The organism is Brevibacterium sp., from assembly GCF_031179145.1.
In the GTDB taxonomy this organism is placed as follows: Bacteria; Actinomycetota; Actinomycetes; order Actinomycetales; family Brevibacteriaceae; genus Brevibacterium.
The window spans coordinates 1-57,671 of the sequence record NZ_JAPSIB010000009.1; the positions used below are offsets into that span (position 1 = coordinate 1).

51 protein-coding genes and 4 tRNA genes (1 of these 55 running past the window's edge) are annotated in these 57,671 nt (G+C 66.0%); 11 read left to right on the forward strand and 44 right to left on the reverse strand.

Annotated features, from left to right (window positions below; translation table 11 throughout):
• Positions 1-148: 148 nt before the first annotated feature.
• Positions 149-219 (reverse strand) — tRNA-Gly (locus RIT73_RS08215).
• Between the two features lie 180 nt (positions 220-399).
• On the opposite strand from RIT73_RS08215, the gene RIT73_RS08220 reads away from it, so the two are divergent.
• The 3 genes from RIT73_RS08220 (at position 400) to RIT73_RS08230 (ending at position 2,991) form a co-directional block, all read left to right on the forward strand.
• Positions 400-473: transfer RNA gene (locus tag RIT73_RS08220), tRNA-Pro, on the forward strand.
• 108 nt (positions 474-581) lie between these two features.
• Positions 582-1,406, forward strand: a complete 825-nt coding sequence (locus RIT73_RS08225) for a ribonuclease H (protein WP_309131591.1) — start codon at positions 582-584, stop codon at positions 1,404-1,406.
• 145 nt (positions 1,407-1,551) lie between these two features.
• Positions 1,552-2,991, forward strand: coding sequence for an HNH endonuclease (locus RIT73_RS08230; RefSeq protein WP_309131592.1), 1,440 nt, complete (start codon positions 1,552-1,554; stop codon positions 2,989-2,991).
• 43 nt (positions 2,992-3,034) lie between these two features.
• On the opposite strand, the gene RIT73_RS08235 is transcribed toward RIT73_RS08230, so the two are convergent.
• From RIT73_RS08235 to RIT73_RS08245, 3 genes are all read right to left on the reverse strand, one after another.
• A complete protein-coding gene (locus RIT73_RS08235; protein ID WP_309131593.1) occupies positions 3,035-4,147 on the reverse strand; it encodes an alcohol dehydrogenase catalytic domain-containing protein in 1,113 nt (370 codons plus the stop codon).
• Positions 4,144-4,617 (reverse strand): ribose-5-phosphate isomerase, encoded by a 474-nt coding sequence (locus tag RIT73_RS08240; protein ID WP_309131594.1) that lies wholly within the window; start codon positions 4,615-4,617, stop codon positions 4,144-4,146. Before RIT73_RS08240 ends, RIT73_RS08235 begins: the two co-directional genes overlap by 4 nt.
• A 208-nt stretch (positions 4,618-4,825) precedes the next feature.
• Positions 4,826-5,431: a DsbA family protein gene (locus RIT73_RS08245; RefSeq protein WP_309131595.1), complete on the reverse strand. Its 606-nt coding sequence runs from the start codon at positions 5,429-5,431 to the stop codon at positions 4,826-4,828.
• A gap of 191 nt (positions 5,432-5,622) precedes the next feature.
• Between RIT73_RS08245 and pepN the strand changes: the two genes are divergently transcribed.
• Genes pepN through RIT73_RS08260 form a run of 3 tightly spaced genes read left to right on the forward strand, consistent with a single transcriptional unit; the run spans position 5,623 to position 9,913 of the window.
• Complete coding sequence (gene pepN / locus RIT73_RS08250) at positions 5,623-8,283, forward strand: aminopeptidase N (protein WP_309131596.1); 2,661 nt, start codon at positions 5,623-5,625, stop codon at positions 8,281-8,283.
• Between the two features lie 13 nt (positions 8,284-8,296).
• Positions 8,297-9,505 (forward strand): mechanosensitive ion channel family protein, encoded by a 1,209-nt coding sequence (locus RIT73_RS08255; protein ID WP_309131597.1) that lies wholly within the window; start codon positions 8,297-8,299, stop codon positions 9,503-9,505.
• A 6-nt stretch (positions 9,506-9,511) separates the two neighbouring features.
• Entirely contained in the window at positions 9,512-9,913 is a 402-nt protein-coding gene (locus tag RIT73_RS08260; protein WP_309131598.1) for a globin, read from the forward strand.
• Between the two features lie 98 nt (positions 9,914-10,011).
• Here RIT73_RS08260 and RIT73_RS08265 read toward each other — a convergent pair whose 3' ends face one another.
• Together RIT73_RS08265 and RIT73_RS08270 are read right to left on the reverse strand one after the other, a co-directional pair.
• Entirely contained in the window at positions 10,012-10,728 is a 717-nt protein-coding gene (locus RIT73_RS08265; protein ID WP_309131599.1) for a hypothetical protein, read from the reverse strand.
• Positions 10,725-11,285, reverse strand: coding sequence for an acyl-CoA thioesterase (locus RIT73_RS08270; protein WP_309131600.1), 561 nt, complete (start codon positions 11,283-11,285; stop codon positions 10,725-10,727). The genes RIT73_RS08265 and RIT73_RS08270 overlap by 4 nt, the downstream gene beginning before the upstream one ends.
• A 144-nt stretch (positions 11,286-11,429) precedes the next feature.
• On the opposite strand from RIT73_RS08270, the gene RIT73_RS08275 reads away from it, so the two are divergent.
• A complete protein-coding gene (locus RIT73_RS08275; RefSeq protein ID WP_309131703.1) occupies positions 11,430-12,317 on the forward strand; it encodes an acyl-CoA thioesterase II in 888 nt (295 codons plus the stop codon).
• Between the two features lie 83 nt (positions 12,318-12,400).
• On the opposite strand, the gene ettA is transcribed toward RIT73_RS08275, so the two are convergent.
• From ettA to RIT73_RS08325, 10 genes are all read right to left on the reverse strand, one after another.
• Positions 12,401-14,083, reverse strand: coding sequence for an energy-dependent translational throttle protein EttA (gene ettA, locus RIT73_RS08280; RefSeq protein WP_309131601.1), 1,683 nt, complete (start codon positions 14,081-14,083; stop codon positions 12,401-12,403).
• A gap of 198 nt (positions 14,084-14,281) precedes the next feature.
• Positions 14,282-14,902: a DUF6993 domain-containing protein gene (locus RIT73_RS08285; RefSeq protein ID WP_309131602.1), complete on the reverse strand. Its 621-nt coding sequence runs from the start codon at positions 14,900-14,902 to the stop codon at positions 14,282-14,284.
• 74 nt (positions 14,903-14,976) lie between these two features.
• Positions 14,977-15,696 carry a single-stranded DNA-binding protein gene (locus RIT73_RS08290; RefSeq protein WP_309131603.1) on the reverse strand — a complete coding sequence of 240 codons (720 nt, stop codon included), beginning with the start codon at positions 15,694-15,696 and terminating at the stop codon, positions 14,977-14,979.
• A gap of 239 nt (positions 15,697-15,935) precedes the next feature.
• The gene (locus RIT73_RS08295; RefSeq protein WP_309131604.1) at positions 15,936-17,522 is read right to left on the reverse strand and encodes a GTPase; all 1,587 of its coding nucleotides are present in this window, start codon (positions 17,520-17,522) and stop codon (positions 15,936-15,938) included.
• Positions 17,519-19,129, reverse strand: a complete 1,611-nt coding sequence (locus RIT73_RS08300; RefSeq protein ID WP_309131605.1) for a dynamin family protein — start codon at positions 19,127-19,129, stop codon at positions 17,519-17,521. Before RIT73_RS08300 ends, RIT73_RS08295 begins: the two co-directional genes overlap by 4 nt.
• A 255-nt stretch (positions 19,130-19,384) precedes the next feature.
• Positions 19,385-19,458, reverse strand: a tRNA-Arg gene (locus RIT73_RS08305).
• A 161-nt stretch (positions 19,459-19,619) separates the two neighbouring features.
• Positions 19,620-19,826: a hypothetical protein gene (locus RIT73_RS08310; RefSeq protein ID WP_309131606.1), complete on the reverse strand. Its 207-nt coding sequence runs from the start codon at positions 19,824-19,826 to the stop codon at positions 19,620-19,622.
• Positions 19,827-19,909: 83 nt separating this feature from the next.
• On the reverse strand, positions 19,910-20,230 hold the full coding sequence (locus RIT73_RS08315; RefSeq protein ID WP_309131607.1) for a thiamine-binding protein: 321 nt from the start codon (positions 20,228-20,230) through the stop codon (positions 19,910-19,912).
• A gap of 148 nt (positions 20,231-20,378) precedes the next feature.
• Positions 20,379-20,930, reverse strand: a complete 552-nt coding sequence (locus RIT73_RS08320) for an MOSC domain-containing protein (protein ID WP_309131704.1) — start codon at positions 20,928-20,930, stop codon at positions 20,379-20,381.
• 129 nt (positions 20,931-21,059) lie between these two features.
• Positions 21,060-22,250 carry an acetyl-CoA C-acetyltransferase gene (locus RIT73_RS08325; RefSeq protein ID WP_309131608.1) on the reverse strand — a complete coding sequence of 397 codons (1,191 nt, stop codon included), beginning with the start codon at positions 22,248-22,250 and terminating at the stop codon, positions 21,060-21,062.
• Between the two features lie 324 nt (positions 22,251-22,574).
• Here RIT73_RS08325 and RIT73_RS08330 point away from each other — a divergent pair, with 324 nt between their 5' ends.
• Positions 22,575-24,221, forward strand: a complete 1,647-nt coding sequence (locus tag RIT73_RS08330) for a cell division protein (RefSeq protein ID WP_309131609.1) — start codon at positions 22,575-22,577, stop codon at positions 24,219-24,221.
• A gap of 114 nt (positions 24,222-24,335) precedes the next feature.
• Here the strand turns inward: RIT73_RS08330 and RIT73_RS08335 are convergent, their stop codons facing one another.
• Entirely contained in the window at positions 24,336-24,632 is a 297-nt protein-coding gene (locus RIT73_RS08335; RefSeq protein WP_309131610.1) for a hypothetical protein, read from the reverse strand.
• 30 nt (positions 24,633-24,662) lie between these two features.
• On the opposite strand from RIT73_RS08335, the gene nucS reads away from it, so the two are divergent.
• Positions 24,663-25,358, forward strand: a complete 696-nt coding sequence (nucS, locus tag RIT73_RS08340; RefSeq protein ID WP_309131611.1) for an endonuclease NucS — start codon at positions 24,663-24,665, stop codon at positions 25,356-25,358.
• Between the two features lie 14 nt (positions 25,359-25,372).
• On the opposite strand, the gene murA is transcribed toward nucS, so the two are convergent.
• The 27 genes from murA to RIT73_RS08475 all read right to left on the reverse strand — a co-directional run bounded on the left by murA (position 25,373) and on the right by RIT73_RS08475 (position 53,630).
• Positions 25,373-26,686, reverse strand: coding sequence for a UDP-N-acetylglucosamine 1-carboxyvinyltransferase (gene murA, locus RIT73_RS08345; RefSeq protein WP_309131612.1), 1,314 nt, complete (start codon positions 26,684-26,686; stop codon positions 25,373-25,375).
• Complete coding sequence (locus tag RIT73_RS08350) at positions 26,686-27,153, reverse strand: DUF2550 domain-containing protein (protein WP_309131613.1); 468 nt, start codon at positions 27,151-27,153, stop codon at positions 26,686-26,688. Before RIT73_RS08350 ends, murA begins: the two co-directional genes overlap by 1 nt.
• Before the next feature lie 22 nt (positions 27,154-27,175).
• Positions 27,176-27,436 carry a F0F1 ATP synthase subunit epsilon gene (locus RIT73_RS08355; RefSeq protein ID WP_309131614.1) on the reverse strand — a complete coding sequence of 87 codons (261 nt, stop codon included), beginning with the start codon at positions 27,434-27,436 and terminating at the stop codon, positions 27,176-27,178.
• A gap of 3 nt (positions 27,437-27,439) precedes the next feature.
• On the reverse strand, positions 27,440-28,888 hold the full coding sequence (gene atpD, locus RIT73_RS08360) for a F0F1 ATP synthase subunit beta (protein WP_309131615.1): 1,449 nt from the start codon (positions 28,886-28,888) through the stop codon (positions 27,440-27,442).
• A 27-nt stretch (positions 28,889-28,915) separates the two neighbouring features.
• Positions 28,916-29,854 (reverse strand): F0F1 ATP synthase subunit gamma, encoded by a 939-nt coding sequence (locus tag RIT73_RS08365; protein WP_309131616.1) that lies wholly within the window; start codon positions 29,852-29,854, stop codon positions 28,916-28,918.
• A gap of 31 nt (positions 29,855-29,885) precedes the next feature.
• Complete coding sequence (atpA, locus tag RIT73_RS08370) at positions 29,886-31,520, reverse strand: F0F1 ATP synthase subunit alpha (RefSeq protein ID WP_309131617.1); 1,635 nt, start codon at positions 31,518-31,520, stop codon at positions 29,886-29,888.
• Between the two features lie 75 nt (positions 31,521-31,595).
• Positions 31,596-32,402, reverse strand: coding sequence for a F0F1 ATP synthase subunit delta (locus RIT73_RS08375; protein WP_309131618.1), 807 nt, complete (start codon positions 32,400-32,402; stop codon positions 31,596-31,598).
• The gene (locus tag RIT73_RS08380) at positions 32,402-32,962 is read right to left on the reverse strand and encodes a F0F1 ATP synthase subunit B (RefSeq protein WP_309131619.1); all 561 of its coding nucleotides are present in this window, start codon (positions 32,960-32,962) and stop codon (positions 32,402-32,404) included. The genes RIT73_RS08375 and RIT73_RS08380 overlap by 1 nt, the downstream gene beginning before the upstream one ends.
• Positions 32,963-32,980: 18 nt before the next feature.
• The gene (gene atpE / locus RIT73_RS08385) at positions 32,981-33,205 is read right to left on the reverse strand and encodes a F0F1 ATP synthase subunit C (protein WP_265420183.1); all 225 of its coding nucleotides are present in this window, start codon (positions 33,203-33,205) and stop codon (positions 32,981-32,983) included.
• 91 nt (positions 33,206-33,296) lie between these two features.
• Positions 33,297-34,043, reverse strand: a complete 747-nt coding sequence (gene atpB / locus RIT73_RS08390; protein ID WP_309131620.1) for a F0F1 ATP synthase subunit A — start codon at positions 34,041-34,043, stop codon at positions 33,297-33,299.
• A gap of 283 nt (positions 34,044-34,326) precedes the next feature.
• Complete coding sequence (locus tag RIT73_RS08395) at positions 34,327-34,788, reverse strand: hypothetical protein (protein ID WP_309131621.1); 462 nt, start codon at positions 34,786-34,788, stop codon at positions 34,327-34,329.
• Positions 34,785-35,894: an MraY family glycosyltransferase gene (locus tag RIT73_RS08400; protein WP_309131622.1), complete on the reverse strand. Its 1,110-nt coding sequence runs from the start codon at positions 35,892-35,894 to the stop codon at positions 34,785-34,787. Before RIT73_RS08400 ends, RIT73_RS08395 begins: the two co-directional genes overlap by 4 nt.
• On the reverse strand, positions 35,895-36,545 hold the full coding sequence (locus tag RIT73_RS08405) for an L-threonylcarbamoyladenylate synthase (RefSeq protein ID WP_309131623.1): 651 nt from the start codon (positions 36,543-36,545) through the stop codon (positions 35,895-35,897).
• A gap of 61 nt (positions 36,546-36,606) precedes the next feature.
• A complete protein-coding gene (prmC, locus tag RIT73_RS08410) occupies positions 36,607-37,533 on the reverse strand; it encodes a peptide chain release factor N(5)-glutamine methyltransferase (protein ID WP_309131624.1) in 927 nt (308 codons plus the stop codon).
• Positions 37,534-37,550: 17 nt separating this feature from the next.
• Entirely contained in the window at positions 37,551-38,630 is a 1,080-nt protein-coding gene (gene prfA, locus RIT73_RS08415; RefSeq protein WP_309131625.1) for a peptide chain release factor 1, read from the reverse strand.
• A 1-nt stretch (position 38,631) separates the two neighbouring features.
• On the reverse strand, positions 38,632-40,833 hold the full coding sequence (gene rho, locus RIT73_RS08420; protein ID WP_309131626.1) for a transcription termination factor Rho: 2,202 nt from the start codon (positions 40,831-40,833) through the stop codon (positions 38,632-38,634).
• 221 nt (positions 40,834-41,054) lie between these two features.
• Positions 41,055-41,957, reverse strand: coding sequence for a homoserine kinase (gene thrB / locus RIT73_RS08425; RefSeq protein WP_309131705.1), 903 nt, complete (start codon positions 41,955-41,957; stop codon positions 41,055-41,057).
• A gap of 2 nt (positions 41,958-41,959) precedes the next feature.
• Positions 41,960-43,045 carry a threonine synthase gene (gene thrC / locus RIT73_RS08430; RefSeq protein ID WP_309131627.1) on the reverse strand — a complete coding sequence of 362 codons (1,086 nt, stop codon included), beginning with the start codon at positions 43,043-43,045 and terminating at the stop codon, positions 41,960-41,962.
• Positions 43,046-43,047: 2 nt separating this feature from the next.
• Positions 43,048-44,355 (reverse strand): homoserine dehydrogenase, encoded by a 1,308-nt coding sequence (locus RIT73_RS08435; protein ID WP_309131628.1) that lies wholly within the window; start codon positions 44,353-44,355, stop codon positions 43,048-43,050.
• Positions 44,352-45,803 carry a diaminopimelate decarboxylase gene (lysA, locus tag RIT73_RS08440; protein ID WP_309131629.1) on the reverse strand — a complete coding sequence of 484 codons (1,452 nt, stop codon included), beginning with the start codon at positions 45,801-45,803 and terminating at the stop codon, positions 44,352-44,354. Before lysA ends, RIT73_RS08435 begins: the two co-directional genes overlap by 4 nt.
• Complete coding sequence (locus RIT73_RS08445) at positions 45,803-46,633, reverse strand: DALR anticodon-binding domain-containing protein (protein ID WP_309131630.1); 831 nt, start codon at positions 46,631-46,633, stop codon at positions 45,803-45,805. Before RIT73_RS08445 ends, lysA begins: the two co-directional genes overlap by 1 nt.
• Before the next feature lie 94 nt (positions 46,634-46,727).
• Positions 46,728-47,888 carry an MFS transporter gene (locus RIT73_RS08450; RefSeq protein ID WP_309131631.1) on the reverse strand — a complete coding sequence of 387 codons (1,161 nt, stop codon included), beginning with the start codon at positions 47,886-47,888 and terminating at the stop codon, positions 46,728-46,730.
• A 118-nt stretch (positions 47,889-48,006) separates the two neighbouring features.
• Positions 48,007-48,082 (reverse strand) — tRNA-Arg (locus tag RIT73_RS08455).
• Between the two features lie 184 nt (positions 48,083-48,266).
• Positions 48,267-49,289 (reverse strand): M15 family metallopeptidase, encoded by a 1,023-nt coding sequence (locus RIT73_RS08460; protein WP_309131632.1) that lies wholly within the window; start codon positions 49,287-49,289, stop codon positions 48,267-48,269.
• A gap of 309 nt (positions 49,290-49,598) precedes the next feature.
• Complete coding sequence (locus tag RIT73_RS08465) at positions 49,599-50,654, reverse strand: hemolysin family protein (RefSeq protein WP_309131633.1); 1,056 nt, start codon at positions 50,652-50,654, stop codon at positions 49,599-49,601.
• Positions 50,651-51,982, reverse strand: a complete 1,332-nt coding sequence (locus RIT73_RS08470; protein WP_309131634.1) for a hemolysin family protein — start codon at positions 51,980-51,982, stop codon at positions 50,651-50,653. The genes RIT73_RS08465 and RIT73_RS08470 overlap by 4 nt, the downstream gene beginning before the upstream one ends.
• A gap of 190 nt (positions 51,983-52,172) precedes the next feature.
• Positions 52,173-53,630, reverse strand: a complete 1,458-nt coding sequence (locus tag RIT73_RS08475) for a GuaB1 family IMP dehydrogenase-related protein (protein ID WP_309131635.1) — start codon at positions 53,628-53,630, stop codon at positions 52,173-52,175.
• Between the two features lie 103 nt (positions 53,631-53,733).
• On the opposite strand from RIT73_RS08475, the gene RIT73_RS08480 reads away from it, so the two are divergent.
• Both RIT73_RS08480 and RIT73_RS08485 read left to right on the forward strand, forming a co-directional pair.
• Entirely contained in the window at positions 53,734-57,465 is a 3,732-nt protein-coding gene (locus RIT73_RS08480) for a multifunctional oxoglutarate decarboxylase/oxoglutarate dehydrogenase thiamine pyrophosphate-binding subunit/dihydrolipoyllysine-residue succinyltransferase subunit (protein WP_309131636.1), read from the forward strand.
• Positions 57,462-57,671 carry the 5' portion of a GDSL-type esterase/lipase family protein gene (locus RIT73_RS08485; RefSeq protein ID WP_309131637.1) on the forward strand. 405 nt of this gene lie beyond the right edge of the window, so 210 of the gene's 615 nt are visible here — the first part of the coding sequence; the start codon lies at positions 57,462-57,464; its stop codon lies beyond the right edge, outside the window. Before RIT73_RS08480 ends, RIT73_RS08485 begins: the two co-directional genes overlap by 4 nt.

Below are 57,671 nucleotides of genomic sequence, written 5' to 3' on the forward strand. Positions count from 1 at the left end.
CGGCGCCGGCGATGACACCGGTGAGGACTCGACGGCGACTCGGGCTGGCGGAGGTGCTTCGTGGGGACTCCATCGGCCCTCCCTTCGACGGGCAACCTTCAGCGGGCAACGAAAAACCGGCCGGACCTTACGGTCCGGCCGGGATCGGAGGGGATGACGGGAATCGAACCCGCACCATCAGTTTGGAAGACTGAGGCTCTACCATTGAGCTACATCCCCGTGCTGCGAATATGACTATAGTCGAGTCGCTCCTCGTCTTTCAAATCGCTTCGGCATGACCCGCGTCACACCCCCGCAGCGGCTTTCGAACAACCGATTCTGTGACCTGCGACCTATTCTTGGGCTCGGCTGGTGACAACGTGCATCCACCCCCTGCTTGTGGTTAGATTGACTTCGTCGCGGGATGTGGCGCAGCTTGGTAGCGCATCTGTTTTGGGAACAGAGGGTCGCAGGTTCAAATCCTGTCATCCCGACGATTTGAAGCCGTTCGGACTCCGGTCCGGGCGGCTTCTTCTGTCGGTGGCGGGCGGAGCCCGCGTGCTTCGGATGGGAAAGGGACTTCTAATGGGAAAGGGACCGAGATGACCAGGGTCGCGGAGGCGGAGTCCTCACAGGCGGAGTCCTCACAATCAGAGTACGCACGAGCAGGGCTCGCACAGGACGGTCCGCTGCGCATCGGCACCGACGGCGCAGCCCGGAAGAATCCGGGCCCTGCTGGATGGGCGTGGGTCGACGAACATGGAAACTACGCCGCCGGGTCATGGGTGAGGGAGACGAACAATGTCGCCGAGCTCACCGCGATCAAGATGGCACTGGCCGACCACCGGAACACGCCCCTGATCATCGAGTCGGACAGCCAGTATGCGATCAACTGCATCACCAAATGGGCGCCGGGCTGGCGACGCAACCCGGCCAAGGCGGAGGGCAAGAAGAACCTCGACCTCATCTACTCGATCCTCGACCTGCTCGAGGATCGCGACCGAGCGGTGAAGTTCGTCTGGGTGCGCGGTCACGATGAGTCCAATGCCCATCCGCTCAACACGGCCGCGGATCTCCTGTCCGCACAGTTCGCCGACCGGCGCATCGATACAGCGCGAGTCTCAGGTCATCATGAGATCGACTGGGCCGTCCGCGCGGATGCGTCCACCGGCAGCTCTCGCGCAGGGAAGCAGAAGCGTTCGCGGAAGGGGCCGTGGGCGACCCAGACCCAGATCGGACAGGAACTAGGACTGTCCTCGATCGCGGTGGGCAAGAAGCTCGAGCGGCTCGGTCTGCGCGCGGACAAGACGGCCACCCAGTCGGCTCTCGATGATGGCCTGGCGAAGGCCCGGAAGATGAAGACCGGCACCACCTTCTACGTCTGGCATTCGGCGAAAGTCACCCCGCTGCTCAGCGCCGCAGACTGATCTGGCTGCGCTCGGGCTGATCTAGCCGCGCTCGGGCTGAGGTGGCCGCGTTCGGGCTGAGGTGGACGCGCTCGGAGTTCTCGGGATCCCGACTCCCACAGCGCTCCAGAATTCTCGTGTCAGGAGTGGCCGCTAATGTGAGGTCATGGAGGCACACCCCGCATCCGACACCGTCACCGAGGCATCAGTCACCCTCGCCGAGGTGGATCGGTTCAGTGCGCTCCTCCGCGATCTGGCTCCCGCCAACACCGAACAGGACGCCCTGAAACGGATCACCGCGTTCGAAGAACTCAAGGCCACCCTCGCCGCAGCCCAGGCCAAGGAAGCCCTCGTCTTCGAACGTCTCCGCATCGACCGCGACGCCCTCAACCGGGTGCCGGCCGCCAAACGAGGGGTCCGGGCCGGTGATGAGATCGGATTCGCGAGGAAGACCAGCCCCGGATCGGGGCGGAAGTTCCTCACCACCGCGCGCACCCTCACCGACCTTCCACACACCTTCGACGCTCTGAAGACCGGGGTCATCAGTGAAGCCAAGGCGAAGACCATCGCCGACGAACTCACAGACCTCGGCCCATCCGATCGCCGGGCAGTGGACCACCGCATGCGCAACAGTCTCGGTGACGCCGGCATCAAGAGCCTGCGCCACGAAGCCCGTGCCCTGGCAGTCGAACTCGCCGCAGACGATGCCGCACAGCAGACAGCTCAAGCCGTCGCGAATCGCCGAGTGACCGTGACCTCCCTGACCAATGGGATGGGACACGTCTCTGCCACCGTGCCTCTCGTCCAAGCCATCGCCGCCTATGAAGGGCTCAAGACCGCCGCGGATTCCATCATGGCCCAGGGTGATGCCGACGGTCGCCGGCACAGCCAGGTGATGACCGACGTGTTCGTCGAACGACTCACCGGTCAGGACACTGCCGACGCCGTCCCCGTTGAGGTGCTCCTCGTCATCGAAGCCGAATCCCTGCTGTCTGTCGGACAGGTGCCCGCTTGGTTGCCGGGGTACGGTTCACTGCCGGCGAAGACGGCGCGCAACTACATCGCTGGGAACACAGGGCGAGTGTTCCTTCGCCGCCTCTTCACCACGCCCCACGACGGACAACTCGTGGGGATGGAGTCGCGCGGCCGGGTGTTCCCCGAACTGCTGCGCCGGATGATCGTCCTCCGCGACGATGTCTGCCGCACCCCCTGGTGCGATGCGCCGATCAGGCATGCCGACCACACCACTCCGGTCGCCGCTGGTGGGCAGACGGAATGGACGAATTCGTCAGGTCTGTGCGCCAGCTGCAATTACGCCAAGGAGCATCCGGGTTGGCGTCATGACATCGACGGAGATGATCTCATCGTCGCCACTCCCGCGGGTCAGCGTTATCGGGCGGGGCCGCGTCCAGTGGTGACGAAGATGAGCATCCCACGCCGAGCACCGACCACCCCTGACGGCAAGAGGGATTGGAAGCAGGCCCTGGCCGGTTTCCTCAGGCCCGCGCCTCCACCACCCCCGCGATCTCAGCCGAATCCACCATCGTCAGACATCAGCTGGCTCGAACACCACTTCCGTACTCGGATCCTCCCCGACTCCGGGTGAGGCAGAGCGCGTCTCCCACAGCCCACCCACGGAAGTCCGCGGCTCACTTCTGGAAGTCGATGACCTGCCGCACCACGGTACCGTCGGCCAAGGCGTCGAGGGCTTCGTTGATCTCATGCAGTCCAATGGTGTCGGAGATCAACTCCTCGACCGGCAGCTTCCCGTCGCGCCACAACTGCGCGTAGATGGGAATGTCCCGACTGGGAACGGCCGAACCGAGGTACGAGCCGATGACGGTCCGCGCCTCCGCCGTCAGCGTCACGGGGGTGATACGGGATTCCGCGTCCGGTGCAGGCAGCCCGACGGTCACCGTTGTGCCGCCCACCGCTGTGGCCGCGAAGGCGGTTTCGAAGGCCAGCGGATGTCCGGCGCATTCGACCACCACGGCAGCCCGGCGATCACCGAGCTCCTCGGGGGTGAAGACTTCGGCGGCACCCAGTTCCTTCGCGCGGGCCAGCTTGTCGGGATTCGCATCAACGCCGATCACGCCGCCGGTCTCGATGCTCAGGGCGGTCAGCAGCGCCGCCATCCCGACACCGCCGAGACCGACGATCATGACTTCGTCCTCCGGGCCAGGTGCTCCCGCATTGAGGACGGCGCCGCCACCCGTGAGCACCGCGCAGCCAAGCACCGCGGCGATCGGAGCCGGGACATCGGCGCCGACCGGCACCAGAGAGGCCCGGTTGACGACGGCGTGAGTGGAGAACACCGACGCGCCGAGGTGGTGGAGCACCTCAGCGCCGTCGGCCTCGTGCAGCCGTACCTTGTGACCGTCGAAAGGCAGTGTCCCCGCGGTGTTGGTGGCGCTGCCAGGCGTACAGGGCAGCTTGCCGTTCGTAAGGCAATTGGCACATTCTCCGCAGCGCGGCAGGAACACGGTCACGACCTGGTCGCCAACGTGGAGGTCGTCGACGCCGGTGCCAAGGCGCTCGACGAGTCCCGCTCCTTCGTGGCCGAGCAGCATCGGCAGAGGTCGGGGCCGGTTGCCGTCGACGACCGAGAGATCAGAGTGACAGACGCCTGCTGCGGTGAGCCGGATGAGCACTTCGCCCGGGCCGGGGTCGTCAAGCTCAAGCTCTTCGATGCACAGGGGCCGTGAGCGTGCGTAAGGGCGCTCGGCCCCCGTCGTCCGCAGCACTGCCCCCGAGATCTTCACAGTGCGTCCTGACCCTTGTCCTCGTAGTCGGCCATGATCGTGATCCGGCGCTCATGCCGTTCGTCACCCGAGAACGGTTCGGCAAGGAATGCGTCGACGATGGCGAGCGCTTCCTCTTCCGAAAGCTGACGGGCTCCCACCGACACGATCTGGGCGTTGTTGTGCTGGCGGGCGAGCTTTGCGATCTCCGGGTTCCAGGCCAGTGCGGTGCGCGCACCCTTGACCTTGTTCGCTGCCATCTGCTCACCGTTACCGGAACCTCCGATGACCACTCCGAGAGCCTCGACGCCGTCATTGACATCGTCGACGACAGCTTGTGCAGCCTCGATGCAGAACGCGGGGTAATCGTCGAGCGCATCGTATTCGAACGCGCCGTGGTCGACGACCTGGTGTCCGGCCTCGCCGAGGTGGGCCTTGAGGACCTCTTTGAATTCGAAGCCTGCGTGGTCGGTGCCGAGATGAACCTTCATGGATGCTCCTTCGAGCCGTGGGACGGCCAATTGAGTGGGATGGCCAGTGGTCTGGACCTGTCGGTTGTCTGGATCTGTCGTGTGTGGAGAAGAGTGGTTCTGTCGTCTGTGCGAGGTAGAGCGAAACTGTCGTCTGTGCGAGGTAGAGCGAATCTGTCGTATGTCTGGAGAGGAGCGACTCTGCCGGTTGTGTGAGGCAGAACGGCCGTCAGTCGAAGATCGGGCCCTTGTCGCGAGTCCGCTTGAGTTCGAAGAAGCCCGGCGTCGAGGCGACGGCGACGACTCCGTCGAAGAGCCGACCGGCGTCCTCACCCTTGGGCGCAGGGGTCACGACGGGGCCGAAGAAGGCGGTTCCCGCCACACGGCAGATCGGCGTGCCCACATCGGCTCCGACGAGGGAGAGCCCTTCGTCGTGCGAGGCCTGCAGGACCTGGTCGAAGTCATCGCGCGCACCGAATTCGGTGAGCTCGGCGGGCAGACCCAGCTCCTCCAGCGCCAGGGCAGTGGCCTTGTCGAAGTCCCTCTCGCCACCGGGGTGGATGCGAGTGCCGATCGCGGTGTAGAGCGGTTCGGCGATCTCTTCCCCGTGCTTCTCGATAGCCGCGGTGACCACACGCATGGGTGAGAGTGTGCGATCGATGAGCTCGCGGTAATCGGGGTCGAGCTCCTTGTCACGGTTGAGGATGTTCAGACTCATGACGTGGAACTTCACATCGACATCGCGCACTTTCGCGACCTCCAGCGCCCAGCGCGACGTCATCCACGCCCACGGGCAGGCGACGTCGAACCATAGGTCAAGAGTTTCTCTGCTCAATTTCGCTCCTCGATCGCAGCGTCGCGGGCCCTCACCCGTGATCTCCTCACCCAATCTAGCAAGCATCGGTGGAGGCTTTGAATACGCGGCACCGGAACGGGCGAATCGGCGCACCCCACAGGACGGGAAACCGGAAGGGTCCATGAAAGAATGACGAAGTACACCCGGTCCCAATGCGGAGGACACCCGAAGTGCCCCAACACAACCTCACCCGCGAGGAAGCACGCAGTCGTTCGTCCCACATCACTGTTTCGAGCTACGAGGTCACTGTGGTCCTCGACGGCCAGGGCGAGCATTTCCGAGTCCGCTCCCGCACCCGCTTCACCGCCGAGCCGCGATCGACGACCTTCATCGACGCGATCACCGCCAGCGTCGAACGCATCCAGCTCAACGGCCTTGACCTCGAGATCGCCGAGGTCGTCTCCCCCGCCCGCATCACGCTGCCGGAGCTGGCCGCGGAGAACGAGCTCGTCATCGACGCCCACTTCCACTACATGAACACCGGCGAGGGCATGCACCGGTTCGTCGACCCCATCGACGACGAGACCTATCTCTACACCCAGTTCGAGGTGCCCGACGCCCGGCGCGTCTTCCCCGTGTTCGAGCAGCCCGACCTCAAGGCGTCGTACTCCTTCACCGTCGTCGCTCCCGAGCACTGGACGGTCGTGTCGAACTCCCCCACTCCGAATCCGGCCGATCCCGCCGAGGTCTTCGCCGACCTCGGCGAGAACCCGATCCCCGGCACCTCGGTGTGGCAGTTCGCCCCGACCACTCCGATCTCGTCCTACATCACCGCGATCGTGGCCGGTCCCTACAAAAGCGTCCACTCGGAGATCATCTCCTCCGATGGTTCCCCCGTCCCACTGGGTCTGTACGCCAGGGCGTCGCTGTTCGAGCACCTCGACGCGGAGAATCTGTTCGCAATCACCCGCGCGGGCTTCGAGTTCTTCGAGCGTGAGTTCGGCACCGCCTACCCCTTCGAGAAGTACGACCAGCTCTTCGTGCCCGAGTTCAACGCCGGCGCCATGGAGAACGCTGGCGCGGTGACGATCCTCGAGAACTACATCTTCCGCTCTCGTCCCACCGAGGCATTGGTTGAACGCCGTGCGGTGACCGTTCTCCATGAACTCGCCCACATGTGGTTCGGAGATCTCGTGACCATGCGGTGGTGGAACGACCTGTGGCTCAACGAGTCCTTCGCGGAGTTCATGTCGACTCTCGCCACCGCCGAGGCGACCAAGTTCTCCGAGGCCTGGACGACCTTCGCGACGATCGAGAAGTCATGGGCCTACCGGCAGGACCAACTCCCGAGCACGCACCCGATCGTCGCGCCCATCGACGATCTCGCCGATGTCGAGGTCAACTTCGACGGCATCACGTACGCCAAAGGCGCCTCTGTGCTCAAGCAGCTTGTCGCCTGGGTCGGCAGAGCGGAGTTCTTCGCCGGCCTCCAGGCGTACTTCCGCCGCTTCGCCTGGTCGAACACCGAACTGAGCGACCTCCTCGATGAGCTCGAGGCCACCAGCGGCAGAGACCTCACCACCTGGTCGAAGCTGTGGCTCGAGGAGTCAGGAATCAACCTGATCACCGCAGAGGTCGAGACCGAGACCTCCCCGGACACCGGCGCCGAGGTGGTGTCGGCGTTGCGTGTGAGACAGACCCCGTGGATCCTCGAGGGCCAGCCCGTCCCTTCTCTGCGCCCGCATCGCCTCGCGGTCGGGTTCTACTCCGATGATGGGACCGGCGCGCTCGTGCGCACGCACTCGCTGCCCATCGACATCGATTCGGCAGAGACCCTCGTCGCCGAGGCGCGCGGGCTCGCGAAGCCCGACGTCATCATCGTCAACGACGCCGACCTCACGTATGCCAAGGTGCGCTTCGATGAGCGCAGCATGGAGGTCGCCGCTGCCCGGTTGAGTGACTTCGACTACTCGCTGACCCAGCTGCTCGTCCTCAACACCCTCTGGGACAGCGTGCGCGACGGGGAACGCCCGGTCCAGGACTACATCGACGTCGTGCTCACCCACCTGGCCGCGATCACCCACTCGTCCGGGCTTCTCATGCAGATGCGTCAGCTCGACACCGCGGTGACGGCCTATCTGCCGCCGGAGGCACGCACCCACGCCCACGCCGAGGTGGCCGCTCGTCTGCTCGAACTGCTCGATTCCGTGACTCCCGGAACGGATCAAGTCTTCCAGTTCGTCCAGGGCTTCATCCGTCACGCCCGGACCGAGGAGCAGATCAACCGTCTGCGGTCGTGGCTCGAGGGCGCAGACGAGACGATCTTCGGGGTCACCCTCGACACGGACCTGCGGTGGGAGATCCTCATCGCACTCGCCGGCCGCGATGCCTGTGAGGACGCGGCGATCACCTCGGCGTCCAAGGACGATCCGAGCGCCACCGGTCAGCGACAGGCCGCGACCGCTCGCGCCGCCCGGCCCACCTCGGCGGCGAAGACCAGGGCATTCACTCGCATGATCGACGATATCGACCTCCCCAACTCGGAACTCGGCGCCTTGGCGAATGGCTTTCCGCGGGGTCTGCAGCAGTCGGACGGGGAATTGATCCGCGCCGAGGAACCGCTGCAGGACTTCGCCTCCGAGTACTTCCAGCGGGTGTCGGGATGGTGGGAGACGCGGACCTTGGAGATGGCGCAGACGATGACTGTGCAGCTCTTCCCGCCGGCGGGTGAACGGACCGTGTCCCAGGCCAGGCAGTGGTTGGCCGATCATCCGGCGGCTCCCAAGGGTTTGCTGCGACTGATGCGCGAGAACCTCGCCAACGCCGAGCGGGCGCTGTCGGTTCAGCGAATGTCCAGCGACTCCGAGGAAGCGTTGACCTACAGCCGTTAGAGTCGGAAGCATCATGACTTTCGAAGCACTTGAGACCAGCTTGCAGGCCGCGCAGCAGATCGACTGGGAATTCCTCCTCGGCCCTCCACTTGCGATCGCGATCATCATCATCGGCGCAATCGTTCTGAACATGGTGATCCGACTATTCATCCGGCGCTTCGCCGCGGCCGTTGCCAAGGGCACCGTCGGCAGTTCGGAGTCCGCTCGTGGACGCTTCTCCGCGTCCGCGATACAGGCGAAGGAAAGCGGCTTCGAACCCGCGATCGTCCGCGAGCGTCGGGCGCAGCGTGCCAAAACGGTTGGTCGCCTGCTGTCCTCGGTGGCCACGATCCTCATCGTCGTCATCGCCGTCCTCATGATCCTCGACAAATTGAGCTTCAACATCGCCCCGATTCTGGCCTCGGCCGGTATCGTCGGTGTTGCCCTCGCCTTCGGTGCACAGGCGCTCGTCAAGGACTACCTCTCGGGCTTCTTCATGGTCGTCGAGGACCAGTACGGGATCGGCGACACCGTCGACCTGGGCGAGGCCATCGGGACCGTCGAGGACGTTGGCCTGCGGACCACTCAGGTGCGTGGGCTCGACGGCACCCTCTGGCATGTGCGCAACGGTGAGATCCTGCGGGTGGGCAATCAGTCGCAGGGCTGGGCCCGAGCCGTCCTCGACATCCCCATCGCCTACAACACGACGATGGACACCTACTCCGAGATCATCACCGCGACCACTGAGGCGGTGGAGCGGGATCCCGAGATCTCCGACTCCATCCTCGAGAAGCCGGAGATCTGGGGAGTCGAGTCGCTGTCGGCCGAATCCCAGGTCATCCGCACGGTGCTCAAGACCAAGCCGAACCAGCAGTGGGCAGTGGCTCGTGCTTTCCGGGCAGAGCTCAAGCGGCAGATGGACCGCCGCGGCATCCAGATTCCCTTCACTCAGGAGACCGTGTTCCGGACCCTGCCGGACCCGACGGAGGCCATCAAGATCGCGGCCACGAATGAGACCCATGAGGCCGACCACCATCACGATTCACACGGTCATGATTCGCCCGGGAACGATTCACGCAGTCGTGAGCCGCTTGGCCAGGAGTCGCGCAGTCATGATGCGCACGGAGGCTCCGGACCGAAACCGAATTCGGACACCTCGGCATCGCGGACGCGAAACGGGGATACTGGAACTGATCATGCCGGCGACCTGACCGGCGGCCCGAGAACCGGCAAGGGGAACTGAGCACACGTGAGCGCTGCGTCAAACGACACCATCTTCACCGCGGTGGGTGGCCACCCCACCTTCACCCGCCTCGTCGACGTGTTCTACAACCACGTGGCCAAAGATGAAGTGCTCATCGCCATGTATCCCGAGGGCCAGGAGCTCAAGGGGGCCAAGCATCGGCTCCAGACCTTCCTCGAGCAGTACTTCGGCGGCCCTTCGACCTATCAGGACGAACGCGGACACCCACGACTGCGGATGCGCCACTTCCCGTATCCGATCGACTTCAGTGCCCGTGACCGGTGGCTGACGTGCATGAGAGCGGCTCTCGACGATGTGTCGCTGCCACCGCTGTACGAAGAGGTCTTCTGGGACTACTTCCAGCGGGCGGCCACCGCAATGGTCAATACTGCGGGCCACGAAGTCTGAGCGACAGCGAACTGGCCGTCAGGCGTTGCGCGGGTTACCGGCCGTCGGGCGGTTGGGCAGGTTACCGGCCGTCAGACGGCTGCGCGGGTTACCGGCCGTCAGGCGGTTGCGCGGGTGAGCAGGTGACCGCCGGGGGTGACCAGTCGCAGCCATCCGGGCGAGGCCATCACAGGATGCCTCTCCCCCGCCCCAGAACTCGTCGCGTCAGAACCTGTTGCCCCGGAACTGAGTGCGTCAGTCATTGTCGCCTCGGGCACGAACTTGAGTCCGGCGGCGGCGAACGCGACTCCCGCCGGAAGAGTGGTCCCCGCCTCGGCGCTCATCGGCTTCGACCAGATCCGGGAGCGCAGAGCCTTCACGGCGTGCGACCCCGCATTCGCGGGCGTTCCCTCACTCACCTCGGCGATGCCGGACTCGGCAGTGCGCCTGATGACCTCCTCGGACAGCGTGTCGACAGGCGTCCACCCACCCTTGGGCGGGGCGATCCCGCTCCAGGACACCAGCACTGAGTTCGGCGGCAGCGGCAGTGAGGTTCCGTTCTCCTCCCGTGCGAAGCGGTCCTTGAGGTTCGACAGGGGCACCACCTCGTCGAGGCCGTCGAGTTCGGGGCCGGCCAACCGCATCATCCGCATCGCGAGCACCAGCGGCGTCGAATCCCCGATGCCGTGCGGGTAGAGCGGAGCGACCGTGAGAACGAGCACATTCGAGGACACGTGCAGTCGCATCGCCCCATCGGGGTCGAGCCGGTGGGCCAGCGACGTGAACGCAGCGAGATCCTTCAGCGCCAGCGGGTCGGCGATCTCCAGAGTCGTCATCGGCGGCGGCCTCGCAGCGGCACGGCGGGTTGGATGATCGATTCCATTGCTCGGGTCTCCTCGAGGCTGAGTCGACGCGGGCGCGAGGCGGCCCGGTCGATGAAGGCGATGACGGTCTCGGCCACGGTATAGGCCAGGGAGCCGTCGGGCTCCGCGATGACGTAACCGATCGTCACAGACGCCGGCCTCACCTCGCTGATCACCAGGTCGACGGCGATCGGGCCCGGCCGGTAACGGATGGGCGCCCGGTACTCGATCGAATGCGCGGTCACGAGCATCTCGGTGGTCGCCGAGGCCCGCGCGAAGATCGGCGGGATCTGGATGCCGGAGACGGTCTCGGCGATCCCGAACCGCCCGGTGGCCGCGTCCGCGTCGCTCGTGTGCGTCGGCGACCCCAGAGCCCGCACACGCGCCTCCTCCAGCAGGCGGAGCTGAGTGACATTGTTGACATGACCGTAGGCGTCGAGGTCGCCCCACCGCAGCTCCAGCAGGACGCGGGTGAATTCCTTGAGATGAGGATTGGCAGGGAGATGGGGATCGGCAGGACGGGAACGCATCCCTCCATCATGCCATCCGACGTCGGGTGGCATGCCCTCGGCACGAAACTCCCGTCGGCTCACGTTAGGATCGTCTGCAGATGTACCAGTCGTTGACTGAGAAGACGTAGTTCGAGGCTGGAGGGCCGAGTGAGCGCTGAAGAGATGGCACAGGCGAATGTCGCAGAGCTGCGGGAGCTGCTCGACCTGGAGAGGGTGGATGTCACCTCCACCTCCCGGGAGAGCGACTTCTTCCTCGGTCGCAGCCAGTACAAGCCCGACGGTCGCGTGTTCGGCGGGCAGGTGCTCGCTCAGTGCATTGTGGCGGCGGCGCGGACGATGCCCGAGGAGCGCCTCATCCATTCCCTGCACGGCTACTTCCTGCGGGCCGGTGATGTCAGCGAGCCGATCGAATTCGGTGTCGAGCGCCTCCGCGACGGCCGCTCATTCTCGGCCCGGCGAGTCCATGCCTATCAGAGGAACCAGCCGATCCTGTCCCTGATCGCCTCGTTCCAGGACGAGCAGGACGGCCTCGAGCACGCCGAGAAGATGCCGGAGGGACTGCCGGGCCCGGAGGACTGTCCGGAGATCCGCGATGTCCTCGCCGGCAGCGACAACCCGCATGTGACCGAATGGATCAACAAGCGACCCTTCGATGTCCGACCGGTCGAGCATCCTCTCTACTACAACACTCCCGAGGACCGGGAGCTCACGCACCAGCACGTCTGGTTCCGCACCAGTGCGCCCTTCGGCGACGATCCGGTTCTCAACGCCGCGGCCCTCGCCTACGCCAGTGACTACAACCTGCTCGAACCTGCGCTGCGCCGGCAGGGGCTGAACTGGACCACGCCCGGACTGCGCGTGGCCAGCCTCGACCACGCCATGTGGTGGCACCGCCGGGTGCGGGTCGACGAGTGGATGCTCTACGTGCAGGAGTCGCCCGCCGCCCAGGGCGGACGCGGCCTCGGCTATGGACGCATCTTCTCCCGCGACGGTGCGCTCCTGGCCACCGTCGCCCAGGAGGGAATGGTCCGCGTCAAGGCAGCCGGCTGACGGAACTCACCGGGTGAGGCCTCAGCAGTAATGAGCAAGCCCCCGGCGGTCGGCCGGGGGCTTGCTCATCTCTGCGCACTGATTCAGTCGCGGGTGAGACGGCGATGCGTCACGCGGTGGGGACGGGCAGCGTCCTCGCCGAGGCGCTCGACCTTGTTCTGCTCGTAGGATTCGAAGTTGCCCTCGAACCAGTACCACTGGGCAGGGTTCTCGTCCGTGCCCTCCCACGCGAGGATGTGCGTGGCCACCCGGTCGAGGAACCAGCGATCGTGCGAGACGACCACGGCGCAGCCCGGGAATTCGAGAAGTGCATTCTCCAATGAGCTCAGGGTCTCGACGTCGAGGTCGTTGGTCGGCTCGTCGAGCAGCAGCAGGTTGCCGCCCTGCTTGAGCGTCAGCGCCAGGTTGAGACGGTTGCGCTCACCGCCGGAGAGCACACCGGCCTTCTTCTGCTGGTCCGGACCCTTGAATCCGAACGCCGAGACGTAGGCTCGTGACGGCATCTCGACCGCGCCGACCTGGATGAAGTCGAGTCCGTCGGAGACGACCTCCCAGAGGGACTTCTCCGGGTCGATTCCGCCGCGGGACTGATCGACGTAGGAGATCTTGACGGTGTCGCCGATCTTCAGATCTCCCCCGTCGAGCTCTTCGAGGCCGACGATCGTCTTGAACAGGGTCGACTTTCCGACGCCGTTGGGTCCGATCACACCGACGATACCGTTGCGCGGCAAGGTGAAGGTGAGTCCGTCGATGAGCAGCCGGTCGTCGAATCCCTTCCGCAGGTCCTTGGCTTCGATGACGATGTCGCCGAGGCGCGGGCCGGCCGGAATCTGGATCTCCTCGAAGTCCAGCTTCCTCGTCTTGTCGGCCTCCGCTGCCATCTCCTCATAGCGCGCCAGACGAGCCTTCGACTTCGTCTGCTTCGCCTTCGGATTCGACCGCACCCACTCGAGTTCGTCCTTGAGCCGCTTGGCCAGCTTAGCGTCCTTCTTGCCCTGGACCTGCAGACGCTGCTGCTTCTTCTCCAGGTAGGTCGAGTAGTTGCCCTCGTAGGGGTAGAGGTGTCCGCGGTCGATCTCCGCGATCCATTCGGCCACGTGATCGAGGAAGTACCTGTCGTGAGTGATCGCGATGACAGCACCCGGGTAGCTCTTCAGGTGCTGCTCCAACCACAGGACGGATTCGGCGTCGAGGTGGTTGGTGGGCTCGTCGAGCAGGAGCAGGTCCGGCTTCTCGAGCAGCAACTTGCACAGCGCGACACGACGACGCTCGCCGCCGGACAGGACACTGACCTCGGCGTCGGGCGGCGGACAGCGCAGCGCATCCATGGCCTGTTCGAGCTGGGAGTCGAGGTCCCAGGCGTCGGCAGCGTCGATGGCCTCCTGCAGCTTGCCCATCTCTTCCATCAGAGAATCGAAATCGGCATCCGGGTTCGCCATCTCTTCTGAGATGGCATTGAAACGGTCGACCTTCGCCTTGATCTCGCCGACGCCCTCCTGCACGTTGCCGAGAACCGTCTTCTCTTCATTCAGCGGCGGTTCCTGCAGCAGGATCCCGACCGAGTAGCCGGGGCTCAGCCGGGCTTCACCGTTGGAGGGCTGCTCGATGCCCGCCATGATCTTGAGAATCGTTGACTTACCGGCCCCGTTCGGACCGACCATGCCGATCTTCGCCCCAGGGTAGAAGGACATCGACACGTCATCGAGAATGACTTTGTCACCGTGCGCTTTGCGCGCCTTGTGCATGGTGTAAATGAATTCGGCCATAGTCAACCCAGATTATCGGTAGTGCACTCCCCAGGGCCAATTGGTTCCGGACGGCCTGGGACACCGGCTCGGACCCCGGCAGCCGAATGCTCCGCACCCCTCGGGCACCTCGGCCTCCGGGCGGCGCGGGCCGCAGGGACGTCAGCCGCTGAGCTCGCCAAGAACGTCGGCCTCCGACCGGTGCGGACCGCAGGAACGTCAGCCGCCGCCGAGGGATGGAGCTTCGCCGGAGGAGTCACCCTCGGATCCCGAACCGCTGCCGGTCCCGTCGTCCGAGGAAGCACCGTCCGTCGCCGACGGGCTTTCGGTCTCGCCGTGGATGTCCTCGCCGGGAAGGTGTCCCTCTCCGTTGTCGTCGCCGTCCTTCGTGCGCTTCTCGCCGGTCGGGGCTTTGACCCCTTCGGGTCGGTCGACGTCACCGAACAGGCAGGCTCCGGTCGATTCGGTCGGCTTCATCAGCTCGGCCGTTGCCTTGCCACCGCGGATCTCACCGACCACGCAGCCCCTGTCCGTCTTGACCCCGAACATCTTCGAGGGAACGTCGTTGCCCAACGGAGATTCGTCGATCGTGGCTTCGAGCTGTTTCGGATCGTAACCGGCATCGATCATCGTGTCGAAGAACTTCTTCGTCGACACCGTGGAATCCTTGTCCCCGGTCAGAGGCTTCACTGCCTCGAGCACCTTGTCGACCTCTGCCTCCTGCGTCTGCTCCGGCTGAGTCGGCTCGGGAGCGTTGTCAGCGCTGTCGAAACCCAGGAGCGAGCACCCGGACAGGGCGATGGTCAGAGCTGCGAGACCCGACAGTGGGATGAGACGCATGGACAACCTCGGCGGGAGGGAACGATGAACGTCTTCACTTTAACTGATCGTTCCGGCCGTCCCCGACAGGGCAGTCAGAAGGGCGCAGCCACCGCGGCAGTGGACCGGGCGATCGCGTCGCCTCCTGTCCGGCCGGCGTCATCGGCGTCGTCATCCCGATTCTCATCGGTCCCGTCGACGAACTCCTCCTCCTCGTCGTCACCGCCGGAGGCAGATCCGTCGGCTGCGTCATTGCCGCCGCTCGCATAGCCGCTGCTCCCGTAGCCGCCGTCGGAGGCACTGCTGCCGGTGCCGGTACCCGGGTAGGGGCGTTCTGTGGCCGACTGTGCAGCGCCGGCGGATTCGCCGGGCCGGTCGAACGTCGCGTCCTCCATCCCACCCCATCCAGAGCTCGCACTCGACTGCGCGGACTGCTGGCTGACGGATCGATGGGCGCCGGAGGACTTCTGGTAATTCGCAGTGCCGTACCGAAGATCGGGTCCGACGTGCTCGGCGATCACGGTCGGGGTGCGGCCGGACTTCTCCTCCGTCGTCCATTCGCGGATCCGCAGACCGCCGTGCACCATGACCGTCATCCCCTGTTTGAGGGACATCGAGACGTTGCTCGCCAACGGTCCGTAGCAGTCGACGGCGAACCATGAAGTGCCGTCATCGACGAACTCGCCCGTCGATTTGTCCAGGTGCCAGTGATTGACGGCCAGCCGGAACGACGCACAGGCACGCCCTGACGGCAGAGTCCTGCACTGCGGGTCCGCGGCCAGAGTGCCGCTGAGGTTGATCGGAATGTTCGACATGGTGTGCTCCCCTGCTCGGATGCCTCGGTGATTGCGACCGGCCGGTGAAGGCACCGGTCAGAATCCATTGGGCACTCCGGCAGCGTCACACGTCGAGAGATGGGGAATGCCCTGTGGATGGGCATCGACCCTCCACAGGGCATTCGCGCATGAGTCCGAGCGCATGTGCGCACGAGTCAGATGGAACCCAGCCGAGCAGCGCGTCCAGGGTCCGCGCACCGGTCGCACCGGTGGGCGCGTCAGTGCTGGCGGAGCTTCTCGTGGGCCACCCGGTGCTCATCGACGACTGCGATCACGGGCTGCAGGTAGGAGCTCTCGGCGACCTGGCCCACGGCAGAGCGCAGCCGATGGTCCACGTCGCGCGCGGCGCTGTCCGCTCCTCTGTTCCGCGCCGACTTCGCCACCACCGAGGTGATGATCGATCCGATGACCCCAAGCACGAACAGTCCCCCGGTCACCGCCCAGCTCCAGCCCGGAAGCCCCGCGGGAGCCACCAGTGCGGCGATGCCCATGACGATCAGACCCAGCAGTCCGATGATCGTGGCGACGAAGAAGACGATCTGGAGCACATGGGCGAGTGACCACCAACCCGGCGTCTGACGCTGGATGTCCACAGCTGTGACGGCCGAGTCGAGGGTGTCGGAGAGCTGATCTGTGCTCGACTTCTCCGCCTCCGCGGCCGCTTTCTGCCATGGCAGCGGCAGTGACTTCACGGATTCGGTGATGAGCTCGTGAGCCATCAGGCGCACCTGGGAGCTCTGGGCCCGGCTCGTCGCCGGAACCGAGGCACGGATGAGTTCGTCCCGGGTCAGACCATGCTTGGCGCCCAGCGGATCGGGCGCATTCCTCTGCATCCACGCGAGCACGGGGTAGCCGGTCTTGCGGTAGGCGCGGCGAATGTAGTCATCGTGAACGGTCTGGGCCACCGCCTCGACGCCGGCGGCCTCGGACATCGTCTCCACGAGTCGCGATGCTCCGGGCAGTTCGTTGGGGGCGAGAACCGGTTCTCCGAGCTCTCCCTGGATCCGCTTGGCCATCGCCTGCATGTCCGAGAGCAGCCGTTCTGCGGCTGCCTGCTTCGAATCGACGGTGTCGGCGAGGATCGACCGGATCTCGGGGATCCCCTCCCGCGTCACAGCAGACGCCATGCGCACCTTGGTGTCGGTGAGCCCATCGGCGACGAGCAGCTGCTGGAGGTGCTCGGCCGCGGCCGTCTGCTCTGCGGGACTGAGCTTGTCGATCTGGTTGAGGACGACGACCATGTTCGAGCTGTTCTCGGCGAGTTTCGTCAAGTACTCCGAGTGCAGGGAGAAGTCGGCGTACTTCTGAGGGTCGACCACCCAGAACACGACGTCGACGAGGCCGACGAGTCGATCCGATTCCACCCGGTGTTCGACTGCGGTCGAGTCGTGGTCGGGCAGATCGAGGAGGATGAGCCCGTGGAGCTTCCTCTGGTCGTCACCGTCGAGTGCGGACTCCCGCCAGGTCCGGCTGCGTTCGGGAACGTGGAGCCAGTTGAGGACATCGGTTCCGCCTTCACCCCAGACACATGCGGTGGGTCGGGCAGTGGTGGGGCGGCGGACGCCGACTCGAGCGATCTCGAGGCCCGCTACGGCATTGAACAGCGAGGACTTGCCCGAGCCGGTGGATCCGGCGAACGCGACGACGGTGAACTCCTCGCCCAGACCCAGTCGATCCTCAGCCCGCTCGAGGAGGTGCTGGGCCTCTGTCCGGGTGGCCCCGCTCAGCTTGTCCTCACGCAGATTCAGTGAGTGCCGGATTCCATCGGCGAGGCGTCGGATCTCGGTTTGCGTCGAGTCGTTCACAGTGCGACCTCCAGGCGATCACCGGCGGCACGCAGGGTGCCTGACTGTCGTGCCGGGACCGCAGCTTGTCCTAGTGCGTTGTCAAATGGCTGTCGGCAACCGCCGACTAATCCTGCCGCGCGGGTGAGGAACCGGTCTCTGATGGATGCGATGAGGTTGGCGGCCTCCTGCTCCCCGAAGATCGTCCCGGCCAGGCTCCGCGCGACGTTCGCGCTTCCCTGCGCGGGCAGCCCCGGCGCCGAGGCGGACTCCGGGTCCCAGAACGCAGCATATTCGAGGACCGCACAGACACCGGCAACACCGAAGGAGAGGATCCTCGCCTTGGACTTCTTCCCCTGACCGATATCGCGCACCAGAGCGTTGACCTCGTTCGACCAGTCGCTGACGGCGGCTTTGACGGAGTCCTCGAGGTCGGCGGCGACCTGCCGCAGCTCAGGGTGATCGGCGACGAGCGCTGCACCGGCCGGCTGATGCTGCCAGTCGACGTTGACCGCGTCGACGACGGCGACCGCCCGTTCCCGCAGGGAGATCGCAGCGCTGCGCAGAATCGCGATATGCAACGGTGCTGCCGCGTCGTGCTTGCCGGTGACGACAGCCGAGATACGGTCGCGCATCCTCGCCATGGTCGGTTCGAGACCGCGGAACAGCTGTCCCGTGCCGACGAAGTCCTGCCAGCGGGCATTGACCTCACCGTGGAGCACACGACCGTCGGAGAACACCTGCAGCAGCCCCTCGTGGGCACTTCGGAAGTTCTCATCGAGGCTGCGTCCCAGCATCTCGTACGCAGTCTCCTGCGATTCGACGAAGCCGGCCAGAGACTTCACCTGCGCAGGCAGGGCGGCGATGGAACCGTCGAGTGTCCGACGCCGGATGCGGTCCTGCGAATCGACCTCGCTGCTCACCTCCTCGACCCAGGAGCGGATCGGGTAGATCGCCGAGTGCGGAAGAAGACCGTCCTCGAGAGTGAGCTCGGCGACGGAGAAGATGGGGGAATTGGCGAGGCCGGCGCTCGAGAGCAGGCTCGACAGGTGATGGCGGACCTCCCGGTTGGCCTCCGGAGGCACGCGGTCGAGGACGATCGCCACCGAGGTGTGACGTGCCGCCGCGTCCCGCAGCAATGCCCACGGAGCCGCATCGGCATAGCGGTTCGCCGTGGTCACGAACAGCCAGAGATCGGCGGCCATGAGGATTCGTCTGGCCAGGGCGCGATTCGATTCGGCCACCGAGTCGATGTCGGGGCAGTCGAGGATGGCTGTGCCGGCGGGCACGTGCTCCTCGGGAATCAGGATCACGGAGGGATCCACGGCACTGGGGTCCGAGCTGCGCGGGAGGTCGGAGAGGAAGTTCGACGATTCGAAGAACGCGGCGTCAGCCGGATTGTGGACGACGATCGGGTTGCCCGTCGTCGGTCGCCGAACTCCGGCGGGGCTGATGGAACGGCCGACGAGCGAGTTCACCAGAGTCGACTTGCCCGCTCCTGTCGATCCGCCGACAGCGATCAGGAACGGGGTCCTGGTGCGGCTGATTCTCGGCAGCAGGTAGTCCGTCAGTTCCGAGGACAGCTGCCGATGCAGTCTGCGTCCTTCCGGTGAGTCGTCGGTCTGCATGGGGAAACGTGTTTCCGAAACCCGCTTCGCTATATCACTCAGGGCTTGACCCACTGGTGGCGTCACCGCACTCTTCCTGTCTGTCATCACGCATCCACTCTGTACGTTTTCACAGCTTCACACCAATTGCCACGCCGTGGCGCGTTCAAAAGCTGCGGCAGGTGACTGTGCTCGGACACAGGTCGGACGCCGGTCCCCGCTGGTCGGGCAGCGAGAACGCCTCGAACACGAGTGGGATCCAAGCGGACATGCGAGCACCCCCGGCGGGGCTCGAACCCGCGACCTACCGCTTAGAAGGCGGTTGCTCTATCCAACTGAGCTACGGAGGCTCAAACATCGTAACCGATGGTCCGCGCAGAACAGAAAGCGGCCCACATCAACTCCGCCGGCTGATCCCGGCGGAGCTGGTGTGGGCCGTTTCGATTGCGGGTCTCCGGTCGAGACCGCGGCTGGCAGGTCAGGGCAGACGCGTCAATTCACGTCATGGGCGTCAGTAGAGCCTCGCCACACGCTCCAAGGACGAGCGCACAGTCACGAACGCCAGCGCCACCAGACCTGACAGTGCGATGATGACCGCCGCACCTTCGACGGCGAACGCGAAGTCGACCAGGAACGGGAAGAATCCCGAGATGATGAATCCGAGCAGAGCGACCATCGTCAGTGCTGTTGCTGTGGTGAAAAACGTGGAACTGTTCATTGTGCGTCTCCTTCTCCCTTAAATAGAGAATAGACCTCAATGAGACGTGCGTCACCATATCGCCGCTGAGAATTTCCAGCCGATCAGGGCTGGTCGGCGTCCTGACCGTCGAGAGCGGACTCCAGCCGGTCGATCTTCGCGTCGAGCTCCCCTTCGTAACCGGGCCGGATGTCGGCCTTGATGACCAGGGAGATGCGGGACCCGAACGGCGCCACGGCCTCGGTGGCGGCTTTGATCACACCGAACACCTCGTCCCACGAGCCCTCGAGCTCCGTGAACATGCTGGTGGTCCGGTTCGGCAGACCTGAATCGCGGACCACCTTGACGGCGGCGGCCACCGCTTCGTGCACGGAACCATCGGGGTTGTCGCCGCCGCTGGGGGCGACTGAGAAAGCTGCAAGCATGAGAGTGTCTCCATTCTGCGCGCCTCGCCGGTACTTCAGATGCACGCCCAATCAAGTGTAATGAGTCACCGGTCGGCGCAGAAGCGCACCAAGGGGCAGGCCCCGCGCCGAAGGGCAGGCCCGGGGCAAGCAGCGCCCCGGGCTGGGATCAGACCGGCGTCAGAGGGCGCCGGGGTTCCGGCGGAAGTTCGACGATGATGGAGTCACCGGTTCTGATTCGGCCGCCGCGAGCCACGGTGCCCATCACTCCGGCCAGGCGTTCGACCTCCCCATCGGGCCCCTTTCGCAGCACCTGGCCCAGCAGTCCGGCCTGAAAGCTGTCGATCTGCCGGCATGGGTTGCGCAGCCCCGTCACTGCGATGACAGCGTCTGCGATGACGAGGCGGGCACCGACCGGCAGCCCCAGCAGGTCGATGCCGCGCGTCGTGATGTTCTCCCCCAGCTCGCCGGGACGAACCACATGACCGTGGGCGCGAAGATCATCGAAGAGCTCCGCATGCAGGAGATGAACCTGCCGCAGGTTCGGCGTCGAGGGATTGCGTCGAATGCGCGAAAGATGCTGAACGGTGACGCCGGAATGGGCATCACCGGCAACCCCGATGCCTTCGATCAGATCGATTGAGTCGGTCGGCCGCTTGCCGAACGAATGGTCTCGACTGAGACTGACGCTGATGACCTCTGCATTCTCTCCCACGACCATCATGCTAGGACAGCTCGGCTCCCGGAGAGGGAGGAGATGAGAGGGAGAGCAGACGAGCCGCGCCGAACTCCACACGAAGTGGATTCGCACGCGGCTCGTCACGACTCATCGCGACTCCTGCCCGCCGGCTCAGCCCCGGTTCGGAACGGTCAGGATCAGCGAATCCCCCTGACCACCGCCGCCGCACAGTGCGGCGACTCCGGTGCCGCCGCCTCGGCGCTGCAGCTCCAGGGCGAGGGTGAGCACGATCCGGGCTCCGGAAGCACCGATCGGATGTCCCAGGGCCACGGCTCCGCCGTTGACGTTGACCTTGTCGATGTCGATGCCGAGATCCTTGGCGCTGGCCAGACCCACGGCCGCGAACGCCTCGTTGATCTCGTAGAGGTCGAACGAGTCGACGGGCACGCCCTCACGCTCTGCCGCAGCCCTGATCGCCTGCGACGGCTGATGCTGCAGACTCGAATCGGGACCGGCGGTCCAGGCATGGGAGCGGATCTCGGCGAGGATCGGGGCCCCGAGCTCCTCCGCCTTCTCCCGCGACATCACGACCACGGCACAGGCGCCATCGGAGATCTGCGAGGCGTTGCCCGCGGTGATCGTCCCGTCCTTGCGGAACGCTGGGCGCAGCTTCGCCATGGACTCCGGAGTCGTCTCCGCGCGCACCCCCTCATCGGTGGAGACCGTGACGTCTCCCTTACGACCGCTGATGGTGACAGGAACGACTTCGTCCTCGAAAGCACCCCCATCGCGGGCCTGAGCCGCCAATTGGTGCGAGCGGGCGGCGAATGCGTCCTGCTCTTCGCGGGGGAACTCGACGTCGCCCTCGTTGGCCGACTCCGTCAGGCCGCCCATCGCCTGATCCGTGAAGGCGTCCCACAGTCCGTCGTAGTCCATGTGGTCCTTGACCACGACGTCTCCGTACTTGTAGCCGGAGCGCGACTTCGCCAGCAGGTGAGGCGCCTGGCTCATCGACTCCTGGCCGCCCGCGACCACGATGTCGTACTCCCCCGCGCGCACCAGCTGCGCGGCCTGAGTGATCGCATTGATCCCCGACAGGCACAGTTTGTTGATGGTGATCGCCGGCACGCTCATCGGAATCCCTGCTTCCACGGCAGCCTGCCGTGCCGGCCCCTGGCCCAGCCCGGCCTGCAGCACCTGCCCCATGATGACGTAGTCGACGTCCTCACCGCTGATCCCCGCCCGTTCGAGGGCACCGGAGATCGCCTTCGCCCCCAACTCCACCGCACTCAGCGATGACAACGAGCCCTGCAGCCGTCCGAACGGTGTGCGAGCACCGGCGACAATCACTGCCTCAGTCATTCTTCCTCCTCAGAACTCCAGGTCCGCAGGCTGCCGAGAACAAACCGATGAGTCTGCCATGGGCGGCATGGTCCTGACCGAATATCAATGTGTCCAAGCGTAGTCCAGTCCCCTGTGGCCCCGGTCACTGGGAGGCCCTGGACCGGCAGCCGAGGACACGGCGAGTGGTCCGGCAAGCGGGTATCGGTGTAGGTCGGCGGGAGCCGGAACCAGGTGAGTCTCGAGCCCTGGCATTGCCACGGAACACTCAAAGTGCGTCCGCTAAAGTAGGGGGCGGACAGGCATGACCGAAATTCCCCCATGACACGACAGGAGTCCCCTTCAGTGACGCCCACCGAAGAATTCCGCACAGCGATGCGCGGCTACGAGAAAAGTGAAGTCGATGCTCGGCTCCAGCAGCTGCGGACCGAGGTCGAGTCCGTTCGTAAGGCACTGTCGGATGCGCGCAGCCAGGTCATCAACGCCGACCGAGCGAAGCTCCAGATCGCCGGCGAGCTCTCGGAGGCCAAGGCTCAGCTGAAGAAGCTCGCCAACGACAACGCCGAGGCGTCAGGTCCTCCCGGCAGCCGCATCGACCACCTGCTCAAGATCGCCGAATCGCAGGCGCGCGAGACCCTGGCCCAGGCGAACTCGGATGCGGAGACGATCCGCAACAAGGCCCGCGCCGAGGCGGCCTCCGCCCGAGCCCGCATGCACACCGAGAGCAATGACACCCTCAACAGCGCCCGCTCGGAAGCCGACGCCATCATCAGCTCGGCCGAGCTGCGCGCCGAAGAGGCGATCAAGGCCGCGGAGAATCGTGCCGCCGAACTGAAGGCGACGGCCGAACGCGAAGCGAATCAGGCCAGGGAAGCCAGCGAAGCGGCGACCCAGGAGGCGCGTGAGAGCCTCGAGCACGAACTCGCCGAGATGCGTGCCACCGCTGAGAAGGAGATCGCCGATCTTCGCGCCGAGGCGAAGGCCGAGGCCGAGGAGACGATCGCCGCAGCTCAGGCCCAGGCCGATGACCTCCTGGCATCGGCCAAGGCTCGGGATGAGGCCTCCCGCAAGGCTGCCAACGAGCTCGAGGTCGAGCTCGCCAACAAGCGCCAGCAGGCCGAGGCGGAGCGCAAGAAGCGCTACGAGGAGGCCCTGGCGGAGAACAAGAAGCTCATCGAAGAGGCCCAGGCCCGCGCGGCGAAGGCCGACGCAGAGGCCAAGGAGGCCGCGGAACGGGCCGAGAAGACGCGCGACGAAGCGGTGAAGAAGGCCGACTCGATCATCGCCGACGGCAAGTCCCGTGCCCAGACCCTCATCAGTGAGGCCCGGGCCACCGCCGAGGCGACTATCGAGGAATCCGCCGCAGAGGCCAAGCGCAACATCCAGTCGGCGCAGTCCCAGGTCGATCTGCTGACGAAGCAGCGGAAGACGATCACTGCTCAGCTCGATCAGCTGCGCTCGCTGTTCGCCATGCCCGGAGTCATGGGGGCGGACCCTGTCGACCCGGCCAAGGCCGAAGCGGCGTCCCACAACACTGAGCAGATTGCCGACGGGCAGGAGCTCGAGGACCTCCTGGCCGAAGATTCCGAGGACTCGAACGGCAAGGACTCGACCGGCAAGAGCTCGAACGGCAAGAGCTCTGGAGGGTCCGGTTCTGCGAGGTCAGGTTCTGCGGGCAAGGACTCCGCAGCTGACACGCAGCAGAGCTCCGGCAAGCAGGGCTCCCAGAATCTGGGAGCACAGAATTCAAGCACCCAGAAGCCGGGTGCCCAGGGTGCCGGGGCTCAGGAGAGCGCCCCGAACAGTTCAGGCCCCACGAACTCTGCCACCAACTCCGCAGCCGCGAACTCTGCTGCTGCGAACGAGGAGGAGGCCTCCGGAGAGCTTCCGAACGGAGCCACCGACGCAGATACGATTGCGATCGACGCACAGGTCTCCGGCTCGAAGAAGTCCGTGCCGAAGGCCTCGCCGTCGAAGAACTCGCTGCGCTGACGCTACACTCGCTGCGCTGACGTGCGCCGAGCAATGGGCACTCTGAGCGGATCCGTCCGCGCAGAGTGCCCACTGCCATTCACCGGCCTGTGCCCGGCGGAACCCCTGGAAGGCTCAGCGGAACTTCTGGAAGCACCTCGAGTGCCAGTGACGGCGGGAACCGACGCCCACCTCGATACCGAAGGCCGCGGTCTCCCGCCAGGCAACGACATGTGGCGTGGCCGCCGGGACGTCCTGACCGCAACCGGGACAGACATAGATCTTGCCGCTCGAGTTCCCCGCCACGTTCTGCACCGACCATTGCCCGTCGGGCAGGTCGCGGTTCGTGCGCAGGCCGCCGAGGGAGTCCGAGATATCCCTGGGCTCCTGGTGCCATTTGTTTCTGCGACGCGAGGAGGTTGATCGTGGCATGAGCCGATTCTCTCACGTAAGGTGTTCTGCGTGCGTCTCGTAATTGCCAAGTGCTCCGTGGACTATGCCGGTCGACTGACCGCTCACCTGCCCCTCGCCGACCGCCTGATCATGCTCAAGGCCGATGGCTCCATCCTCATCCACTCCGACGGCGGATCGTACAAGCCGCTCAACTGGATGACTCCCCCGTGCTCGATCCGCATCGACGAGGCCAGCGCTGAGCAGCGCGAAGCGGGACTGACCGAGATCTGGACCGTGACCCAGGTGAAGACCGGCGATCGTCTCGTCATCTCCGTCGCCGAGGTGCACTCCGACACCCAGCATGAGCTCGGCATCGATCCCGGCTTGGTCAAGGACGGGGTCGAAGCCCATCTCCAGGAGCTCCTGGCCGAACACATCGAGACCTTGGGCACCGGATACAGCCTGGTCCGGCGGGAGTACATGACGGCGATCGGACCCGTGGACATCCTCGCCAAGGATCCCGCGAGTCAGTCAGTGGCCGTGGAGATCAAGCGCCGCGGCGACATCGACGGCGTCGAGCAGCTGACCCGGTATCTCGAGCTGATGAACCGCGATCCGCTGCTGACTCCGGTGCAGGGCGTCTTCGCAGCCCAGGAGATCAAACCACAGGCACGCACCCTGGCTGAGGATCGCGGCATCCGCTGCGTCGTCCTCGACTACGATGCCCTGCGCGGCATGGACGATCCGGACTCACGCCTGTTCTGATCCGCGGCGGCTCCTCAGCCGAAGCTGAGAGCCTCGGCCCTCTCGACCCGTTCGATGGGGGCGCCCAGCCTGCGCAGGTTCGCGACGAAGTTCTCATAGCCGCGTTCGATGTGGTCGATTCCGGACACCTCGGTGACGCCGGTCGCGCGCAGGCCCGCGAGGACGAGACCGGCGCCGGCACGAATGTCGGAGGCCTCCACCTCGGCGCCTGAGAGCTCCGGCACCCCGGTGACCAGCGCATGATTGCCGTCGATGCGGACCTTCGCGCCGAGGCGCGCGAGCTCCTGGACGAAGCGCCACCGGGCCTCGAACAGGTTCTCCGAGAGCAGGCCGACGCCGTCGGCGACTGAGTTGAGCCCGATCACGAAGGGCTGCAGGTCCGTGGGGAAGCCGGGGAACGGCATCGTGGCCACCCGGATCGACCGGGGACGCCTGGGCCCGATGACCCGGAAGGCACTGCCCTTCGTCCCGTCGGTCAGGGGAACGTCACCGAGGTCGTCGACGACTGCCCCGGAGTCGCGCAGCTTGATGGCGACATTGGGGAGCAGCTCGAGGTCGACTCCGCGAACGGTGACGTCGCCGGCGCTCAGCGCTGCCCCGAAGGCGTACGTGCCGGCGACAATCCTGTCACCCACGGTCCGGTGGGTGACAGGGTGGAGCTCATCGACGCCGGTGATGGTGATGAGGCCGGTGCCGATGCCGGTGATCTCGGCCCCCATGTCGACGAGCATCGTGCAGATGTCGACGATCTCGGGTTCCTTCGCGGCGTTGGAGATGACCGTCCTGCCATGGGCCAGGGTGGCGGCCATGACGAGGTTCTCGGTGGCCCCGACGGACGGGAAGTCAAGGGCGATCTCGGTGCCCCGCAGCCCTGCCGGAGCAGAGGCGACGAAGTACCCGTGCTCGAGATGCACTGTCGCGCCAAGGGCCTCCAGGCCCGCCTGGTGCATGTCGAGCCCGCGGGAGCCGATCGCGTCACCGCCGGGCAGCGCCACATGGGCGGACTTCATCCGTGCGGTCAGCGGACCGAGGACGGAGATGGAGGCGCGCATCGCACGCACGAGTTCGTAGTCGGCCTGGATGCCCACCTCGGCGGGAACATCGATGCTGACGATTCCGGCATCGGGGTCGTAGTCGACGACGCAGCCGAGCCGGCCGAGGAGTTCGACCATGATCCGCACGTCGAGGATCGCGGGAACGTTGGTGATCGTCGTGCGGCCAACCGCGAGCAGACTGGCGGCCATGAGTTTGAGGACGCTGTTCTTCGCGCCCCGGACATCGACCTCGCCGCGCAGGGACACGGGACCGGTGAGACGGAAGACCTCCATCAGGTGAACCGCCCCATCGTCGGGTTGTAGCCTGGCGGAGACGACTCCAGCCAGGAGGCCATGGTCGACAGGGATTCCGTGTCCATCGCCAGGGACACGGAACGGGGACGGCCATCGGCCTTCCCATACGAACAGTCCACCACAACCGCATCCGGGAGAACAGAATACTGTTCACCGGACGTCGGCTTGCGGCGGACGAGGATGTCGAGGTCGGCGCGCGGCAGACGAACTGCCGCGCGCCGAGTCAGGGCGAACACCGGATACCAATCCAGTGAGGTGACGGAGAAGACCGCCACGCCCAGACGCCAACGTGGGCGGGAAGCGGATTCCTCGCCCACGTTGATCGAGCAGTCAAAAGCACCGGACAACTTCGAGATGGACCTGCGTCGGATCGTCACCACGACGATGAGCGCAAGTGCCAGCCCCACCAACGAGAGCAGAATGATCAGCAGGACAGAAGGGTTCACGGTTGCCAGTGTAGTAGACGACTCAGAGAAGTTCGGCCTGATCAGCGGCGATGATGACGCGGTTGTTCTCCACCGAGAGGAAACCACCGTCAGCCTTCACCCGGATGGTCTCGTCACCGGTGGTGAGGATGCGCGTCTCACCTTCCGCCACCACTCCCAGCACGGGCTCGTGCCCGGCCAGGATACCGATCTCGCCGTCCAGGGTGCGGGCGATGACGCGCTTGGCCTCGCCCACCCACACCTCATGGTCGGCAGCCACGACGTTCACTTCGAGAACGGCCATGGCTTACTTCTGCATCTCTTCGTAGTTGCGCAGCACGTCGTCGAGGCCACCGACGTTGAAGAAGGCCTGCTCCGGGATGTGGTCGACATCGCCGGCGACGATCTTCGCGAAGCCCTCGATCGTGTCGGCCAGCGGCACGGTCGATCCGGGCACCTGCGTGAACTTCTCGGCCATGTAGGTGTTCTGCGAGAGGAACTGCTCGATGCGGCGCGCCCGGTGGACGACCAGCTTGTCCTCTTCGCCGAGCTCGTCGACACCGAGGATGGCGATGATGTCCTGCAGCTCTTTGTTCTTCTGCAGGATCGCCTTGACCTCGTTGGCCACGCGGTAGTGCTCCTCGCCCACGAACAGCGGGTCGAGGATGCGCGAGGACGAAGCCAGCGGATCGATGGCCGGGTAGAGACCACGCGAAGCGATGTCACGGCTGAGCTCGGTCGTGGCATCGAGGTGGGCGAAGGTCGTCGCCGGAGCCGGGTCGGTGTAGTCGTCGGCCGGAACGTAGATCGCCTGCATCGAGGTGATCGAGTTGCCTCGCGTCGAGGTGATGCGCTCCTGGAGCAGACCCATCTCGTCAGCCAGGTTCGGCTGGTAACCCACGGCGGAGGGCATGCGACCCAGCAGGGTCGAGACCTCGGAGCCGGCCTGGGTGAACCGGAAGATGTTGTCAATGAACAGCAGCACGTCCTGGTTCTGCACATCGCGGAAGTACTCCGCCATGGTCAGCGCCGACAGTGCCACGCGCAGACGGGTGCCTGGCGGCTCGTCCATCTGGCCGAAGACCAGGGCGGTGTCCTTGAACACTCCCGCTTCGTCCATCTCCATGATGAGGTCGTTGCCCTCACGGGTGCGCTCACCCACACCGGCGAACACGGAGGTTCCCGAGTGGTTGTGCGCGATGCGGTAGATCATTTCCTGGATGAGGACTGTCTTGCCCACACCGGCACCGCCGAACAGACCGATCTTTCCACCCTGGACGTACGGGGTGAGAAGGTCGATGCTCTTGATTCCGGTTTCGAGCATCTCCGTCTTCGACTCGAGTTCGTCGAACGCGGGAGCCTCGCGGTGGATGGGCCAGCGTTCGCTGATCTCCAGCTGCTCGCCCTCTTCGAGGTTGAGGCAGTCACCGATGGTGTTCCAGACGTGGCCCTTGGTCACGTCGCCGACGGGGACCGAGATCGGAAGGCCGGTGTCGACGACTTCCTGTCCGCGGACCAGACCGTCGGTGGGCTGCAGGGACACGGCACGCACGATGCCGTTGCCCAGGTGCAGTCCGACCTCGAAGGTCAGCTTGCGCACGCCTTCGGAGAGTTCGACCTCGGTCTTCAGGGCGTTGTAGATGGCTGGCACGGAGTCGAGCGGGAACTCGATGTCGACGACCGGGCCGATGACTCGCGAAATCCGTCCGAGGCCTGCGGCCTGCGTCGGGGAGTTTTCCGTAACTGTGGCAGTCATGGTCTCTTTCTTCTCTGCTCTCGCCGGTCAGTCGCCGGCTGACGATGCCGCAAGGGCATCCGCCCCACCGACGATCTCGGTGAGTTCCTGGGTGATTTCTGCCTGGCGGGCCGTGTTGGCCAACCGGGTGTAGGTCTTGATGAGATCGTCCGCGTTGTCCGTGGCGGTCTTCATCGCTGCCTGACGCGAAGCCTGTTCGGATGCCGATGCACTCAGCAGGGCCGACAGGATCCGGGAGTCGATGTAACGGGGCAGCAGCGCATCGAGAACCGCCTCGGCGCTCGGCTCGAACTCATAGAGAGGGAACGCGGGAGCGTCGGACTTGAGAGCATCCGCCTGACCGGTGGTTGCTCCGGCCGCCTCGGCGTCGACGACTGCCAGAGGCAGCAGCCGACGGTACTCCGGGTCCTTCTTCACACTCGAGACGAACTTGGTGAAGACGATGTAGATCTCATCCACTCCCCCGTCTGCGGTCTCGGTCGTGAAGCTCTCCAGAAGCGCCTCGCCGATCTCCCGGGCCTTCTCGGCCGTCGGGGTCTCGGAGAATCCGGTCCAGGACTTCTCGATCGCACGACCACGGAAGGTGTAGTAGTTCTCGGCCTTCCCACCCACGGTGAACAGAGCCACGTCCTTGCCCTCGCTGCGCAGCAGCCGAATGAGCTCTTCGGCCTCACGCAGCAAGTTGGCGGCGTAGGCACCGGCGAATCCCCGGTCCGGACCGACCACCAGCACCGCGGCGCGGGTGATCGTCTCCGGTTCCGAAGTCAGCACATGGTCGACGTTGGATTCGCTCGCCACTGCCGAGACCGCGCGGGTCAGGGCGGTGGAGTACGGGCTGGCAGCCTTCGACCGAGCGACGGCTTTCTGGATCCGCGAAGCAGCGATGAGCTCCATCGCCTTGAAGATCTTCCTCAAGGACTGAGTTGAGCGGATCTTCTGTTTGAAGACCCTCTGCTGGGCTCCCATCAGTTCTTCCTTTCGCTGTTACGGATCAGAGTCAACGCTTCTGCCGAACGATCTGCTCCTGCTCGACCTCATCCGACGACGCGGCAGCAGTGTCCTCGCTGCCGGGCTTGGTTCCATCGGAACCGGAGCTGACGAAGTTCGCGCTGAAATCCTTCAGCACCTTCTTCAACTCTTCAGCGGTGTCGTCATCGAGCTTCTGAGTCTCGCGAATCGTGGTCAGGATGCCGGTCTTGCGCTCGAGGTGATCGTGCAGCTCGGTCTCGTACTTGAGCACGTCGGAGACAGGCACCTCGTCGAGGTAGCCGTTGGTTCCGGCGAAGATCGACACGGTCTGGCGCTCGAACGGCATCGGCGAGAACTGAGACTGCTTGAGCAGTTCAGTCAGGCGGGCACCACGAGCCAGGTCACGACGAGTCGCCTCGTCGAGGTCGGAGGCGAACATCGCGAAGGCTTCGAGGGAGCGATACTGCGCCAGCGAGATCTTCAAAGTTCCCGAGACACCCTTGAGCGCCTTCGTCTGAGCGGCACCACCGACACGGGAGACGGACACACCCACGTCGACAGCGGGACGCTGGCCGGCGTTGAAGAGGTCCGACTGCAGGAAGATCTGCCCGTCGGTGATCGAGATGACGTTGGTCGGGATGAAGGCTCCGACGTCGTTGGCCTTGGTCTCGATGATGGGCAGGCCCGTCATCGAACCGCCGCCGAGTTCGTCCGAGAGCTTGGCACAGCGCTCGAGGAGACGCGAGTGCAGGTAGAAGACGTCACCCGGGTAGGCTTCACGGCCCGGCGGACGACGCAGCAGCAGGGACACCGCACGGTAGGCCTCGGCCTGCTTCGACAGATCGTCGAACACGATGAGGACGTGCTTGCCCTCGTACATCCAGTGCTGACCGATCGCCGAACCGGAGTAGGGAGCCAGGTACTTGTAACCGGCGGGATCGGAGGCGGGCGAGGACACGATGGTCGTGTACTCGAGCGCTCCGGCCTCTTCGAGCGACCGGCGCACACCGGCGATCGTCGAGCCCTTCTGACCGATGGCCACGTAGATGCAGCGAACCTGCTTCTTCGGGTCGCCGGTCGCCCAGTTGTCCTTCTGGTTGATGATCGTGTCGATCGCGAGAGCGGTCTTACCGGTCTTGCGGTCGCCGATGATCAGCTGGCGCTGTCCACGACCCACGGGGATCATGGCGTCGATGCTCTTGTAGCCGGTCTGCATCGGCTCGCGCACTTCCTGGCGATCCATCACGCCGGCGGCCTGGAGCTCGAGCTCGCGGCGTCCGACGGTCTCGATGTCACCGAGGCCGTCGACGGGACGACCGAGCGGGTCGACGACGCGACCCAGGTAGCCGTCGCCGACGGGGATCGAGAGGACCTCACCGGTGCGGTAGACGTTCTGCTCTTCGGCGATGCCGGAGAATTCGCCCAGCACGACGACGCCGATCTCGCGTTCGTCCAGGTTCTGTGCCAGACCCAGGGTGCCGTCCTCGAAACGGAGGAGCTCATTGGCCATGGTTCCTGGGAGGCCCGATACGTGAGCAATGCCGTCGCCTGCGGTGACGACCTTGCCGACCTCGGTCTTTACAGAGCTCTCGGGGTTGTACGAATCGACGAACTTCCCCAGAGCGTCCCGGATCTCCTCCGGGCGAATTGTCAGTTCCGCCATCTGGTTTCCCTGCTTCCTTTACTCAAAACTTGTGTCCGGCGACCGGTGGGCCGCCGCATGAATGCGGATCGGCTTTCAGCCGGCGAGCCTGCGTTTGACCTCTGCCAGACGATCGGCCACGGAGCCGTCCATCAGTTCGTCGCCGACCTGAACCCGGACGCCCCCGAGAAGCTCGGGATCGACCTGGACGTTGAGAACGAGTTCCCGACCGTAGCTGCGGGCCAGTGCGGCCGCCAGCCTGTCGGTCTGGTCTTCGCTCAGCGGTTTGGCAACGGTGACTTCTGCCACCGAGCGCTGCTGACGTGCGGCGAGCACGTCGCTGTACTGATCGAGCGCGATCGCCACGCGCACGCCGCGTGGGTACACGACAGCCTGATTGATCAGGGTGATGGTGTCGGGTTCAGCCTTGCCGGCCAGCAGATCGGAGACGAGAGCACGCTTGACGTCCGCGTCTGCATTGGAGTCGAGAGCACGAGCCAGCTCGTGGCTGCTCTCAAGGAGGCGGGCGAAGCGGAAGATCTCCTCTTCCACCTGACCGAGCTGCCCCTGGGCCTGGGCGCCCGCGGCAATGGCGGTCACACCGGAGACTTCGAGGCTTGTCACCAAGTCCTGGGTCCGGGCCCAGCGCAGGCCCACGGCCTTCTCCGCCAGACGCAGGACCGCATCGGAGGTCCGAGTCGAGAACAGAGTCCGCAGCAGTTGCTGCTTCTTCTCGGCTGACTCGGACGAGTCCGCCAAGGTCTTGCGCAGCGCCACGTTCTCGGCCAGGACCGCAACGACGGCCAGCACGCCCTCGCCGATCTCGCGGGCGTCGCCGCCTGCGATCTCGGCGTTGGCGGATTCAAGAACGGTCTGCAGGGACAGTCTGCTCGACTGGAGCATCACGCCCCCTTGACCGGCTGGGCGGAGGACTGGGACTCGAGATCGGAGATGAAGCGATCGACCACATCGGCGGAGCGGCGGTCGTCGGAGAGCGATTCGCCCACGATGCGCGATGCCAGATCCGTGGCGAGAGTTCCCACCTCGGACCGCAGCTGCACCATGGCGGCCTGCCGTTCGGCTTCGATCTGAGACTGCGCCGAGACGATGATGCGGTCAGCCTCGGAGTGAGCCTGAGCCTTCATGTCGGCGATGATCTGAGCGCCTTCTTCCTGAGCCTCGGCGCGCAGTCGTGCGGCTTCCGCACGACCGTCGGCGAGCTGCTTCTGATACTCGGCCAGAGCCGCGTCGGCTTCGGCCTGCACCTTCTCGGCCTTCTCAATACCACCCTGAATGCGCTCGGCGCGTTCGTCGAGGGTCTTGTTGAAGGCCGGGAGGACGTACTTCCAGACAACCAGGAAGACGATCAGCAGACAGACGGCGCTCCAGACGATGTCATACAGCGCCGGGAGCAGCGGGTTGCCCGCGCCCTCGGTGGCTGCAAGGAGTTGTACCGGAGTCATCGTTTAGTCCTCTTCGGATCAGGGCAGGAAGAATGGGGTGGCGATACCGATGAGGGCCAGGGCCTCGATCAGAGCGATACCAAGGAACATGTTTCCGCGCAGTGCGCCGGCCATCTCAGGCTGGCGAGCGGTGCCCTCGATGGTCTTGCCGATGACGATACCGACACCGATACCGGGGCCGATGGCGGCGAGGCCGTACCCGACGGTGCTGATACTACCGGTGACTTCAGCGAGCATATCCATAGGATGCTTTTCCTTTCATATGGCAGCCGGGTGGTTGGCCCGGCTCGTGTGACACAGCTTGAACAACTGGGTACAGATGTGGAGTGCTATCTCAGTGGTCGTCCGAGATGGCGGCGTTGATGTACACGCAGGACAGAAGGGCGAAGATGTAGGCCTGCAGGACGACGACCAGCATCTCGAGCAGGAAGACGAAGAATCCGCCGGCGAAGGTGAGAATCGAGAAGAACTGGAAGCCGTTCGCCGCGTCGAAGAGGAAGAAGCTCGTGGCGGAGAAGCACAGCACCAGCAGGAGGTGGCCGACCATCATGTTGGCGAAGAGTCGGATGGCCAGGGTGAAGGGCTGCGTGACGAACTTCGTGATGAATTCGATCGGGATCAGCAGGATGTGCATGAGCGGCGGGACACCGGGCAGGATCAGCGAATCCTTGAGGTAACGGCCCAGGCCCTTCTCCGCGATGCCCGCCCAGTGGTAGGTCACGTAGACGACCAGGGTGAGGACGATCGGCAGACCGATGACACCGGTGCCGGGCATGTTGAGGAACGGGATCAGCTTGGTGACGTTCCAGAACAGGATGCCGAAGAAGATCGCCACGATGAGCGGCATGAACTTCTTGGCCTTCTCCTTGCCCATCGTGTCCTCGGCGATGCCGATGGTCACGAATTCCATGGCGAGTTCCATCGCCGACTGGAAGCGGGAGGGAATGAGCTTCATCCGCCTCGCCCACACGGCGAGGAGAACGACGACTGCGACGGTGGCGATGATGCGAATGAGCATCACTCGGTTCATCTCGAAAGGAGTGCCTTCGAAGAGGAACGCCGCAGGGAAGAATTCAGCCATCGACGGGGCGTGGAAGCCGCTTTCAGCAGCTTGGATCATAGTGTTCGCGGCGTTGAGTGTACCCACGTTTGTATTTCTCTCCCATGGTCAAGGGCCTTGATGGCCTGGCCGTAGCCAGGCAGTCATTGCGTGGCTTGTGGTTCAGGAGCGACATGGAGCGACAACCGGCTCCAGCACCTCCACTACTCTACCAACCGTAGAGAGAATCCAACAAATCCATCAGTTCTCACTGCAAGTACCCTGTAAGCCGGAACCGGACGGGTTCGCAACGCGACATGCCGCGTCATTTCGCCTCGGGGTCGACATAGGGGACGCGTCCCTTGACGACGGTCAGCGCCTCCACCAGCGAACTTCCGATGACGGCCACGACGATGGTGAAGAAGGCGACCGTTCCGTCGAGCCAGGTCGCGTCCTTCAGCCGCCAGATGACGATCATGAAGATGAAGGCCTTGAACAGGAAGCCGACTCCCAGGAACCCCGCGATGGCGGTGAGGCCCAGGTTCCGGCCGAAGTACATGATGACCAGCGTGATGACGATGAAGACCGCGGCCAGTCCCCCGCCGACTGCGCCTCCGACGAGTCCCGGCGTGCCCGCGACGAGGAGGCCTGTGCCCATGCCGAGCAGCGCCACGGCGAGCACGAGGAGGGTCCCGCGGATGAGCATGGCCTTCCACACTCGCGTCCATGCCGCCTCCACGGCGGTCTCCTGGTGACGTGACTTCTCCTGGCCGTGCTCTCCGGTCACGAGATCTCCTCTCTGGCTCTCTGTCGTGCTCTCAGCGGGTAGAAGGTGAAGACGAGGGTGATCGCGAACAGTCCCCCGATGATGACGAGGACGGTGATCCAGTTCCGGAACAGAAGCAGCACGGAGCCGAAGGCGATCAGCGCCGTCCAGGCGTAGAGGATGAGCACGGCGCGGGCGTGCGAGTGCCCCAGTCGCAGCATCCTGTGGTGGAGGTGCTTGGCGTCGGCGGAGAACGGCGACTGTCCGGCCATCAGCCTGCGCACCACTGCCAGTCCGAGGTCAAGCAGCGGCAGGAACATCACCGCGACCGGCAGGATGATCGGCAGATAGGTCGCGAACACGCGCTCCTCGCCGATGAGAGCCGGATCGACCTGACCGGTGACCCTGATCGTCGAGGCGGCCAGCAGCAGGCCGATGAGCATGGAGCCCGAGTCGCCCATGAAGATCCGGGCGGGATTGAAGTTGTGCGGCAGGAAGCCGACGCAGGCTCCGACGAGGATTGCGATGATCAGCGAGGCGAGGTTGGCGTATGAGTCGGGCGAAGCGTCCCGGGCCAGCCAATAGGAATAGATGAAGAACGCGCTGCCGCCGATGGCGACGACGCCGGCGGCGAGCCCGTCGAGGCCGTCGACGAAGTTCACGGCGTTGATCGTGACGAGGACGACGAGGATCGTGACGATGATCGACATCCGCGGGGAGCCGATGATCACTCCCCCGAACGGGATCGAGAGCAGGGCGACGCCTTTGATCGCCATGAAGCCCGCCGCCAATGCCTGGCCGGCGAGCTTGGTGATCCAGTGAAGGTCCCAGATGTCGTCGATGATCCCGAGCACGCAGAGGATCAGGGCTGCACCGGCGACTCCGACGACCGGGGCCATGTCGACGAAGATCCGCTGCAGGAACGGGGTCTGCGAGGCGAACACGAGGCCCACCGCCACCCCGCCGAACATCGCCACTCCCCCCAGCCTCGGCGTGGGGATGGAATGCACATCCCTCTCCCGCAGGGGCGAGAAGATGTGTCCGCGCTCGGCCACCCGCCGCACCATCGGGGTGAGCAGGTAGGCGACGAGCGCGGAGACGATGAGGATGAAGAGATAGGCGCGCACTCAGTCACCCTGGTCGCTGAGTTCGGGAAGGATCTCGGCCAGGTCCGCGGCGGCGATGGGTCCGCTGCGCACGATCCGGGGTGTCTCGCCGCTGAGGTCGACGATCGTCGAGGATGCTCCCAGAGTCCGGGATCCCCCGTCGAGGTAGACGTCGACGGAGTCCCCGAGCATCTCCTGCGCCTCATCCGCCGAGGTGGCCGCGGGCTGACCGGAGATGTTTGCGCTGGAGACGGCCAGCGGTCCCGTCCGGGTCAGGAGCGCCAGCGCGTATTCGTCATCGGGCATGCGCACGGCAACGGTGCCATGGGTCTCGCCGAGGTCCCAGTCGAGCGAGGGCTGGGCGTTCGCGATGATGGTCAGGGGGCCGGGCCAGAAGCGGGCGGTGAGGGCGAGCATCCGCTCGTCGACGCCGTCGACGAGTCCGAACACCGTGTCGGCACGCGGCACGAGCACCGGCGGGGGCATGTCGCGACCGCGTCCCTTCGCCGCCAGCAGCGCCGCCACCGCCGAAGCGTTGAACGCGTCTGCGGCGATCCCGTAGACCGTGTCGGTGGGGATGACGAGCAGATTGCCGGCTTCGGTGACTCTGGCGCATTCGTCCAGGACCAGGTCGCGGATCTCGGCTTGAGTGACGTCGAATCGTCTGGACACGAACTCTCCGTTTCGAATCGTGGTGGGCGGTGGTCGCACGCTGCTTCTCGCAGACGGGCTCTCAGTCGATGACTGCGCGGCGAGCGACGGTGAAGCGGTCGCGTCCAGTGTAGTCCGGCAGCGTCCGCGCGCCTGACAGACTGGCCGTGGCGGCGATGAGGTCGCGCACACCCGCACCCTGATCCTCGCCGTGCTCCATGACGAAGAGGCCGTCGGGATGCAGGAGCTTCTCGGCCTGGGCGATGATGAGCGCGGGGATCTCGAGCCCGCTCGCTCCCCCGTACAGGGCGGGTGCCGGATCATGGTCGGCGACTTCGGGATCCCGTGGGCGGGCGTCATCGGGCACATAGGGCGGATTGGTCACCACCGCGTCGGCGCTCCCGCACAATTCGGGGTGATCATCGGCGAAGGTGGTCGCATCCCCGGCGACGAAGTCGACGACCGAGTCGCCCACCTCGGCGAGTTCCAAGTTCGTGAACGACCACTCGAGGGCGGCGGGCTCACGTTCGACGCCGAGCGCGCGCAGGCGCGGGTGCTCGCAGGCCAGGGACAGAGTGATCGCGCCCGAGCCGGAGCACAGGTCGACGACGAAGGGAACGTGGACGTCGGCGCTGCCTTCGTTCTCGTCTCCACGCTTCTCGGCGTGCCGCGCCAAGTCCTGGAGCACCTCGGTGACGAGGAGCTCGGTCTCCGGGCGGGGCACGAAGACACCGGGACCGATGAGGAGTTCGAGATGACGGAAGGCCGCCCGCCCGGTCAGGTGCTGCAGCGGGACCCGGGAGGCCCGGCGGCCGATGAGGTCGGCGAACTCGGTGAGCACGGCGGCCGGCACCGCGTCGGCGAACAGGCGCCTGCGGTTCAGTGCCCCGGAGTCGATGTCCCAGGCGTGGGCGAGCAGCGCCGCGGCATCCGTGTCAGGGCTGGCCACGCCCGCCTCGGCGAGCAGACCGGTGGCCGCTCGGAGAACCTGTGGGACGTCAGCGGACACTTCGGTCTCCCAGCGCATCAGTCGCCCAGGGCGTCCAGCCGGGCCGCCTTGTCCGCGTCGCGGCAGGAGTCGATGACCGGGTCGAGGTCCCCGGCGAGCACCTGGTCGAGGTTGTAGGCCTTGTAGCCGGTGCGATGATCGGTGATCCGGTTCTCCGGATAGTTGTAGGTGCGGATGCGTTCGGACCGGTCCACGGTGCGCACCTGGGACCGGCGGATGTCGGCGGCCTCGGCGGCGGCCTCCTCGGCCTGTTTGGCCAGGATCCGGGCCCGCAGCATCCGCATCGCGGCTTCCTTGTTCTGCAGCTGGGACTTCTCGTTCTGGCAGCTCGCGGTGATTCCCGTCGGCAGATGCGTGATGCGCACGGCCGAGTCGGTGGTGTTCACGGACTGACCGCCGGGGCCCGAGGAACGGTAGACGTCGATGCGCAGATCGTTGTCGTCGAGGTGGATCTCCTCGGGCTCGTCGACCTCGGGGAAGACGAGGACTCCGGCTGCCGAGGTGTGGATGCGGCCCTGGGATTCGGTCACCGGAACGCGCTGGACCCGGTGGACTCCCCCTTCGAACTTCAGCCACCCGTACGCGCCCGCGTCACGGGCCTTGACGGCCACCGTGACGTCCTTGTATCCGCCGAGGTCGGAGTGCGTGGCGTCGAGGACCTGAGCCGACCAGCCGCGGGAGTCGATCCAGCGCTGATACATCCGCAGCAGGTCGCCCGCGAACAGCGCGGACTCGTCTCCACCCTCTCCGGCCTTGATCTCGATGATCGCATCGCGGGCGTCATCGGGATCGCTGGGCACGAGCAGATCCTTCAGCTCGGTCTCCACACCTGCGTGCTCTGAACGCAGCCGGGTGACCTCAGCGACGAAGTCGGGATCGTCGGCGGCGAATTCCTCCGCCGCCGCCAGGTCCTCTTCGATCTGCTGGTACCGGCGGGCGGCCACGGCCACCCTCTCCAGCTCGGAGTAGCGCCGGCTCAGCTTCTTGGCCCGCCCGGCGTCCGCGTGGACGGCCGGGTCGGAGAGCTCTTCCTGCAGCCGTGCATGCTCATCGAGCAGCACGCCGAGGCTGGATCTGAGGGTGTCGTCGTCGGCCATCTCAGTCGTCGGTGGAGGACTTCGGCAGCGGCGTCGTCTTCTGCACCTGCATGAGGAACTCCGCGTTCGAGCTGGTCTCCTTGAGCTTGGACATGAGCAGCTCGACGGCCTGCTGCTGCTCGAGGCCCGAGAGGAGACGGCGAAGCTTCCACATCACCTTGGTCTCCTCCGGAGTCATCAGCATCTCCTCGCGACGCGTGCTCGAGGAGTTGACGTCGATGGCCGGGAAGATGCGCTTGTCGGCCAGGTGACGCGAGAGACGCAGCTCCATGTTGCCGGTGCCCTTGAACTCCTCGAAGATGACCTCGTCCATCTTGGAGCCGGTCTCGACGAGAGCGGTCGCAAGAATGGTCAGCGAGCCGCCGCCTTCGATGTTGCGCGCGGCGCCGAAGAACTTCTTCGGCGGGTAGAGCGCGTTCGCGTCGACACCGCCGGAGAGGATCCGACCCGAGGCCGGCTGCGCGATGTTGTAGGCACGGGCGAGGCGGGTGATGTTGTCGAGGAGGACGACGACGTTCGAGCCCATCTCGACGAGGCGCTTGGCCCGCTCGATCGCGAGTTCGGCGATCGTCGTGTGGTCGTCGGCGGGGCGGTCGAAGGTCGAGGCGATGACCTCGCCCTGCACCGCGCGCTGCATGTCGGTGACCTCTTCGGGACGCTCGTCGACGAGGACCACCATCAGGTGCACATCCGGGTTGTTCGCAGTGATCGCATTGGCGACCTGCTGCATGATCGTGGTCTTGCCCGCCTTCGGGGGTGCGACGATGAGTCCGCGCTGGCCCTTGCCGATGGGCGTGACGAGATCGATGAGGCGGGTCGAGGTGACCTTCGCGTCCGTCTCCAGGCGCAGGCGGTCCTGCGGGTAGAGCGGGGTCAGCTTGGAGAATTCGACCCGCTCACGGGCGTCCTCGACGGAGAGTCCGTTGACGGAGTCAAGACGGACCAGGGCGTCGAACTTCTCGCGCTTGCCGCTGCGGTCGTTCTCACGCTGCTGACGGATCGCACCGGCGACCGCGTCGCCCTTGCGCAGACCGTTCTTGCGCACCATCGATGCCGAGACGTAGACGTCGTTGGGACCGGGCAGGTAGCCCGAGGTCCGCAGGAAGGCGTAGTTGTCGTGGACGTCGAGGATGCCGCCGACGGGGATGAGCACGTCATCGCCGCGGATCGCCTCGGGCTCGTCGCCTCCGCGTCCGCGACGCTTGCGGTCCCGGCCCCGGCCGCGACGGTTGCCGCGGTCGTCGTCGTCGGTGGAGTTGCGGCCCCGGCGATCGTTGTCGTCATTGCCGCGGCCGCGGCGGTTGCCGCGATCCTCGCGGTCACTGTCATCGCCCTGGCGGTTGCGGCGGTCGTTGCCGCGGTCGTTGTCATCGCCCTGACGGTTGCGGCGATCGTTGCCACGGTCATTGTCATCGCCCTGGCGGTTGCGACGGCCGTTGCCGCGGTCGTTGTCATCGCCCTGGCGGTTGCGGCGATCGTTGCCGCGATCGCTGTCGTCGCTCCGGCCGCGGCGAGAGTTGCCACGGTCATCGCGATCGTTGCGATCCTCGCGGTCACTGCGGTCCTGTGAGTCGGTGGAGTCCTGCGAGTCGGTGGAGTCAGCGGACTCGGCGGATTCGGAGCGGGAGTCTCCGCCGCGGCGCGAACGACTGCGGCGTGAGCGCTGTCCCTCAACCTGCTGGGTTTCACCCTGCTGGGTTTCTCCCTGCTGGGTTTCTCCCTGCTGGCTTTCTCCCTCGTCGGCGGACTTGGCGGAGGTCTCGGCAGCTGCGGCAGGGGCCGCGACTGCCACCGAAGCGTCGGTCGTCGCGGAGAAATCGGGTCCGGGAGCAGCAGAGGCCGGAGCCTGTGCGGCTTCGGCGGCAGGTGCGGCTTCGGCGGAAGCGGCGCTGCGACGCGAGCGACCCTTGGGCTCGCTCTGCTTCTCGGCGGCGGCGGGAACCGACTCGGCGGTCCGGGATTCGGTCCGGGATTCGGCGGCGGGGGCCGACTCGGCGGCAGGTGCGGCGGGTGCTGACTGCGGGGCGGCGGTCTGGCCACCGGTGCCCTGGGAGTTCTTGATGGCGTCGATCAGTTCGCTTTTGCGAAGCCGACGGTACCCCTTGATTCCCAGACCCGCTGCCATTTCCTGCAGTTGGGGAAGACGCAGTGCGGTCAGGCTGCCTGTGCGTGATGCGGAATCTTGAGTAGTGGTTTCAGACACGAAGGTCTTTCTCCCTCATTCGGCCGTGCGGCGAGAGCCGTATCGTCACGGCGACGGAAACACCCTTGAGGTGCATTGTGAAAGATAACCTGCTGAAGAGTGAGCAGGAGACGTCCCAGAGAAGGTGAAACTCGATTGGGCTTGCACAAAAGGCGCTCAACCCGTTCACTGTCGGAACATCGCCAGTTTACTCTCTTGGCGTCAATCGCGCGAATTCGCCGTCAGTCGAGCCGATGCGCCCGGTATCCTCCGAGGTCAATGGAGGTGCGGATGAGGCGGACCGAGTCGGAGGCGAACGTCTGGCAGTCGGCATCGGAGAGAATCAGGACGGTGGGTCCCGCGCCCGAGACCACGGCCGGAAGGCCTGCCGTGCGCAGAGCGTCGACGAGTTCCATCGACTCCGGGTAGGCCTCGCGCCGGAACTCCTGGTGCAGGCAATCGGCAGTGGCCTCCATCAGCACGGAGGCGTCGGAGGAGAAGCCGTGCACGAGCAGCCCCGTCCGGGCGGAGTTCTCCGCCGCGATCTCATGCTCGATCGACGCCGGCATCAGCGATCGCGCGATCGCGGTGTCGAGGCGGGCCTCGGGAACTAGGACGGTGACGTCGGCGATCGTGGCGACGGGTATCTGCCAGGCCCGGGCGGGATGGGACAGCGCGATCGTCAGGCCGCCGAAGATCGCCGGCGCGGCATTGTCCGGGTGCCCCTCGAGCTCGGTCGCGAGCTCCAGGACACGTTCGCGGGTCAGTTCCGGCCCACCGGAATGCGCGCCCACGAGGCCGGCCAGGGCGATGGCGCCGACGACGGCGGCGGCCGAGGACCCGAGCCCGCGCGAATGCGGGATCCGATTCACGCACTCCAGGGTCAGTCGATCGGCGAGTGCCGCCGCCTCGGCGCCGTATTCGCTGCCGAGCACGTCGGCGAGCACCCGCATGACGAGGTGGGACCGATCCCGGGGCAGCGTCTGGGCGCCCTCCCCCGTCACGTTCACGCACCGGCTCGGGTCGACCGGTTCGTCGTGGATGGTCAGCGTCAGGGAGTCGAAGAGATCGAGGGCGAGTCCGAACGAATCGTAGCCGGGGCCCAGGTTCGCCGAGGTGGCCGGAACCTCGAGCCGGAACTGCACACTCAAGCTTCGAGCCCCAAGGCGCGGGCGGCGCTCACGGCATCGACCGGCACGCGCGTCGGTTCGATGGCTGAACCGTCCTCGGTGTGCAGAGCCCAGGCCGGGTCCTTGAGTCCATGACCCGTGACGGTGACGGCGATCGTGGCCCCTGCCGGCACCTCACCGGCTTCCGCCTTCTTCAGCAGTCCCGCCACCGAGGCGGCGGAGCCGGGCTCGACGAAGATCCCTTCGTCGCGGGAGAGGATCTTGTGGGCGGCGAGGATCTCCTCATCGGTGACCGAGTCGATGAGTCCGCCGGAGGAGTCCCTGGCCTCGATGGCCTGATCCCAGCTGGCGGGTTTGCCGATCCGGATCGCGGTGGCGATCGTGTCGGGATCGTCGACGGGGTGGCCGAGGACCAGCGGCGCGGCGCCGGCGGCCTGGAAGCCCCACATCCGCGGCAGTCTGGTCGAGACGCCGATCTCGTGGTACTGGCGGTAGCCCTTCCAGTAGGCGGTGATGTTCCCGGCATTGCCGACGGGCAGGATGTGGATGTCGGGGGCGTCGCCGAGGACGTCGACGACCTCGAACGAGGCAGTCTTCTGGCCCTCGATCCGGTCCGGGTTGACGGAGTTGACGAGGTGCACGGGGTAGGACTCGGAGAGCTTGCGGCACAGCGTCAGGCAGTCGTCGAAGTTGCCGTCGACCTCGAGCAGGGTGGCGCCGTGGGCGATCGCCTGGCTCATCTTCCCCGGGGCGATCTTGCCCGTCGGCACGAGGACGGCGCAGGTGAGCCCGGCCTTCGTCGCGTAGGCGGCAGCCGACGCGGAGGTGTTGCCGGTCGAGGCGCAGATGACGGCCTTGGCTCCGGAGGCGAGGGCCTTGGTGATGGCCATCGTCATTCCGCGGTCCTTGAACGACCCGGTGGGGTTGAGCCCCTCGTACTTCACCCACACCTGCGCGCCCGTGAGCTCGCTGAGCTTCTCGGCGCGGATGAGCGGAGTGCCACCCTCCCCGAGCGACACGGAGGGGGTGGATTCTGAGACGTCGAGCAGGCTGCGGTACTCGTCGACGACGCCCTGCCACTGGTGCCTGGGGAAACTGCTCATTGTCACTGTCCTTCCACACGGATCACGGAGTTGACGGCGCGCACCACGGGCAGGTCGCCGAGGCGATCGACCGTTCGTGCGAGCACTGCGTCAGTATTGGAGTGGGTGGCGAGCACGAGCTTCGCGTGCTGTGTCTCGTCCTCGTCGACCTCGCCGACGGTCTGGCGCATGAGCTCGATCGAGGCGCCCTCGTCGGCGAAGACTTCGGAGACCGCGGCGAGCACACCGGGACGGTCGACGACGTCGAGGGTGATGTGGTACCGGGTGGTGATGGCCGAGATCGGCAGGATCCGCGAGTCCTCGTGGAAGGGACGCTCGTACTGTCCTCGTCCCCCGAGCACGCGACGCCGGGCGACGGAGACTACATCACCGAGGACCGCCGAGGCGGTCGGGGCGCCTCCGGCTCCCTGTCCGTAGAACATGAGCTCGCCGGCGGCTTCGGCTTCGATGAAAACGGCGTTGAACGCTCCCCGGACCGCGGCCAGAGGGTGGCTGCGGCCCAGCAGCGCCGGGTAGACGCGGGCGGAGAGCCCGGCGCCCGCCGGTGAGTCGGCGACACGTTCGCACACGGCCAGGAGTTTGATGACGAAACCCTGGTCCTTGGCGTTGGCGACCATCTCGGCGGTGATGTTCTCGATGCCCTCGACGTGGACGTCGTCGATCGAGACGGGGGCGTGGAAGGCCAGAGAGGACAGGATCGCGGCCTTGGCGGCGGCGTCGTGGCCACCGATGTCGGCAGTCGGATCGGCCTCGGCGTAACCCAGTTCCTGAGCGGTCGCCAGTGCCCGGTCGAAATCCCAGCCCTCGGAGTCCATCTGGTCGAGGATGTAGTTGGTCGTGCCGTTGACGATGCCCATGATCCGGTCGATGCGGTCGCCGGCCAGGGAGTCGCCGACGGGGCGGATGATCGGGATCGCGCCGGCGACGGCGGCCTCGTGTTCGAGGCGGACGCTGGCGCGGTCGGCTGCGGACATGAGTTCGCCGTAGTGGGCGGCCAGCAGCGCTTTGTTGGCGGTGACCACCGACGCTCCCTGATCGAGCGCCCGGGTGATCAGCGACTTGGCGGGTTCGATGCCGCCCATCAGCTCGATGACGATGTCGGCGTCGGCGATGGCCGCCTCGGCGTCGGTCGTCAGCAGGGCGGGATCGATGCCACTGCGGGGGCGGGAGGTGTCGCGCACGACGACGGCGCTCAGCTCCAGAGGCGCGCCGATCCGCTCGGTCAGGTCCTCGGATCGGCTGATGATGCGGGCGGCGACTTCCGTGCCGACGACTCCGCATCCGAGCATCGCAACTCTCAGTGGCTTCATTTCCCTGCCTTCTCCATGTCTGTCAGTGTGGTCATGCCCGGATCGCTGCTGAGCATCTGGGCATAGCTTTCGGGGGTGACGATCCACTCCACGGCGTCGGTGCTCACGGCGAGCACTCCGGGCCTGGTCAGGTGGTTGTAGTTGTTCGCCAACGACCTGCAGTACGCCCCCGTGCCCGGGACGGCGACGAGATCGCCGGGCGCGACGTCCGCACCCATGTACTCGTCGCGCACGATGATGTCGCCGGACTCGCAGTGCTTGCCCACGACGCGGATGATCGTCGGCTCGGCGAGCGAGTTCCGATTGGCCAAGCTACACGAATAGTCGGCGTCGTAGAGAGCTGTCCGGATGTTGTCGCTCATGCCGCCGTCGACGGCGACATAGGTGCGGATCCCGTTGTCCGTGTGCACCTCCTTGACGGTGCCCACCTCGTAGAGCGTGAACACGGCCGGGGACACGATCGCCCGGCCCGGTTCGATCGAGATCCGGGGGACGTCGGTGCCCAGGCCCCGGCATTCCTTGGCCACCACCTCGGCGAGCTCTGCGGCCATCTCCTCGACCGGGATCGGGGTGTCCTGTGAGGTGTAGCGGATTCCGAATCCGCCGCCGAGGTCGACCTCGGGCAGGTCGACGCCATGGGTCCGCATGATCTCAGCGCGCAGCTCGAGAACCCGGGCGGCTGCGACCTGGAACCCGGAGATGTCGAAGATCTGGGATCCGATGTGGGAGTGCAGGCCGTCGAAGCGCAGGTGCGCAGAGCCCACGACCGCCTCGGCGGCCTTCGCCGCCATCCCCGAGGACAGGGACAGTCCGAACTTCTGGTCCTCGTGGGCGGTGGCGATGAAGTCATGGGTGTGGGCCTCGACGCCGACGGTCACGCGCAGCATCACGGGCGCGACGACTCCCCTGTCAGCGGCGATGGACTCGAGTCGGGAGATCTCGTCGAGGCTGTCGACGATGATCCGCCCGACGCGATAGTCGAGGGCGTATTCGAGTTCGGCCACGGACTTGTTGTTGCCGTGCAGACCCACCTTCTCGCCGGGGACTCCGGCGGCGCGGGCGATCATCATCTCCCCCAGCGAGCAGGTGTCGAGGCCGAGTCCCGCCTCATGCACCCACCGGGCGACGGCGGTGCACAGGAACGCCTTGCCGGCGTAGAAGATGTCGGCGCCGGAGCCGCCCTGCTCGTGGGCGAAGGCCCGGGAGTAGGCGTCGCGGTAGGCACGGGCCCGAGACTTGAAGTCCTCGACGTCCATGACCAGCAGCGGGGTGCCGTAGTCACGAGCGAGATCGGTGACGGCGTGGCCGGCCACGGTGAGCACGCCGTCCGAGTCCTTCGTCACGTTCTCGGACCACAGGCTGGGCAGGAGCGCGTTGACGTCCTCGGGGTAGGGCAGCCAGACGGGCGCTGGTGTGGCGTGCATGGTGCCGGCGATATGAGCGGGCATTACATCCTCTCCGGGGCGGGTTCGCCCAGTTGTCGAAGTCCGTTCTTCAGCACGACGGCCGCAGCGCGGTCGAGGGTCAGCCGGGCGGCGTGGACGGCGGTGATCTCCTCGTCCACGGTCGGGGTCACGGGGTGGGCGTCGGCCCAGCGATGGAACGTCTCGGCCACCTCGCCGAGGTGACGCAGCAGGCGCGACGGCGGACCCTGCGCGGCTGCGCGCGGGAAGTCGGCCAACGCCGTGAGCAGAGCGGATTCCGCCGAGGTGCGCCCCTCGACTCCCGCCGCCGCAGCTTCCGGGTCGACCTCTGCCGCCGTGCCGACCCCTGCCGCCGAGGCGACGCGGTCGATCCGCACCGCCCTGGCGTAGGCGCAGCGCACGGAGTCGATCTCGGATTCGGCGACACCGGGCGCACCGGCGGTGGGTTCGGGGGCCGGGTCGACAGTCTCGGGGGCCGGGTCGACAGACTCGGGGGCCGGGTCGACAGTCTCGGGGGCCGGGTCGACTCGGCCGTAGTCGTCGCCTTCCGCGACGATCTCGGCGGCGAGGCGACTGCTCGATGCATCGAGCGTGATCGCGAGGAATCCGGGGCCGGTGACGTCCACCGCGGCGATTCCGGGATCCGCCCGCAGTGCCTTGGCAATGGTCGAGGCCAGCTCGTGCGCCTCGACGCCGACGAGGCCCGCGGTCTGCAGTGCGATGTTCGAGGTCCAATCCCAGTCACCGGAGTTCCTCGGCCGAGTCAGGGTGACCGTGCTCGGCAGGTCGACGACTCCACCACGCGCGGTGCTCAGCGCGCGCGAGAGGGCGGTCTGCAGGAGTTCGGGGGTCACCAGAACAGATTACTCGGTTGTGAATGTCCTCGGCGAATCAGACGACACGGCGCCGATCAGAAGCCACAGCGCGGTTCAGAGGACACCGCACGAATCAGATATGTCCCGGCCGGCAGGCGGAGAAGCTGACGACGAACTTGACGACCACCGACGCCAGGACCACGGCGAAGGCCGGCCACAGCTGATCGAAGCTCTGGACGAGGAACGCGAAGATCAGCGGACCCGTCGCCGCCAGCAGGTATCCCCCGCCCTGGACGAAGCCGGACAGGGCGGCAGCCGCTTCGGCGTCATGGGAGCGCAGCGTGATCAGGGTCAGCGCCAGCGGGAACGTGGAGATACCGATGCCCAGCAGCACGGTCCACAGCACGGGTGCGGCCTGCGGGAGGAGCCACAGACCGAGGTAACCGACTGCCAGGCACACGCAGAACGCGACGACGATGGGCGCTGCGGTGCGCAGCTTCTGCGCCAGTGCGGGCAGGACGAAGCCGAGCACCAACGGGATGGCGGCGACGAGCGCGAGCATCGAGCCGGCGAAGGATGCCGAGAAGCCGGAGCGGATGAGCAGCAGCGGCAGCCAGGTGAAGAGGATGAAGTTGTTGAATGACGTCAGCCCCGTCATGGTCATCAGCGACCAGGCACGGCGGGTGCGCAGAAGCCGGCGCAGTTCGCCGCCGCCGACAACGGTAGATCTCACCGTTGCGCGCGGAGACGGACGCACGACGGCGAGGACGATCCACACTCCGATCGCTGCGATCGCACACACAGCCCACACGAGCAGTGATCCCCTCCATCCCCACACCGATGCGAACGGCACTGCCACCAGCGGCGGCAGGAACGTACCCAATTGGAGGAGACCGACGTGCACGGTCGACATCAGGGCCACCCGGTCGGGGAAGTGGGACTTGACGATGGGAGGCAGGACGACATTGCCGATTCCCATGCCCAGCAGTGCGATCACGCTGAAGACGAGGAACCACCCGGGAGAGTCGAGGACCGCGCGGACACCGGAGCCGACGGCGATGAGGACCATGGCCACGAGCGTGATCGTGATGGCGGAGTGCCGATTGACCAGGCGCGGGGTGAGGAAGCCGCTGAGCCCGAAGAGCAGCGGCGGGAGCATTCCGATGATCGCGAGGAAGACGGAGTCCAGGGGGATCTCGGCGCCCATCATGTCCAGCAGCGGGGACAGTCCCGTCACCCCGGGACGCAGATTGAATGCGGCGACGATGATGCCCACCAGCACAAGTGCAGTCAACGACGCGATTCTCATGGGTGCATTTCTATCATCCGGCCGGCAGGGGCTTCGGGGCGGGGTGGACGTTCAGGGGGCTGGGGTGGGGACGAGAAAACCCCCTGGATGACCAGGGGGTTCATGGTGCCCGCGACAGGATTCGAACCTACGACCTTCTGCTCCGGAGGCAGACGCTCTATCCACTGAGCTACGCGGGCAACGCATGCAATGCTACCACCGTGACGTGGTCAGACTCAAAACGAGGCCGAGTGCTCGGCGCCGACGGGCCGAGGGCCTCTGCTCCCGCGGGCGCGGCCCGTCGTCTCCACGAATGCGAATCGCGCGTGATCCGGTCGGATCACGCGCGATTCTCGGCTCAGCGGCCCTTCATGCCTGTGCGGCTCAGGCGCCCTTCATGTCCTTGCGGCCCGGGACGTACTCCCAGTGCCAGAGCTCGTAGGAGTTGCGCTTGGCCCAGTCCGGATTCTCCCAGCCGAACTCTCCCGCGTTCTTCTCGAGCCAGTCGTACTGCGAGGTGTCGAGGTCGAGGGCGATGCCCCAACCATGGTTCGACGTGCCGGGACGCGCGGCGAACCCGGGCTTGCGGGCAGCCACGGAGACCTGAGCCTCGAGCGACCGGTAGGAGTCCGTCACACTGAGGTTCTTGCCGGTCTCCTTCTTGTACTTCGCGTTCATCTTCGCGAAGGCCACGGCGGCGTCGGCACGCAACTTGTGATCGCCGACGCCGATCTTGCACAGCCATTCCTCGGGCACCTCGCCGTTGGAAGCGGAGCTCTTCGGAGCCTGACCGTTGCAGCCGGGCAGGGCTGTCTTCTTGATGGCCCGCGACGCGGCCTTGACCTTGGTCTGGGTGGCGCTCGGGGCACCGATGGCCATGCTCGTCTTCTCATCGCCCGAGGCGATGTTCGCAGAGACGCTCTCGGCGTTGATCGCCTTCGTCTGCGTATCGGCAGCAGTCGTGTCGACCTTGACCTCCTGCTCACCACCCATATTGCCGGCGATCATCACGGCGGCGATGGCGGTGCCGGTGACGGACACGGTGGCCAGGGCTGAGATCGAGGTGACGCGCTTGCGCCGGACCGAGCGCAGGAGGGCGCCGTCGGAGCCGCGGCCGCCGGCCGATGCTGCCAGCGCCGCGCCCGTCCAGCCGTCTTCCGTCATGGCCTGGCGGGCCATCGCTTCGCGGCGGGGCGAGCCTGCGACCGCACGGGCTTCGGCGGCCATGGCCGCACGACGCGGCGACAGGGCCTGCGCGGAGGTGGTCGAATTCGAGGCTGCCGGCACCGGGGACATCACTGTCGCGGTCGGCTGGGAGCCTGTCAGGGTAACGCGTGAGGAGGCGTGCTGTTTGCGCAGATCGCGACGGCGGACCGGTGCCACTGCGGTCGAGGAATCACTCGACATATCACTCCGTACTGTTGTCCGTACTTCGGGCGCCGATACTCACGACGCCCGAAAACCTTATGTCACAACACTATAACGACACGTTACAAAATGTCACCTTTTGTTCACACTGATTCTCTGACCAGCGCGAATAGTCACAAAAGTGACGCATCGGGCCCGCAGTGGGCCAACGGAACGTGTTCTGAGTCTCCCGATTTGTTATCAGCTGTTACAAATCGGCGAGCCATCCGTGACCTGGATCACGAGAGGATCCGGTCGATGTGGGCAAGGTCACGACACAGGTGACCTTGCCGCAAAGAGCTTACCAGGTCAGCGCTCGTGCCGCTGTCTCTGCATTGCATCCTGGACTTCTCCGACGAGTTCCTCGAGCACGTCTTCGAGGAACAGGACGCCGAGGATCCTCTCATCCGCAGAGATTACCCGGGCCACATGGATGCCGACCTTCTGCATCTGCGCCAACGCCTCCTCCACCTCGTCGTCGGCCATCACGGTGAACAGCGGCCGGAACCTCTTCGCCGGCACTGCCCCGGCGTATTCGTCGTCGCTGTCGGCGTAGAGAACGTCCTTGATGTGCAGGTACTCCTCCGGGTACCCGTCCGCATCGACGACGAAGTAGCGGGAGAACCCTGTCCTGCCCACCAGTGTGGTCAGTTCATCGGGGGTGACCCGAGCGGAGATGGTGACCAGCTGGGACATCGGCACCATGATGTCAGCCGCGGTCTTGTCGCTGAACTCGAGAGCGCCCTTGAGGAGGCCGGTGTCGTCGTTGAGCAGTCCTTCGCGTTTGGACTCGGCAACGATCGACTCGACCTGCTCGATCGTGAACGCCTCATTCACCTCATCGCGGGGCTCGACGCCCATCGCGCGCAGGATCGCGTTCGCCAGTCCGTTGAGCGGTTTGATGACGAAGCCGAACAGACGCGACAGGAACACCAGCGGCGGCGCGAGCAGCATCGCCGCCCGGGCCGAGGTGGTCAGAGCGATGTTCTTCGGCACCATCTCACCGATGACGACGTGCAGGTAGGTGACGACGCCGAGCGCGAGGATGAAGGAGATCGTCGACGACAGCGCGGCGGGGATCCCCAACCCCTCGAGCGGTCCGGCGAGGAGGTGGTGGATCGCCGGTTCCGCCACGTTTCCGAGCAGCAGGGAGCAGACGGTGATGCCGAGCTGGCAGATCGCCAGCATCACCGACACGTGCTCCATCGCGTACAGGGCGGTCTTCGCCGCAGCCGAGCCCGCTTGGGCGTGCGGTTCGATCTGCGAGCGTTTGGCGGCGACGACGGCGAACTCGGCGGCGACGAAGAACGAATTGCCCAGGAGCAGGACGACGAGCCAGATCAATCCCATCCAGTCGGCGCTCATGACTGCTCACCCGCCTCTCCGGTCATGGTGGTGCCGGCGGCGTCGAGTGCCACGCGCAGCCGCTCGATCCGACGCCCATGCATCCTCTCGACGCGGATCAGGGCACCGTCGGTGCGGACCTCGTCACCAGGCACGGGGATCCGCCCGAGCTCCATGAGCACGAATCCCGCGAGGGTCTCGTAGTCCGAGTCCTCCGGGATCTTCAGACCGATCGTCGCCGACACCTCGTCGGGGCGCAGCTGTCCGGGAACGATCCAGGTTCCGTCGCGGGCCGGCCGGGCGGCGACGCGCATCCGGTCGTGTTCGTCCGCGACCTCTCCGACGAGTTCTTCGACGACGTCCTCGAGGGTGACGACCCCCGCGGTGCCGCCGAACTCGTCGACGACGACGGCCATCTGCATGCCCTTGGCGCGCAGCTCCATCAGGAGCGGGTCGAGCCGCATCGTCTCCGGTATCTCCGTCACCTCGGTCATCAGGCCGCCCGCGTAGGCGTCGTCGCGGTTGGGCAGCGGAACCGCGAAGGCCTGTTTGACGTGGACGACGCCGAGGATGTGGTCCTTGTCCTCACCGGCGACGGGAAAGCGGGAGTACCCGGTCTCGCGGGCCTGCTCGATGATCTGACTGGCGGTCGTGTCCTTCGTCACCGACGACATCCGCGTCCGCGGGGTCATCACGTCCTCCGCGCTGCGTTCGGAGAAGCTCAGCGTCCGCTCCAGCAGACCGGCGGTCTGCTCATCGAGCACCCCCTCCTCGGCGGAATGGCGGACGAGGGAGGTCAACTCCTCCGGAGATCGACCGACCGACCCCTCCTCCTGGGGTTCGATGCCCATGGATCTCAGGATCTTGTTGGCGGTGCCGTTGAGGGCGACGATCACGGGTTTGAACACGATCGAGAACACGTACTGCATGGGAGCCGCGATCCGCCCGGTCCCCAGAGGGACGGAGATCGCGAGGTTCTTCGGCACCAGTTCGCCGAAGATCATCGACAGCACGGTCGAGATGATCAGGGCGATCGTCAGCGCCAGCGGCGCCGACAGGCCCGGCGACACGCCCCACACCTCGAACACCGGTGCCAGCAGGGCGCCCAGAGAGGGCTCCATCAGGTAACCGGTGAGCAGCGTCGTGATCGTGATGCCGACCTGCGCCGCAGAGAGCTGGGTGGACAGGTGCGCCATCGAGCGGCGCAGGGTCTTCGCTCCGACGACGCCGTTCTCCACGGCCCGGTCGGCCGTGTGCCGGTCAAGGGTGAGGAGGGAGAATTCAGCGGCGACGAAGACGCCGGTCCCCAGGATGAGGACGAGGGCAAGGGCCAGGAACAGCCATTCCATCAGTGACGTTCCCCACCCTTCGGGGCGAGGAGTCGTGGTCGATGCTCCCGCACGGGGTGGGGGTCATCGTCTGGGGCGCCGGCTTCCCGCCGGCTGGGACTGTCACTGGGCATGACGTGATTTTACCAACTCGTGCTCGACTGGCCAACTGAGCCGGACCACCCGAGATCCGCGGCTGAGCCGCGCCGCCTCACCAGCTGCGGGCAAGGGGCCGGCCCTCCTCGTACCCGGCCGCGCTCTGCACGCCCACGCTGGCTCGTTCGGCGAACTCCGCGAGATCCCGGGCCCCCGCATAGGTGAACGAGCTGCGCACCCCTGAGGTGATGCCGTCGAGGAGATCCTCGACGCCCGGCGACTTCGGGTCGACGAACATCGTCGAGGAGGAGATGCCCTCCTCGAACAGGCCCTTGCGAGCCCGGGAGAACGCCGACTCCGCCCGCGTCCGATTGGCGACGGCGCGGGCAGAGGCCATTCCGAAGCTCTCCTTGTACTTCCGGCCCTCGCCGTCGACGAGGAGATCGCCCGGGGATTCATGGGTGCCGGCGAACCACGAGCCGATCATCACCTGGGAGGCTCCGGCCGCCAGGGCCAGGGCGACGTCCCGGGGGTAGCGCACTCCCCCGTCGGCCCAGACGTGCGCGCCCAGCTCACGGGCGGCGGCAGCGCACTCGAGCACCGCCGAGAACTGCGGACGGCCCACAGCGGTCATCATCCGGGTCGTGCACATCGCTCCGGGACCGACTCCGACCTTGACGATCTGGGCCCCCGCGGAGACGAGGTCGCGCACCCCGTCGCCGGTGACGACGTTGCCGGCGACGATCGGGACGCCGAGGTCCGCCTCGGCGACCTGACTCAGCGCCTCGAGCATCTTCGACTGGTGGCCATGGGCGGTGTCGACGACGAGCACATCGGCGCCCGACTCGACCAGGGCCCGGGCCCGGGTCACCGCATCGCCGTTGACGCCGATCGCGACGGCGATCCGCAGTTGGCCCCCGTCGTCGACGTTGGGGGTGTAGATCGACGACCGGAGCAGGGACTTCGGGGTCAGCGAACCGAGCACCCGTCCGTCGTCGTCGACGACCGCGGCGAACTCGGTGTGCGACTCGGTCAGCGATTCGAACAGGTCCTCGAGCGCAGCGGCGTCGGTCCAGTCGACCTCGGAGGCGGTGATGATGTGCGGAGCGGATTCGAGCAGCTCGGACACCGAGGTGAACCGGTCCACCTCGACGAGGTTCTTCGAGTCGATGACGCCGATGAGAGTCCCCGCGGAATCGACGACGACTCCGAACCCGTGCGCCCGCTTGCTCAGCACATGCATTGCGCTGAGCACGGTCTCGTCGGGAGAAAACCGGAGGGCCGACTCGAAGATCTGGTCCCGGCTCTTGACCCACGCGATCGTCTCCTGAGCGGCGGCCAGGGGAATGTCCTGCGGCAGCACCGCCAGTCCCCCTCGGCGGGCCATGGTCTCGGCCATCCGGCGGCCGGATACGGCGGTCATGTTCGCGGCCACGATCGGAGTGGTCGATCCGGTCGGGTCCGTCGTCGCCAGATCGACCTCGAAACGAGAGGTCAGCGACGACGAATTGGGGACAAGGAAGACGTCCGAGTAGGTGAGATCGAGATCGGGGGAATTCGAGATGAAACGCATAACACTATTGTCCCCCATGTGCACAATCTCAGGCACATCGCGTTAGGCTGGAGATGTCGTTTCAGTATCAGATCCTTGAATCAGGAAGTAGGCGATCAACGCCGTGTCCGTCAATACTCCGAACCGCACCATCGACGACTTCGGCTCGAACGAGTGGCTGGTCGAGGAATTGTACGAACAGTACAAATCAGACAAGAACTCGGTCGATGAGTCCTGGTGGCCGTTCTTCGACAAGTACGAGAAGAACGGCGGAGAAACAGGCAGAGACAATGGGACCGCCGCTGCAGACAGCCGGGGATCATCCTCCCCGCAGAGCAGACCGGCACAGAGCCCGACCCCGGCCAAATCCGGAGGCGATCTCACCACCAGGGAGAACTCCCGCGGAGTCTCCCCATCATCAGCACAGACCGAGACCCTGAAGGCGGAGACGAAGTCACTGCCCAGGGTCGTCGTCAAGGACAAGGCCGCGGCCACGGCGCCGGAGGAGACGGTGACTCCGCTGCGCGGCCCGGCGAAGCTGATCGCCAAGAACATGGACGATTCCCGCGATGTGCCCACCGCCACCTCGGTGCGCTCGCTGCCGGCGAAGGCCCTCATCGACAACCGGATCGTCATCAACTCCCACCTCAAGCGCACCCGCGGCGGCAAGGTGTCCTTCACCCACCTGATCGGCTTCGCCGTCGTCCGCGCGCTCCAGGAGTTCCCGTCGCAGAACGTCTCCTACGACGTGCGCGACGGCAAGCCCGTCATGGTCTCACCCGCCCACGTCAACTTCGGACTGGCCATCGATGTGCCCAAGAAGGACGGCACCCGCTCGCTCCTGGTGCCCAACATCAAGAAGGCGGAGACCCTGACCTTCCGGCAGTTCGTCGACGCCTACGACGATCTCGTCGACAAGGCTCGCAAGGGCAAGCTGACCGCCGACGACTTCGCCGGCACCACGGTCTCCCTGACGAACCCCGGCGGCATCGGCACGGTTCACTCCGTCCCCCGGCTGACCAAGGGCCAGGGAGCCATCATCGGCGTCGGCGCACTCGAATACCCGGCGGAGTTCCAGGGCGCCAGCCAGAAGACCATCAACAACCTGGCTGTGTCCAAGGTGCTGACCCTGACCTCGACCTACGACCACCGGGTCATCCAGGGCGCCGGCTCCGGTGAGTTCCTCAAGCTCGTCCACGGATACCTGCTCGGTGAGGACGGCTTCTACGACGACGTCTTCGAGTCCCTGCGGCTGCCCTACGAGCCCGTGCGCTGGGTTCCCGACGTCTCCGCCGAGGATCAGGACGACGTCAACAAGACGGCCCGGGTCATCGAGCTCATCGACGCCTATCGCACCCGTGGCCATCTGATGGCCAACATCGACCCCCTGGTCTACCGTCAGCGCTCGCACCCGGACCTCGACATCAACCAGCACGGGCTGACCCTGTGGGACCTCGAACGCGAGTTCCCCACCGGCGGATTCGGCTCCAAGCCGATGATGCCCTTCCGCAACATCCTCGGCCTGCTGCGTGAGAGCTACTGCCGGACCATCGGGTTCGAGTACATGCACATCGCCGATCCGCTGCAGCGGCGCTGGTTCCAGGCCAAGATCGAGGTCCCGCACCAGGAGCTGACCCGCTCCGAGCAGGGACACATCCTCGGCCGTCTCAATGCCGCCGAGGCGTTCGAGACCTTCCTGCAGACGAAGTACATCGGCCAGAAGCGGTTCAGCCTCGAAGGCGGAGAGTCGGCCATCGTCTTCCTCGACGAGGTCCTCAACCAGTCGGCCGACTCAGGGCTCGACGAGGTCGCCATCGGCATGGCCCACCGCGGTCGCCTGAACGTGCTCACGAACATCGCCGGCAAGAGCTACGCCCAGATGTTCCGGGAGTTCGACGGCACGATGTCCCCCGACAGCGTGCAGGGGTCGGGCGACGTCAAGTACCACCTGGGCACCCAGGGCTCCTTCACCTCGCCGGCCGGCAACACCACGAAGGTCTACGTCGCGGCGAACCCCAGCCACCTCGAGACCGTCGACCCGGTCCTCGAGGGCATCGTCCGCGCCAAGCAGGACCTCATCGATCAGGGTGAGTCCGGCTTCACGGTGCTGCCGGTCCTCGTCCACGGCGACGCCGCGTTCGCCGGTCAGGGAGTCGTCGCCGAGACGCTCAACCTCTCGGAGCTGCGCGGCTACCGCACCGGCGGGACCATCCACATCATCATCAACAACCAAGTCGGTTTCACGACTCCTCCCGCCTCGGCGCGGTCCTCGTTCTACTGCACGGACGTGGCGAAGTCGATCAACGCCCCGATCCTCCACGTCAACGGGGATGACCCCGAGGCGGTCGTGCGGGCCGCACGACTGGCCTTCGAGTACCGGCAGGAATTCAACCGCGACGTCGTCATCGACCTCGTCTGCTACCGCCGCCGCGGTCACAACGAGGGCGACGATCCGTCGATGACCCAGCCGCTGATGTACTCGCTGATCGAGAAGAAGGGGTCGGTGCGCAAGCTCTACACCGAGTCCCTGGTCGGCAGGAAGTGCATCACCCCTGACGAGGCCGCGGCCGCACTCAAGGACTACCAGTCCAAACTGGAGGCGGCATTCGCCGAGACCAAGGAGGCCGAGACCGGGAAGTACACCGGCGCCGCCTTCAACGAACCGCATGTGCCCAGCGACATCGAGGCGCTCAACGACATGAGCACGGCAGTCTCCCCGGAGACCCTGCGCCGCATCGGCGAAGCGTTCGTCGAGGTGCCCGAGGGCTTCACGGTTCACAAGAAGCTGCGGGCGCTGCTGGAGAAGCGCAAGGAGATGTCCGCCTCCGGGGGCATCGACTGGGGATTCGCGGAGCTGCTGGCCTTCGGCTCGCTCCTGCTCGAGGGCGTCCCGGTCCGCCTGGCCGGTCAGGATTCCCGCCGCGGCACCTTCGTCCAGCGCCACTCCGTTCTCATCGACGCCGTCAACGGAAACGAATGGACCCCGCTGCAGAACCTCAGCGAGGAGCAGGCCCGCTTCTGGGTCTACGACTCTCTGCTCAGCGAGTACGCGGCCGTCGGCTTCGAATACGGATACTCCGTCGAACGCACCGACGCCCTGGTCGCCTGGGAGGCGCAGTTCGGCGACTTCGCCCAGGGAGCCCAGACCGTCATCGACGAGTTCATCTCCTCCTCGGAGCAGAAGTGGCAGCAGAATTCCGGCGTCGTCCTGCTCCTGCCCCACGGCTACGAGGGACAGGGACCGGACCATTCCTCGGCCCGGATCGAGCGCTACCTGCAGCTCTGCGCGGAGTCGAACATGACCGTCTCGCTGCCCTCTTCCGGAGCGTCCTACTTCCACCTTCTGCGCCGCCATGCGCTGACGCCGAACAAGCGTCCGCTCGTGGTGTTCACGCCGAAGTCGATGCTCCGACTCAAGGCCGCCGCGAACTCCGTCGAGGATTTCACCACGGGCAAGTTCCAGCCCGTCATCGACGATCCCACGATCGATGCCGGACAGGTCGACCGGGTGGTCCTGGTCTCCGGCAAGCTCTACTGGGAGCTGCTGGCCAAGCGCGAGAAGATCGAGGACACCAAGACCGCTCTGGTGCGCGTCGAGCAGCTCTACCCGCTCGACGAGCCGTCGATCAAGGAGATGCTCAGTCGCTACCCGGCCGGCTCCGAGGTGGTCTGGGCTCAGGAGGAGCCCGAGAACCAGGGAGCCTGGCCGTTCATGGCCCTCAACCTGCCGCAGCTGGTCCCCGACCATGAGCTCAGCCTCGTCTCCCGTCCGGCGTCGGCGTCGACCTCGACGGGTCTCAAGAACGTCCATGAGCTCCAACAGCAGGAGATCGTCGAACGGGTCTTCCGCCGGTGAGCTCCGAGCGTCCTACGACCATCAGCGTGGTCGGCGGCCCCTTGGTCGCCGGCCACGGTGACGGTCGCGGCCTCGGCTGGGTCGGACGGGTCACGGCGCGCACGCTGCCCAGCCTGCCGCATCTGCGGGTGTATCCACTGGCCGTGCCCGACGAGGACTCCGCCGGCCTGCACGCCAGGGCCATGGGCGAGTCAGCGCTGCGGTTC

Bases quoted from the DNA above. Each gene is read 5' to 3' on its own strand.
- atpA (WP_309131617.1), bottom strand. From the start codon at position 31,520: ATGGCGGAACTGACAATTCGCCCGGAGGAGATCCGGGACGCTCTGGGG.
- RIT73_RS08465 (WP_309131633.1), bottom strand. From the start codon at position 50,654: ATGAGCGCCGACTGGATGGGATTGATCTGGCTCGTCGTCCTGCTCCTG.
- RIT73_RS08470 (WP_309131634.1), bottom strand. From the start codon at position 51,982: ATGGAATGGCTGTTCCTGGCCCTTGCCCTCGTCCTCATCCTGGGGACC.
- lysA (WP_309131629.1), bottom strand. From the start codon at position 45,803: ATGCCCGCTCATATCGCCGGCACCATGCACGCCACACCAGCGCCCGTC.
- ettA (WP_309131601.1), bottom strand. From the start codon at position 14,083: ATGGCCGAATTCATTTACACCATGCACAAGGCGCGCAAAGCGCACGGT.
- RIT73_RS08355 (WP_309131614.1), bottom strand. From the start codon at position 27,436: ATGGCCGTTCTCGAAGTGAACGTCGTGGCTGCCGACCATGAGGTGTGG.
- RIT73_RS08325 (WP_309131608.1), bottom strand. From the start codon at position 22,250: ATGACTGAGGCAGTGATTGTCGCCGGTGCTCGCACACCGTTCGGACGG.
- RIT73_RS08290 (WP_309131603.1), bottom strand. From the start codon at position 15,696: ATGTCGAACATTCCGATCAACCTCAGCGGCACTCTGGCCGCGGACCCG.
- RIT73_RS08265 (WP_309131599.1), bottom strand. From the start codon at position 10,728: ATGACGACTCTGGAGATCGCCGACCCGCTGGCGCTGAAGGATCTCGCT.
- murA (WP_309131612.1), bottom strand. From the start codon at position 26,686: ATGGAGGTCTTCCGTCTCACCGGTCCCGTGTCCCTGCGCGGCGAGGTC.
- RIT73_RS08375 (WP_309131618.1), bottom strand. From the start codon at position 32,402: ATGCTCCAGTCGAGCAGACTGTCCCTGCAGACCGTTCTTGAATCCGCC.
- RIT73_RS08270 (WP_309131600.1), bottom strand. From the start codon at position 11,285: ATGCGTTCCCGTCCTGCCGATCCCCATCTCCCTGCCAATCCTCATCTC.
- RIT73_RS08230 (WP_309131592.1), top strand. From the start codon at position 1,552: ATGGAGGCACACCCCGCATCCGACACCGTCACCGAGGCATCAGTCACC.
- RIT73_RS08335 (WP_309131610.1), bottom strand. From the start codon at position 24,632: ATGCCACGATCAACCTCCTCGCGTCGCAGAAACAAATGGCACCAGGAG.
- RIT73_RS08275 (WP_309131703.1), top strand. From the start codon at position 11,430: ATGGCACAGGCGAATGTCGCAGAGCTGCGGGAGCTGCTCGACCTGGAG.
- RIT73_RS08255 (WP_309131597.1), top strand. From the start codon at position 8,297: ATGACTTTCGAAGCACTTGAGACCAGCTTGCAGGCCGCGCAGCAGATC.
- prfA (WP_309131625.1), bottom strand. From the start codon at position 38,630: ATGGCCGACGACGACACCCTCAGATCCAGCCTCGGCGTGCTGCTCGAT.
- RIT73_RS08240 (WP_309131594.1), bottom strand. From the start codon at position 4,617: ATGAAGGTTCATCTCGGCACCGACCACGCAGGCTTCGAATTCAAAGAG.
- RIT73_RS08315 (WP_309131607.1), bottom strand. From the start codon at position 20,230: ATGCTTGCAGCTTTCTCAGTCGCCCCCAGCGGCGGCGACAACCCCGAT.
- RIT73_RS08310 (WP_309131606.1), bottom strand. From the start codon at position 19,826: ATGAACAGTTCCACGTTTTTCACCACAGCAACAGCACTGACGATGGTC.
- RIT73_RS08475 (WP_309131635.1), bottom strand. From the start codon at position 53,630: ATGCGTTTCATCTCGAATTCCCCCGATCTCGATCTCACCTACTCGGAC.
- RIT73_RS08285 (WP_309131602.1), bottom strand. From the start codon at position 14,902: ATGCGTCTCATCCCACTGTCGGGTCTCGCAGCTCTGACCATCGCCCTG.
- RIT73_RS08225 (WP_309131591.1), top strand. From the start codon at position 582: ATGACCAGGGTCGCGGAGGCGGAGTCCTCACAGGCGGAGTCCTCACAA.
- RIT73_RS08300 (WP_309131605.1), bottom strand. From the start codon at position 19,129: ATGCAGACCGACGACTCACCGGAAGGACGCAGACTGCATCGGCAGCTG.
- thrC (WP_309131627.1), bottom strand. From the start codon at position 43,045: ATGAGCAGTTTCCCCAGGCACCAGTGGCAGGGCGTCGTCGACGAGTAC.
- RIT73_RS08460 (WP_309131632.1), bottom strand. From the start codon at position 49,289: ATGTCGAGTGATTCCTCGACCGCAGTGGCACCGGTCCGCCGTCGCGAT.
- RIT73_RS08380 (WP_309131619.1), bottom strand. From the start codon at position 32,962: ATGACTCCGGTACAACTCCTTGCAGCCACCGAGGGCGCGGGCAACCCG.
- atpD (WP_309131615.1), bottom strand. From the start codon at position 28,888: ATGACTGCCACAGTTACGGAAAACTCCCCGACGCAGGCCGCAGGCCTC.
- RIT73_RS08320 (WP_309131704.1), bottom strand. From the start codon at position 20,930: ATGGTCGTGGGAGAGAATGCAGAGGTCATCAGCGTCAGTCTCAGTCGA.
- atpE (WP_265420183.1), bottom strand. From the start codon at position 33,205: ATGGATATGCTCGCTGAAGTCACCGGTAGTATCAGCACCGTCGGGTAC.
- atpB (WP_309131620.1), bottom strand. From the start codon at position 34,043: ATGGCTGAATTCTTCCCTGCGGCGTTCCTCTTCGAAGGCACTCCTTTC.
- RIT73_RS08435 (WP_309131628.1), bottom strand. From the start codon at position 44,355: ATGAAGCCACTGAGAGTTGCGATGCTCGGATGCGGAGTCGTCGGCACG.
- RIT73_RS08365 (WP_309131616.1), bottom strand. From the start codon at position 29,854: ATGGGAGCCCAGCAGAGGGTCTTCAAACAGAAGATCCGCTCAACTCAG.